General features: G+C 70.7%; 45 protein-coding genes, 1 tRNA gene and 3 rRNA genes (2 of these 49 cut by a window edge). 19 read left to right on the top strand and 30 right to left on the bottom strand.

Going from position 1 to position 57,367, the window contains the following annotated elements; all coding sequences use genetic code 11:
* Window positions 1-165, top strand: the 3' portion of a protein-coding gene (locus ACGH52_RS28540) for a hypothetical protein (RefSeq protein ID WP_059297903.1). Its footprint begins 114 nt before the window's first position; 165 of the gene's 279 nt are visible here — the last part of the coding sequence; its start codon lies off the left edge, out of view; the stop codon is at window positions 163-165.
* A gap of 24 nt (window positions 166-189) precedes the next feature.
* Window positions 190-483, top strand: a complete 294-nt coding sequence (locus ACGH52_RS28535; protein WP_076976646.1) for an antitoxin — start codon at window positions 190-192, stop codon at window positions 481-483.
* A gap of 210 nt (window positions 484-693) precedes the next feature.
* Here ACGH52_RS28535 and ACGH52_RS28530 read toward each other — a convergent pair whose 3' ends face one another.
* A complete protein-coding gene (locus ACGH52_RS28530; protein WP_399943420.1) occupies window positions 694-1,407 on the bottom strand; it encodes a class III extradiol dioxygenase subunit B-like domain-containing protein in 714 nt (237 codons plus the stop codon).
* Window positions 1,408-1,457: 50 nt separating this feature from the next.
* A complete protein-coding gene (miaB, locus tag ACGH52_RS28525; protein ID WP_076976644.1) occupies window positions 1,458-2,975 on the bottom strand; it encodes a tRNA (N6-isopentenyl adenosine(37)-C2)-methylthiotransferase MiaB in 1,518 nt (505 codons plus the stop codon).
* A gap of 144 nt (window positions 2,976-3,119) precedes the next feature.
* On the opposite strand from miaB, the gene ACGH52_RS28520 reads away from it, so the two are divergent.
* Window positions 3,120-4,310 carry a cellulose-binding domain-containing protein gene (locus tag ACGH52_RS28520; protein WP_399943417.1) on the top strand — a complete coding sequence of 397 codons (1,191 nt, stop codon included), beginning with the start codon at window positions 3,120-3,122 and terminating at the stop codon, window positions 4,308-4,310.
* A gap of 84 nt (window positions 4,311-4,394) precedes the next feature.
* Here the strand turns inward: ACGH52_RS28520 and ACGH52_RS28515 are convergent, their stop codons facing one another.
* Window positions 4,395-5,054, bottom strand: a complete 660-nt coding sequence (locus ACGH52_RS28515; protein ID WP_059297894.1) for a response regulator transcription factor — start codon at window positions 5,052-5,054, stop codon at window positions 4,395-4,397.
* Window positions 5,054-6,136, bottom strand: coding sequence for a HAMP domain-containing sensor histidine kinase (locus ACGH52_RS28510; protein WP_399943414.1), 1,083 nt, complete (start codon window positions 6,134-6,136; stop codon window positions 5,054-5,056). The genes ACGH52_RS28515 and ACGH52_RS28510 overlap by 1 nt, the downstream gene beginning before the upstream one ends.
* 121 nt (window positions 6,137-6,257) lie before the next feature.
* Here ACGH52_RS28510 and ACGH52_RS28505 point away from each other — a divergent pair, with 121 nt between their 5' ends.
* From ACGH52_RS28505 to ACGH52_RS28495, 3 genes are all read left to right on the top strand, one after another.
* Entirely contained in the window at window positions 6,258-6,743 is a 486-nt protein-coding gene (locus tag ACGH52_RS28505) for a cation:proton antiporter regulatory subunit (RefSeq protein ID WP_059297888.1), read from the top strand.
* Between the two features lie 4 nt (window positions 6,744-6,747).
* Window positions 6,748-7,980, top strand: a complete 1,233-nt coding sequence (locus ACGH52_RS28500; protein ID WP_121701496.1) for a cation:proton antiporter — start codon at window positions 6,748-6,750, stop codon at window positions 7,978-7,980.
* Between the two features lie 112 nt (window positions 7,981-8,092).
* On the top strand, window positions 8,093-9,088 hold the full coding sequence (locus ACGH52_RS28495) for a TAXI family TRAP transporter solute-binding subunit (RefSeq protein ID WP_076976641.1): 996 nt from the start codon (window positions 8,093-8,095) through the stop codon (window positions 9,086-9,088).
* Here ACGH52_RS28495 and ACGH52_RS28490 read toward each other — a convergent pair.
* Together ACGH52_RS28490 and ACGH52_RS28485 are read right to left on the bottom strand one after the other, a co-directional pair.
* Window positions 9,085-10,518: a HAMP domain-containing sensor histidine kinase gene (locus ACGH52_RS28490; RefSeq protein ID WP_121701495.1), complete on the bottom strand. Its 1,434-nt coding sequence runs from the start codon at window positions 10,516-10,518 to the stop codon at window positions 9,085-9,087. The two genes, ACGH52_RS28495 and ACGH52_RS28490, sit on opposite strands and share 4 nt — an antisense overlap.
* A gap of 9 nt (window positions 10,519-10,527) precedes the next feature.
* Window positions 10,528-11,214 (bottom strand): response regulator transcription factor, encoded by a 687-nt coding sequence (locus tag ACGH52_RS28485; protein WP_059297880.1) that lies wholly within the window; start codon window positions 11,212-11,214, stop codon window positions 10,528-10,530.
* A gap of 299 nt (window positions 11,215-11,513) precedes the next feature.
* Here ACGH52_RS28485 and ACGH52_RS28480 point away from each other — a divergent pair, with 299 nt between their 5' ends.
* The 8 genes from ACGH52_RS28480 to ACGH52_RS28445 all read left to right on the top strand — a co-directional run bounded on the left by ACGH52_RS28480 (window position 11,514) and on the right by ACGH52_RS28445 (window position 17,897).
* A complete protein-coding gene (locus tag ACGH52_RS28480; protein WP_076976639.1) occupies window positions 11,514-12,290 on the top strand; it encodes an amino acid ABC transporter ATP-binding protein in 777 nt (258 codons plus the stop codon).
* 125 nt (window positions 12,291-12,415) lie between these two features.
* Complete coding sequence (locus ACGH52_RS28475) at window positions 12,416-13,252, top strand: glutamate ABC transporter substrate-binding protein (protein ID WP_059297876.1); 837 nt, start codon at window positions 12,416-12,418, stop codon at window positions 13,250-13,252.
* Window positions 13,253-13,336: 84 nt separating this feature from the next.
* On the top strand, window positions 13,337-14,005 hold the full coding sequence (locus tag ACGH52_RS28470) for an amino acid ABC transporter permease (protein ID WP_076976638.1): 669 nt from the start codon (window positions 13,337-13,339) through the stop codon (window positions 14,003-14,005).
* Window positions 14,002-14,889 (top strand): amino acid ABC transporter permease, encoded by an 888-nt coding sequence (locus ACGH52_RS28465; RefSeq protein ID WP_076976637.1) that lies wholly within the window; start codon window positions 14,002-14,004, stop codon window positions 14,887-14,889. Before ACGH52_RS28470 ends, ACGH52_RS28465 begins: the two co-directional genes overlap by 4 nt.
* A gap of 185 nt (window positions 14,890-15,074) precedes the next feature.
* Entirely contained in the window at window positions 15,075-16,697 is a 1,623-nt protein-coding gene (locus tag ACGH52_RS28460) for an FAD-dependent monooxygenase (protein ID WP_399943405.1), read from the top strand.
* Window positions 16,698-16,787: 90 nt separating this feature from the next.
* A complete protein-coding gene (locus tag ACGH52_RS28455; RefSeq protein WP_324608114.1) occupies window positions 16,788-16,874 on the top strand; it encodes a putative leader peptide in 87 nt (28 codons plus the stop codon).
* A gap of 82 nt (window positions 16,875-16,956) precedes the next feature.
* Window positions 16,957-17,499 carry a cysteine dioxygenase family protein gene (locus ACGH52_RS28450; RefSeq protein ID WP_210975846.1) on the top strand — a complete coding sequence of 181 codons (543 nt, stop codon included), beginning with the start codon at window positions 16,957-16,959 and terminating at the stop codon, window positions 17,497-17,499.
* Window positions 17,496-17,897 carry a rhodanese-like domain-containing protein gene (locus tag ACGH52_RS28445; protein ID WP_210975847.1) on the top strand — a complete coding sequence of 134 codons (402 nt, stop codon included), beginning with the start codon at window positions 17,496-17,498 and terminating at the stop codon, window positions 17,895-17,897. The genes ACGH52_RS28450 and ACGH52_RS28445 overlap by 4 nt, the downstream gene beginning before the upstream one ends.
* A 116-nt stretch (window positions 17,898-18,013) precedes the next feature.
* On the opposite strand, the gene recX is transcribed toward ACGH52_RS28445, so the two are convergent.
* Both recX and recA read right to left on the bottom strand, forming a co-directional pair.
* Window positions 18,014-18,796, bottom strand: a complete 783-nt coding sequence (gene recX / locus ACGH52_RS28440) for a recombination regulator RecX (RefSeq protein WP_121700656.1) — start codon at window positions 18,794-18,796, stop codon at window positions 18,014-18,016.
* Window positions 18,797-18,799: 3 nt separating this feature from the next.
* Window positions 18,800-19,924 carry a recombinase RecA gene (gene recA / locus ACGH52_RS28435; RefSeq protein ID WP_059297862.1) on the bottom strand — a complete coding sequence of 375 codons (1,125 nt, stop codon included), beginning with the start codon at window positions 19,922-19,924 and terminating at the stop codon, window positions 18,800-18,802.
* Between the two features lie 288 nt (window positions 19,925-20,212).
* On the opposite strand from recA, the gene ACGH52_RS28430 reads away from it, so the two are divergent.
* Window positions 20,213-20,413 (top strand): DUF2191 domain-containing protein, encoded by a 201-nt coding sequence (locus ACGH52_RS28430; RefSeq protein ID WP_123626507.1) that lies wholly within the window; start codon window positions 20,213-20,215, stop codon window positions 20,411-20,413.
* 60 nt (window positions 20,414-20,473) lie between these two features.
* Here the strand turns inward: ACGH52_RS28430 and ACGH52_RS28425 are convergent, their stop codons facing one another.
* Window positions 20,474-21,766, bottom strand: a complete 1,293-nt coding sequence (locus tag ACGH52_RS28425) for an AI-2E family transporter (RefSeq protein WP_399943400.1) — start codon at window positions 21,764-21,766, stop codon at window positions 20,474-20,476.
* A gap of 60 nt (window positions 21,767-21,826) precedes the next feature.
* Window positions 21,827-22,021, bottom strand: a complete 195-nt coding sequence (locus tag ACGH52_RS28420) for a DUF3046 domain-containing protein (protein WP_003973258.1) — start codon at window positions 22,019-22,021, stop codon at window positions 21,827-21,829.
* Between the two features lie 81 nt (window positions 22,022-22,102).
* Between ACGH52_RS28420 and ACGH52_RS28415 the strand changes: the two genes are divergently transcribed.
* Window positions 22,103-23,086 carry a hypothetical protein gene (locus ACGH52_RS28415; RefSeq protein ID WP_399943396.1) on the top strand — a complete coding sequence of 328 codons (984 nt, stop codon included), beginning with the start codon at window positions 22,103-22,105 and terminating at the stop codon, window positions 23,084-23,086.
* A gap of 26 nt (window positions 23,087-23,112) precedes the next feature.
* On the opposite strand, the gene ACGH52_RS28410 is transcribed toward ACGH52_RS28415, so the two are convergent.
* Genes ACGH52_RS28410 through ACGH52_RS28400 form a run of 3 tightly spaced genes read right to left on the bottom strand, consistent with a single transcriptional unit; the run spans window position 23,113 to window position 25,051 of the window.
* Entirely contained in the window at window positions 23,113-23,421 is a 309-nt protein-coding gene (locus ACGH52_RS28410; protein ID WP_076976630.1) for an AzlD domain-containing protein, read from the bottom strand.
* Window positions 23,418-24,188 (bottom strand): AzlC family ABC transporter permease, encoded by a 771-nt coding sequence (locus ACGH52_RS28405; protein ID WP_076976629.1) that lies wholly within the window; start codon window positions 24,186-24,188, stop codon window positions 23,418-23,420. The genes ACGH52_RS28410 and ACGH52_RS28405 overlap by 4 nt, the downstream gene beginning before the upstream one ends.
* Complete coding sequence (locus ACGH52_RS28400; protein ID WP_076976628.1) at window positions 24,185-25,051, bottom strand: AraC family transcriptional regulator; 867 nt, start codon at window positions 25,049-25,051, stop codon at window positions 24,185-24,187. Before ACGH52_RS28400 ends, ACGH52_RS28405 begins: the two co-directional genes overlap by 4 nt.
* Window positions 25,052-25,534: 483 nt before the next feature.
* Here ACGH52_RS28400 and ACGH52_RS28395 point away from each other — a divergent pair, with 483 nt between their 5' ends.
* Together ACGH52_RS28395 and ACGH52_RS28390 are read left to right on the top strand one after the other, a co-directional pair.
* Window positions 25,535-30,613, top strand: coding sequence for an ATP-dependent helicase (locus ACGH52_RS28395; RefSeq protein WP_399943391.1), 5,079 nt, complete (start codon window positions 25,535-25,537; stop codon window positions 30,611-30,613).
* 18 nt (window positions 30,614-30,631) lie between these two features.
* The gene (locus ACGH52_RS28390) at window positions 30,632-31,462 is read left to right on the top strand and encodes a DNA-formamidopyrimidine glycosylase family protein (RefSeq protein ID WP_361460508.1); all 831 of its coding nucleotides are present in this window, start codon (window positions 30,632-30,634) and stop codon (window positions 31,460-31,462) included.
* Between the two features lie 43 nt (window positions 31,463-31,505).
* Here the strand turns inward: ACGH52_RS28390 and ACGH52_RS28385 are convergent, their stop codons facing one another.
* From ACGH52_RS28385 to ACGH52_RS28335, 11 genes are all read right to left on the bottom strand, one after another.
* Window positions 31,506-31,994 carry an SRPBCC domain-containing protein gene (locus tag ACGH52_RS28385; protein ID WP_399943388.1) on the bottom strand — a complete coding sequence of 163 codons (489 nt, stop codon included), beginning with the start codon at window positions 31,992-31,994 and terminating at the stop codon, window positions 31,506-31,508.
* Between the two features lie 20 nt (window positions 31,995-32,014).
* On the bottom strand, window positions 32,015-32,278 hold the full coding sequence (locus ACGH52_RS28380; protein ID WP_076976624.1) for a hypothetical protein: 264 nt from the start codon (window positions 32,276-32,278) through the stop codon (window positions 32,015-32,017).
* Window positions 32,279-32,284: 6 nt separating this feature from the next.
* Entirely contained in the window at window positions 32,285-32,755 is a 471-nt protein-coding gene (locus ACGH52_RS28375) for a Dps family protein (RefSeq protein WP_059297847.1), read from the bottom strand.
* 220 nt (window positions 32,756-32,975) lie between these two features.
* Window positions 32,976-33,356, bottom strand: coding sequence for a helix-turn-helix domain-containing protein (locus ACGH52_RS28370; protein WP_007387871.1), 381 nt, complete (start codon window positions 33,354-33,356; stop codon window positions 32,976-32,978).
* A gap of 109 nt (window positions 33,357-33,465) precedes the next feature.
* Window positions 33,466-34,011 (bottom strand): CinA family protein, encoded by a 546-nt coding sequence (locus ACGH52_RS28365; RefSeq protein ID WP_121702801.1) that lies wholly within the window; start codon window positions 34,009-34,011, stop codon window positions 33,466-33,468.
* Window positions 34,008-34,796, bottom strand: a complete 789-nt coding sequence (gene pgsA / locus ACGH52_RS28360) for a CDP-diacylglycerol--glycerol-3-phosphate 3-phosphatidyltransferase (protein WP_399943383.1) — start codon at window positions 34,794-34,796, stop codon at window positions 34,008-34,010. Before pgsA ends, ACGH52_RS28365 begins: the two co-directional genes overlap by 4 nt.
* Window positions 34,793-36,274 carry a 30S ribosomal protein S12 methylthiotransferase RimO gene (gene rimO, locus ACGH52_RS28355; RefSeq protein WP_059297842.1) on the bottom strand — a complete coding sequence of 494 codons (1,482 nt, stop codon included), beginning with the start codon at window positions 36,272-36,274 and terminating at the stop codon, window positions 34,793-34,795. Before rimO ends, pgsA begins: the two co-directional genes overlap by 4 nt.
* A 91-nt stretch (window positions 36,275-36,365) precedes the next feature.
* Entirely contained in the window at window positions 36,366-37,229 is an 864-nt protein-coding gene (locus ACGH52_RS28350) for a helix-turn-helix domain-containing protein (RefSeq protein WP_076976622.1), read from the bottom strand.
* A 262-nt stretch (window positions 37,230-37,491) separates the two neighbouring features.
* Entirely contained in the window at window positions 37,492-40,242 is a 2,751-nt protein-coding gene (locus tag ACGH52_RS28345; RefSeq protein WP_399943380.1) for a DNA translocase FtsK, read from the bottom strand.
* A 203-nt stretch (window positions 40,243-40,445) separates the two neighbouring features.
* Complete coding sequence (locus ACGH52_RS28340) at window positions 40,446-41,120, bottom strand: two-component system response regulator (RefSeq protein ID WP_059297837.1); 675 nt, start codon at window positions 41,118-41,120, stop codon at window positions 40,446-40,448.
* Between the two features lie 445 nt (window positions 41,121-41,565).
* The gene (locus ACGH52_RS28335) at window positions 41,566-47,055 is read right to left on the bottom strand and encodes a HAMP domain-containing protein (protein ID WP_121702803.1); all 5,490 of its coding nucleotides are present in this window, start codon (window positions 47,053-47,055) and stop codon (window positions 41,566-41,568) included.
* Between the two features lie 395 nt (window positions 47,056-47,450).
* On the opposite strand from ACGH52_RS28335, the gene ACGH52_RS28330 reads away from it, so the two are divergent.
* Complete coding sequence (locus ACGH52_RS28330; protein WP_059297834.1) at window positions 47,451-50,201, top strand: SpoIIE family protein phosphatase; 2,751 nt, start codon at window positions 47,451-47,453, stop codon at window positions 50,199-50,201.
* A 47-nt stretch (window positions 50,202-50,248) separates the two neighbouring features.
* Here ACGH52_RS28330 and ACGH52_RS28325 read toward each other — a convergent pair.
* The 6 genes from ACGH52_RS28325 to ACGH52_RS28300 all read right to left on the bottom strand — a co-directional run.
* Window positions 50,249-50,324, bottom strand: a tRNA-Thr gene (locus ACGH52_RS28325).
* A gap of 81 nt (window positions 50,325-50,405) precedes the next feature.
* Window positions 50,406-51,068, bottom strand: a complete 663-nt coding sequence (locus ACGH52_RS28320; protein ID WP_210978270.1) for a DegT/DnrJ/EryC1/StrS family aminotransferase — start codon at window positions 51,066-51,068, stop codon at window positions 50,406-50,408.
* 114 nt (window positions 51,069-51,182) lie between these two features.
* Window positions 51,183-51,299, bottom strand: a 5S ribosomal RNA gene (gene rrf / locus ACGH52_RS28315).
* 85 nt (window positions 51,300-51,384) lie between these two features.
* Window positions 51,385-54,506 (bottom strand): 23S ribosomal RNA (locus ACGH52_RS28310).
* A gap of 288 nt (window positions 54,507-54,794) precedes the next feature.
* Window positions 54,795-56,321, bottom strand: a 16S ribosomal RNA gene (locus tag ACGH52_RS28305).
* Together the 16S, 23S and 5S rRNA genes form the textbook arrangement of a ribosomal RNA operon.
* 480 nt (window positions 56,322-56,801) lie before the next feature.
* A protein-coding gene (locus tag ACGH52_RS28300) for a ribonuclease J (RefSeq protein ID WP_076976603.1) crosses the window boundary here: on the bottom strand, window positions 56,802-57,367 show its final stretch. 1,120 nt of this gene lie beyond the right edge of the window; 566 of the gene's 1,686 nt are visible here — the last part of the coding sequence; its start codon lies off the right edge, out of view; the stop codon is at window positions 56,802-56,804.

Raw genomic sequence — 57,367 nt, 5'->3', positions numbered from 1 at the left:
GAGGCCGAGGAGACGGCGGAGGCCGGTCCCCGGAACACGGCGAAGCCCGACGAAGCCGACGGGGCCGCCGCCGAGGCCGCTGACTCGGAGAGCGTCGGCATCCCCAAGCAGCAGTCCGCCGGGGAGGCCGTCGACAACGAGGCCGACAAGGGCGCCCGCACCTGACTGCCCCGTGAGGGAAGGCGAACCATGGGTCTCCTGGACAACTTGAAGGCCAGACTCGAACCGGCGAAGGGCAAGGTCTCCGACCTCGCGCAGCAGCACGGCGACAAGATCGACCGCGGTCTCGACAAGATGGCGCGGACCGTCGACGAGCGGACCAAGGGCAAGTACAGCGACCGGATCCAGACGGGCACCGGCAAGGCCAAGGGCGCCATGGACCGCCTCGCTCACAAGGACGACAAGGGCAGGGAAGGAGACGGCGGTACCCCCGGGACCGCCCCCGGCGGCACCCCTCCGGCGGGACCGCCCCCGGCGTCCTGACCGGGGCGCCCACCGTCGGACGGGCACGTATCCGGAACGGCGGACCGGCTCCGGCCAGTCCGCAAGGCCGCGGGCCCGGGCGGTGGACCGGCTCAGAGCTGTCCGCGAGGCGGGACCGGTGATTCCGGCCCCGCCCCGTCCTCGGACCCGGAGCGGTGGGAACGGCGTCGACCGTTCGCGGTGTGCCGCAGGTGTGTTGCCGACTGGTCGTTATGACCAGGCGGCCGCGACGTACCCGACTCCGTAGGGCGCGTCCTCGTACAGGAGTGTGCCGGTGAGGTCCGTGCCCGCGGCCGCGCCCGCGAGGACCTGCCAGGATGCGCGGCCGGACACCTTGAGTTCGCGGGCCAGTACGACGTCCAGCGCGGCGAGCGCGGCCGGGTCCGCCGTTCCCAGGGCGCGGCCCACCTCCGCGTCGAAGGGCGCCGCCCGCTCGTCGAGGTAGCCGGGCGCCTTCAGCGTGCGGCAGGCGCTGGCGTCGCCCAGCACCAGCAGCGCCGTCCGTCCGACCCGCGCCGCGAGGTCCCGGCCGAGGGCGGCGCAGCGCTCGGCGGAGAGCGCGTCCCCCACACCGATGCCGTCGACCGGGACGCCGGTCCAGTCGGTCCGCCCGAGCAGCCAGGCGCCCACGGCCAACCCGTAGGGCAGCGCGGTCCCGTCCGCGCCGCCGCGGTCGGCGCCCAGGTACACGTCCAGGTCCACGCCGAAGCCGCGGAAGGAGCCCCGCGCCCCCTGCGGGTACACCTCGGGCCCGGCGGAGTCGGCGGGTCCGACGACCACGAGCCGGTCGGGCCGGGACGCCGCGAGCACGCCCAGCGCGTCCGTGCACGCGGCGCGCGCGGCGTCCAGCTCGGGTGCGGCGCCCGCGGCGACCTCCGGCACGAGGAGCGGCGGGCAGGGGCAGACGGCGGCGGCGACAAGCATGATCGGCAGCGTATCGCCGTAGCGCCGGCCCCGGCGGCACCCCCCGCGGTCTAGTCGCAGCCGCAGCCGCTCGCCACGGCCGGCTGGGGCTCGGGGACGCCGATCTTCGGCAGGCCGAGGAGCACACCGGCCGGCTTGGCCTGCTCGGCCGTGTTCCGCTTCTCCCAGGCGTCGCCCGCGCGCGTGCGGCGCACGTCGAGCACCGCGCCCTCGGCGAGGAGGTGGTGCGGGGCGGCGTAGGTGATCTCGACCGTCACCACGTCGCCGGGGCGGACCTCCTGGTCGGGCTTGGTGAAGTGCACCAGGCGGTTGTCCGGGGCGCGGCCGGAGAGGCGGTGGGTGGCGCCGTCCTTGCGGCCCTCGCCCTCGGCGACCATCAGCTCCAGGGTGCGGCCGACCTGCTTCTTGTTCTCCTCCCAGGAGATCTCCTCCTGGAGGGCGACCAGGCGCTCGTACCGCTCCTGGACGACCGCCTTGGGGATCTGGCCCTCCATCTCGGCGGCCGGGGTCCCGGGCCGCTTGGAGTACTGGAAGGTGAAGGCCTGGGCGAACCGGGCCTCGCGCACCACGTGCAGGGTCTGCTCGAAGTCCTCCTCGGTCTCGCCGGGGAAGCCCACGATGATGTCGGTGGTGATCGCCGCGTGCGGGATGGCGGCCCGCACCTTCTCGATGATGCCGAGGTAGCGCTCCTGCCGGTACGAGCGGCGCATCGCCTTGAGCACCGGGTCGGAGCCGGACTGGAGCGGCATGTGCAGCTGCGGCATCACGTTCGGCGTCTCGGCCATGGCGGCGATGACGTCGTCGGTGAAGTCGCGCGGGTGCGGGGAGGTGAAGCGGACGCGCTCCAGGCCCTCGATCTGCCCGCAGGCGCGCAGCAGCTTGCTGAACGCCTCGCGGTCGCCCATGTCCGAGCCGTAGGCGTTGACGTTCTGCCCGAGGAGGGTGATCTCGCTGACGCCCTCGGCGACCAGGGCCTCGACCTCGGCGAGGATGTCGCCGGGCCGTCGGTCCTTCTCCTTGCCGCGCAGCGCCGGGACGATGCAGAAGGTGCAGGTGTTGTTGCAGCCGACAGAGATGGACACCCAGGCCGCGTAGGCGCTCTCGCGCCGGGTGGGCAGCGTGGACGGGAACGCCTCCAGGGACTCGGCGATCTCGACCTGCGCCTCCTCCTGCACGCGGGCGCGCTCCAGCAGCACCGGGAGCTTGCCGATGTTGTGGGTGCCGAAGACGACGTCCACCCAGGGGGCCCGCTTCACGATGGTGTCGCGGTCCTTCTGCGCCAGGCAGCCGCCGACCGCGATCTGCATGCCGGGGCGGCTCGCCTTCTTCGGGGCGAGGTGGCCGAGGTTGCCGTACAGCTTGTTGTCGGCGTTCTCCCGTACGGCGCAGGTGTTGAAGACGACGACGTCCGCGTCGCCGTCGGCGCCCTCGGGGGCGCGGACGTAGCCCGCGTCCTCCAGCAGACCGGACAATCGCTCGGAGTCGTGGACGTTCATCTGGCACCCGTAGGTGCGTACTTCGTAGGTGCGCGTGCCGCCCACTGACTGGCTCCGGTCGATGCTGCTCATGGCAACAAGAGTAGGCGGTCACGACCGAGCCCCATGCCGCGCACATCTTGACAGTACACCGTCAGATCCGCTGTCCTGCTATGGGAGCGCTCCCACATCGGCGGTGGCGCTCACACCTCCCTTCTCCCGCACTGGAGGCACCCTGTGCACACCCGAGTTCTCCGGCTGCTGCGCCGGCCCTGGACCGCGGCGGTGGCCGCCGTGGCGCTGGTGGTGTCGGTTCTGGTGGCGATGCCCGCGAGCGGTGCCGCGGCGGCCGCCTGCCGGGTCGACCACACCGTCGACGCGTGGGCGGGCGGCTACACCGCCCGGGTGCGGGTCACCAACCTCGGCCCGGCGGTGAACGACTGGCGTCTGACCTGGACCTACACCGGCGATCAGCAGGTGACGTCGGCGTGGAACGCGACCGTCACGCAGACCGGCGCGTCCGTCGTCGCCGTCAACACCGACTGGAACGGCACGGTGCCCACCGGCGGCACCGCCGAGTTCGGAGTGCAGGGGACCTGGCGGTCCGCCGCCCCCGCCCCGGACGATTTCGCGCTCAACGGCTCCCCCTGCGGCGACGGCGGGACACCACCCACCACGCCGGCGCCCACCACGCCACCGACCAGCACTCCACCGCCCACCACCACTCCCCCGCCGTCCGCGGAGTGCGGGGACGCCGTGATCTGCTCGGGCTTCGAGGACCAGGCCGGGCCCGAGCCGTCCGGCGACTGGCGGGTCACCGCGCCCGACTGCCAGGGCACGGGCACGGTCGCCGTCGACTCGGCGGTGTCGCACGGGGGCGGCAGGTCGCTGCGCGTGGACGGCCGGGCCGGATACTGCAACCACGCCTTCGTCGCCCATGCCGCGGACCTGTCGTCGGTCGGCCCCGTGCTGTACGCACGCATGTGGGTCCGGCACACCACGGCGCTGCCCGCCTCGCACGTCACCTTCGTGTCGATGCCGGACGCGGCGCAGGGCGGCCGGGCGCTGCGCGTGGGCGGCCAGAACGGCGCGCTGCAGTGGAATCGGGAGAGCGACGACGCCACCCTGCCCGCGCAGAGCCCGGCCGGGGTCGCGCTGAGCAGACCGCTGCCGACGGACGGCTGGCAGTGCCTGCGGTTCGCGGTCGACACCTCGGCCGGTCACCTGGACACCTGGCTCGGCGACGAGCAGGTCCCGGGCCTGCACGCCGACGGGGTGCCGACGCAGGACGTCGACCAGCAGTGGCTCGCCCGCGGCGGCGCGCCCCGGCCGACCGCGCTGCGGCTGGGCTGGGAGAGCTACGCCACGGGCGACGACACCCTCTGGTTCGACGACGTGGCCGTGGGCCCCGCGCCGATCGGCTGCTGACCGCCGGTGCGGGCGCCGGGTGCGCGGCTCGCGACACGCGGCTCGCGACACGCGGCTCACGGCATGCGGCTCACGGCATGCGGCTCACGGCTCGATGAGCCCCGCGCGGATCGCGTACCGGGTGAGTTCCAGCCGGTCGCGCACGCCCAGCTTCTGCAGGAGGTTCGCGCGGTGGCGCTCGACGGTCTTGGCGCTGATGAACAGCAGCTCGCCGATCTCCTTGGAGGTGTGGCCCTCGGCGACGAGCTTGAGGATCTCCTCCTCGCGCTCGGTGATCGGCCGCTCGGGCAGGCCGCCGCCGCCCTGCACGCGGTCCAGGTAGGAGCGGACGAGGGCCCGTTCGGCGCCGGGGTAGATGAAGGGCTCGTCGCGCACCGCGGCCCGGCACGCCTCGACCAGGTCGCGGTCGGCGACGGACTTGAGCACGTACCCGCAGGCGCCCGCTTTGAGGGCCTCGAAGAAGTACTGCTCGTTGTCGTACATGGTCAGGATCAGGATGCGCAGCTCGGGCAGGCGGCGGGAGAGTTCGCGGGCCGCCTGGAGGCCGGTCATGCGGGGCATGGCGACGTCCAGGACGGCCAGGTCCACCTCGGTGGCCCGCGCGGCCGCGACCGCTTCGGCACCGTCACCGGCCTCGGCGACCACCGTCAGATCGGGTTCGCCGTCCAGGATGAGGCGGACTCCGCGGCGTACGAGGGTGTGGTCGTCGGCGAGCAGGACGCGGATCGGGGGCCGTGCGGACATCAGGGGCTGTCTCCGGTTCGGTCTGCGGAACGGCCCCCGGGCGGCGCGGGGACGCGCAGGCGTACGTCGGTGCCCCCTCCGGGGGCGGGTGCGAAGTGGATGTCGGCTCCTATCAGCAGGGCCCGTTCCCGCATCCCGCGGATACCGGCGCCCTCGGCGGCCGTGCCGAGGCCGGTGCCGTCGTCGCGGACGAGCAGTTCGACACCGCCGCCCTCGGACGGCGGCAGCGGGCGCAGCGTGAGCGCGGCGCGGGCGGCGGAGGCGTGGCGGGCGGTGTTGGTCAGGCCCTCCTGCGCGACCCGGTAGAGCACGAGCTCGGCTTCCGGGGCGAGCGGGGGCAGGTCGCCGGGGATCTGGTGCTGGACGGTCAGCCCGTGGTGCGTGAACTCGGCGGCGAGCGAGCGCAGGGCGCTGGCCAGGCCGAGTTCCTCCAGGACGCCGGGGCGCAGCCGGCGCGCGATGCGGCGGATCTCGTCGAGCCCGGCCCGGGTGGCCTCCTGGGCCAGGGTCACCTCGTCGCGCAGTTCCCCGGGGACGCGGTCGGCGACGCGCTTGAGCTGGAGGAGGACGGCGGTGAGGGTCTGGCCGACCTCGTCGTGCAGTTCGCGCGCGATGCGGTGCCGTTCGCGTTCCTGGGCCTGAAGCGCCCGGCCGGCACCGGCGGCGCGTTCGGCCTGCAGCCGGTCCAGCATCGTGTTGTACGTCGCGATCAGCTGCGCCGCCTCGGCCGGTCCGGCGACCCTGGGCCTGGTCCCGGGCACCAGCAGGTCGGCGGTGGACATGGCCCGGCCCAGCCGGTGCAGCGGGGTGAGTCCGATGCGCAGGACGACCGCGTTGCCGATCAGCAGCACGGCGAGGCCCGCCAGCAGGACGAGGGCCTCCCCGGCCAGCACGGGGGTCGACACGGTGACCGGTCCCAGCAGCAGTGCGGTGGCGACGACCAGGCCGGCGGCGTTGAGCGAGAAGATCCGCCAGAACAGCGACACGTTCCTCTTCCCGCTCCTCCCGGCCTGCTCGCACGACGCCCCCGCGGCCAGCCTCGCCGACCGCGACCGGCTGCGTATATCCGTCACGACACCCATATCGCCACCGTACGTGCGGATGGCAGCATGGCGAGGTCGCGAGCACGGCACCCACGTGCGCGAACGCGGCGAAGCGGCAAGCTCCGCGGCAGGCAACGCAGGACGAATGAGGGGAAAGCACGTGTCAGCTCCACGCCTGAGGGCGACGCCGCTCCCGGGTATCGGGGTCCAGTACGACCTGGTGACCCGCGAGCACCGCCACCTGTCGGTGGTGGCCCACCGCGACGGCGCCCGCACGGTGAACGTGTACCGGTCCGACGACCCCGATTCCTGTGCCCACTCGCTGCGGCTGAGCGGCGCCGAGGCGGGCGCGCTGATCGACGCGCTGAAGCCCTCCCACCACAGCGCGAGCCTGCTCTACACCACCGATCTGGGGCTGGTCGCCGAGCGGGTCGAGGTGGCCGCCACCTCCCGCTGGAACGGACGGCTGCTGGGCGACACCCGGATGCGGACCGACACGGGAGCCTCGATCGTGGCGGTGCTGCGGCGGGCCGAGGCGATTCCCTCGCCGGCGCCGGACTTCCGGCTCGTGGGTGGTGACACCTTGATCGTCATCGGCACCCGTGAGGGCGTCGACGCCGCCGCGGCGATACTCGGGCAGGAGTGAGCCGGTGCACTCCGCGGTTCTGCTGATCGAGTTCGGTTCCATCATCCTGGGGCTCGGGCTCCTCGGCCGGTTCGCCGGCCGTTACCGCCTCTCCCCCATCCCGCTGTACCTGCTGGCCGGTCTGGCCTTCGGCGAGGGCGGCCTGCTCCCGCTCGGCGCGAGCGAGGAGTTCGTCGCGACCGGCGCCGAGATCGGTGTCATCCTCCTGCTGCTGATGCTGGGCCTGGAGTACACGGCCAGCGACCTGGTCACCAACCTCAAGTCCCACTATCCGGCCGGCCTCGTCGACTGCGCGCTCAACGCCGTGCCGGGCGCGGTGGCCGCGCTGCTGATGGGCTGGGGTCCGGTGGCCGCCGTGGTCCTGGCCGGGGTGACGTGGATCTCGTCGTCCGGTGTGATCGCGAAGGTCCTCGGCGACCTGGGCCGGGTCGGCAACCGCGAGACGCCGGTGATCCTCAGCGTGCTGGTCCTGGAGGACCTGGCGATGGCGGTGTACCTGCCGATCGTCACGGCGCTGGTCGCCGGTGCCGGTCTGATGACCGGGAGCATCACGCTGGCGGTCGCGCTGGCCGCGGCGGGCCTGGTGCTGTTCGTGGCGGTGCGCTACGGCCGGCTCATCTCCCGGTTCGTCTCCAGTGACGACCCCGAGAAGCTGCTCCTGGTGGTGCTCGGCCTGACCATCCTCGTCGCCGGTGTCGCGCAGCAGCTCCAGGTCTCGGCCGCGGTGGGCGCCTTCCTGGTGGGCATCGCGCTGTCCGGGGAGGTCGCGGAGGGCGCGCACACGCTGCTGAGCCCGCTGCGGGACCTGTTCGCGGCGGTCTTCTTCGTCTTCTTCGGCCTGCACACGGACCCGGCCAGCATTCCGCCGGTCCTGCTGCCCGCGCTCGCGCTGGCCCTGCTGACCGCCGTGACGAAGATCGCCACCGGGTACTGGGCGGCACGGCGGGCCGGGATCTCCGTCAAGGGCCGGTGGCGGGCGGGCGGCGCGCTGGTGGCGCGCGGCGAGTTCTCCATCGTCATCGCGGGCCTGGCGGTCTCGGCCGGCATCGAGCCGTCCCTGGGCCCGCTGGCCACGGCGTACGTCCTCATCCTGGTCGTCCTCGGCCCCCTCACCGCGCGCTTCACCGAGCCGCTGGCGATGCGTCTCTTCCGGCGCGGCGACAACCCCGACCGTCCCGCCGTCCCCGCCGAGGGTGCGCCCCGGGCGGCGGAGGCGGAGGCGTCGGTCGGCGACTGATCCCGGTCCCGAACCCGGGCGCGGCCGCGTGGTGCCCGGTGCCCCGTGCCGTGGTGCCTCCGTGTGAGCCCGGCCCTGGTCAGTGCGGGTGCCGCCTGGCAGGATCGCCCCCATGTCCACGCTGCTCTCCCGTATCGGCAGGCGCCGGGCCGTCCAGGGCGCGGTCGCCGGTGCCGTCGTGCTCGGGCTGCTGCTGTGGTGGCTGCTGCCGCTGGGCGAGAAGCCCCCGAGCGGGACGATCACGTTCAGCACGGGCACCCGCGCGGGCGTCTACCAGAAGTACGGCGAGCTGCTGCGCGCCGAGCTGCGCAAGGACATGCCGCACCTGGACGTGCGGCTGACGACCAGCGCGGGCTCGCAGGAGAACGTCGAGCGGGTGGCGTCCGGGGAGGCCGACTTCACCATCGCCGCGGCCGACGCGGTCGAGACGTACAAACTGGCCGGCAACCCGGGTGCCGAGGAGCTGCGCGGGGTCACCCGGCTCTACGACGACTACGTGCAGCTGGTCGTGCCGAGCGACTCGGACATCCAGTCGGTGGCCGACCTGCGCGGCAAGCGGGTGGCCATCGGGCTGCCCAACTCGGGGGTGCGGCTGATCGCCACCCGGCTGCTGAAGGCCGTGGGCATCGACCCGGAGACGGACATCACGCCCCGGGCGGACGGGATCGACACCGGCCCCGGGCGGCTCGGCGACGAGCTGGACGCGTTCTTCTGGTCCGGCGGCGTGCCGACCGACGGCCTCAAGGAGATCGCGGAGAGTTCCGCCTTCCGGTTCGTACCGATCGGCGACGACCTGGTCACCAAGCTGCACGAGTCGGGCGGCGCGACCCGCTACTACCGCACCACCAACATGCCGGAGTCGGCCTACCCCACGGTCCAGAACGGCGCGGTGGTGCCGACGATGGCGGTGTCCAACCTGCTGATGACCCGCGCGGACGTCGATCCGCGGCTCACCGAGTGGCTGACCCGGACCGTGCTCGACAGCCGCGACGGCATCGGCGCGCACGTGCACTCCGCGCAACTGGTGGACCTGCGCACCGCGATCTACACCGACCCGCTGGAGCTGCACGAGGGCGCCCGGCGCTACTACCGGTCGGTCAAACCTTAGGGCCGTGGCTGCCGCGGCTCCGCGGGTGCCGTGCCGGTCCTGGGCACCGTGACCGTGACCTGAAGTCCGTGCGGCTCGTGGTGGCCGAAGGAGATCGAACCGTCGCCCGCCGCGAGCAGGGCCCGGCAGATGGACAGGCCGAGGCCCGAGCCCTTGATGTTCTGGTGCCGCCCGCTGCGCCAGAATCGGTCGCCCACGCGCGCGAGCTCCTCGTCGGTGAGTCCGGGACCGTTGTCGGTGACGACGACGGTGGCGGCGTCCCCCGTGGAGGAGACCCCGACCCGGACGGTCTCGTCAGGCGGCGTGAACTTCACCGCGTTGTCGATGACCGCGTCCAGGGCACTCGACAGGCTCACCGGGTCGGCCCAGCCCGTGGTCGGCGGGCAGTCGCCGACCAGCCGTACGCCCTTGGCCTCGGCCGTCGGCGCCCAGGCGGCCACCCGCTCGGCGGCCAGCGCGCCGATGTCGGTGATCTTGAGGTCGGCCTGGCTGTGCTCGGCCAGCGCCAGGTCGAGCAGGTCGTCCAGGACCCGGGCGAGGCGTTTGCCCTCGGTCTGGACGGAGGCGATCTCCTCGTTGCCCTCGGGCAGTTCCAGGGCGAGCAGCTCGATGCGCAGCAGGAGTGCGGCGAGCGGGTTGCGCAGCTGGTGCGAGGCGTCGGCGACGAAGGCGCGCTGCTGCTCCAGCACGTCCTCCACGTGGTCGGCCATCTCGTTGAACGACCGGGCCAGGCGTCTGAGCTCCGGCGGCCCCCCGGACGGCGCGACCCGGGACTTGAGCCGCCCGGTGGCGATGTCGTGGGTGGTGGCGTCGAGCACCCGCACCGGCCTGAGCACCCAGCCGGTCAGCCGCAGTGCGGCACCGACTGCGAGCAGCATCGCGGCGAACTCCCCGGCGCCGATGACGAGCCAACCGCGCAGGGTCCCCGAGCGCATCGAGTCGGTCGGCGACTCGGTGACGACGACCGCGACCACGTCTCCGTCCCGGATGACCGGCGAGGCCACCACGAGCCTGCCGTCCTGCCAGGGCCACACCTGCGCGGGGTCGTGGCTGCGGCGGCTGAGCAGTGCCTCGTCGAAGGAGTCGCGGACCTCGCCGGTCTGCGGCAGGAACCACGTCGTGGGCGCGTTGGCCATCGGGATGTGGTTGCGGTAGAAGACGCCCGCCTTGATGCCGTAGACCTCGTAGTAGCTGGTCAGCTCGGTCTGGAGGGTCGCCAGGCGCTCGTCCGTGTCCGTCTGGCGCGAACCGCCCGTCCCGTCCTCGGTGACGAACTGGGCGAGCGCGGCGAAGCGTGCCGTGTCGTCTATGCGGTCGATGACCACCTCCTGCTGCTCCGCGCGCGCGACGCTGACGCCGAGCGGCACGCCGAGCGCGAGCAGTACGGCCGCCATCAGGACGATGAGCAGCGGGAGCAGGCGTGTGCTCACCCGGCCCCGCTAGGCGGTGGGGGCGACGAGGCGGTAGCCGACGCCGCGGACGGTCTCGATCAGCGCGGGCATGTGCAGCTTGGAGCGCAGGGAGGCGACGTGCACCTCCAGGGTGCGCCCGGTCCCCTCCCAGCTGGTGCGCCAGACCTCGCTGATGATCTGCTCGCGGCGGAAGACCACGCCGGGGCGCTGGGCGAGCAGGGCGAGCAGATCGAACTCCTTGCGCGTGAGCTGGACCACCGAACCGTCCACGCTGACCTGGCGTGTCGGCAGCTCGATACGGACGGCGCCGAGGCGGACCACGGTCTCGGTGCTCCCGGTGGCCTCCTCGTGCACGGTGCGCCGGCTGACGGCGTGGATCCGGGCGAGCAGTTCCCCGGTGTCGTACGGCTTGACCACGTAGTCGTCGGCGCCGAGGTTGAGACCGTGGATGCGGGAGCGCACGTCGGCGCGCGCGGTGACCATGATGACCGGGGTGCTGGTGCGCTTGCGGATCTTGCCGCAGACCTCGTAGCCGTCCTGGTCGGGCAGGCCCAGGTCGAGCAGGACGACGCCGAAGCCGTCGACCTCGGGGACGAGCGCCTGGAGCGCCTCCTCGCCGCTGCGCGCGTGGGTGACGTCGAAGCCGTGCCGTGCCAGGATCGCGGACAGGGCGGCGGCCACGTGGTTGTCGTCCTCGACGAGCAGCAGTCTCATCCGGGCTCCCTTCGGTTCATCGGCCGTACGCTCGGGGCGGGTAGAAATCGGGACGGGTCGGGGACACACGCGCGCGTGTGTCCTGTGCAGTGACGCCGATCGAGGGGGACGGCGTCAAGAGGCTTCCGGTCGCGGCCGCTCGAAGTTATCCGGCCGATATGCCCGCAGCTCACAAGTGCTACGACTCGTGTCCGATTGCTATCGGATCGTGATGCTCAGATCTCGCTCAGATGTAGAGACGCGACGTGTCCCGGGTCACTACTGTCCTCCGAAACCCAGGAGGACGGAGCCCGAGAGCGATGACCGAAGTATCGGTGGCCAAGGAAGACAAGGCTGGGACCGGCGAACTGGTCGTCCTGAAGAGTGTCAACAAGCACTTCGGCGCGTTGCACGTGCTCCAGGACATCGACCTGACGATCCACCGCGGCGAGGTCGTCGTGGTCATCGGACCCTCGGGGTCCGGTAAGTCCACCCTGTGCCGCACCATCAACCGTCTGGAGACCATCGACGACGGTTCGATCACGATCGACGGCAAGCCGCTGCCCGCCGAGGGCAAGGAGCTGGCCAGGCTGCGGGCCGACGTCGGCATGGTCTTCCAGTCGTTCAACCTCTTCGCGCACAAGACGGTGCTCGAGAACGTGACCCTGGGCCAGGTCAAGGTCCGCAAGGTCGACGCCAAGAAGGCCGAGGAGAAGGCCCGCGCCCTGCTCGACCGGGTCGGCGTGGGCGCCCAGGCGGACAAGTACCCCGCGCAGCTCTCCGGTGGTCAGCAGCAGCGCGTCGCCATCGCACGTGCGCTGGCCATGGACCCGAAGGTCATGCTCTTCGACGAGCCGACGTCGGCCCTCGACCCCGAGATGATCAACGAGGTCCTGGAGGTCATGAAGCAGCTCGCCGAGGACGGGATGACCATGATCGTGGTCACGCACGAGATGGGCTTCGCCCGCTCGGCCGCCAACCGCGTCGTGTTCATGGCGGACGGCCGCATCGTCGAAGAGGCCACGCCGGACCAGTTCTTCAGCAACCCGCGCAGCGACCGTGCCAAGGACTTCCTGTCGAAGATCCTGCACCACTGAGACTTCGGTGCGGCTCCGGCGCCCCGCGCCGACCGCACCGGCGGCCCGCTGCCGGCGGCCGCACCTGATCGCCTGATCCTCTGATCGTCCGATCGCAGCTCGATCACAGCCAAAGGATGTTCACCATGAAGCTTCGCAAGGTCTCCGCCGCCTCGGCCGCCGTGCTCGCCCTCGCCCTGACCGCCACCGCGTGCGGTGGCGACGACAAGGACAGCGGCTCGTCCGGTGGTGACGGCAAGAAGATCACCATCGGCATCAAGTTCGACCAGCCCGGCCTCGGCCAGAAGACCCCGGACGGCTACGCGGGCTTCGACGTGGACGTCGCCACGTACGTCGCCAAGAAGCTCGGCTACACCGAGGACCAGATCGAGTGGAAGGAGTCGAAGAGCGCCGACCGCGAGACCATGCTGCAGCGCGGTGACGTCGACTTCATCGCCGCCACGTACTCGATCACCCCGCAGCGCCAGGAGAAGGTCGACTTCGCCGGCCCCTACCTGCTCGCCCACCAGGACGTGCTGCTCCGCGCCGACGACGACAAGATCAAGTCGCCGGAGGACCTGAACAACGCGAAGCTCTGCTCGGTCACCGGTTCGACCTCGGCGCAGAACATCAAGGACAAGCTGGCCCCCAAGGCGCAGCTGCAGCCGTACCCGACGTACTCGGCCTGCCTGCCCGGCCTGCAGAACGGCGCCATCGACGCGCTGACCACGGACGACTCGATCCTCGCCGGTTACGCCTCCCAGGCGCAGTTCAAGGGCAAGTTCAAGCTCGGCGGCTTCAAGCTGACGAACGAGAACTACGGCATCGGCGTCAAGAAGGGCAGCGACCTCAAGGACAAGATCAACAAGGCCCTCGAAGAGATGGTCGCGGACAAGTCCTGGGACAAGGCCGTCAAGGACAACTTCGGCCCGGCCAACTACAAGAACGAGCCGGCGCCGAAGATCGGCGACATCAAGAGCTGAGGCCGGGCCTGACGAGGTGCGCCGCCCTACGGCAGGGGCGGCGCACCGGGGTGGGCATCCCTACACGCGGAAGCGCGGGAGATCGTGTTCGACTTTCTTCAGGATTACGACCTGGCGGGTGCCGTCTGGACGACAGTGCAGCTCGCTGTGCTCTCGGCCGTCGGCTCCTTGATCTGGGGCACCTTGCTGGCCGCCATGCGGGTCGGCCCGGTTCCGTTGATGCGCGCTTTCGGAACCGCGTACGTGAACATCGTGCGGAACATCCCGCTGACGGTGATCATTCTGTTCGCGTCGCTGGGACTGAACCAGACGCTGGGGGTCACCCTCGGCGGGGGGAACGACTTCGAGACGATCAACTTCAGGCTCGCCGTCCTGGGTCTGATCCTCTACACGTCGTCGTTCGTGTGTGAGGCGCTGCGCTCCGGCATCAACACGGTGCCTGTCGGCCAGGCGGAGGCGGCTCGGGCCCTCGGCCTGAGCTTCGGCCAGGTGCTCCGGCTGGTGGTTCTTCCGCAGGCGTTCCGCTCGTCCGTCGTTCCGCTGGCGAACGTGCTGATCGCGCTGATCAAGAACACCACGGTCGCCGCCGCCATCGGTGTGGCGGAAACGGCGCTGCTGATGAAGGAGATGATCGAGAACGAGGCTCAGCTGCTGCTCATCTCCGCGGTCATCGCTCTCGTGTTCGTGGTGTTGACGCTGCCGACCGGCCTGATCCTCGGCTGGGTGGGCAAGAAGGTGGCGGTAAAGCGATGAGTTCGATCCTCTACGACGCCCAGGGCCCCCGCGCCAAGCGTCGAAACGTCCTCTTCACGGTCGTCTTCCTGGTCGCCCTCGCCGCCCTGCTGTGGTGGGTGTTCAACACCCTCAACGACAAGGGACAGCTGGAGTGGGCGCTCTGGAAGCCGTTCTTCACCGGCACCGAGGCGTGGTCGACGTACATCTGGCCGGGTCTGCAGAACACCCTGAAGGCCGCGGTCCTCGCGGTGGTCATCGCCCTGCCGCTCGGCGCGGTGCTGGGCATCGCCCGGCTCTCCGACCACAAGTGGGTCCGGGTACCGGCCGCGATCGTGGTCGAGTTCTTCCGGTCCATCCCCGTGCTGGTCCTGATGATCTTCGGTCTCGCGCTGTTCGCGGAGTACACGAACGTCAGCTCGGACGACCGCCCGCTCTACGCCGTCGTCACCGGGCTGGTGCTGTACAACGCCTCGGTCCTCGCCGAGATCGTCCGGTCCGGCATCCTGGCCCTCCCCAAGGGGCAGGCCGAGGGCGCCATGGCGATCGGGCTGCGCAAGGGCCAGGTCATGCGGCTGATCCTGCTGCCGCAGGCGGTCACGGCGATGCTGCCGGCCATCGTCAGCCAGCTCGTCGTGATCCTCAAGGACACCGCGCTCGGCGGCGCCATCCTCACCTTCCCCGAACTGCTCGCGTCGGCCAACACCATGAGCGGCTTCTACGGCGCCAACGTGATCGCCAGCTACACCGTGGTCGCCGTGATCTACATCGCGCTCAACTTCGCCCTCACCACCTTCGCGGCCTGGCTCGAGCGCCGGCTGCGGCGGGCGAAGAAGTCGACCGGCGCGGTGCTCCGCGCGGACGACGTCGAGACCGCCGACGCCGGAACCGTCGGCAAGATCTAGCACATCTGACACACAGTCATCTCGTATGACCATCGACGGAGGCCGTGGCATGATCGCCACGGCCTCCGTCGCTTGACGCAAGCAGCGGCAATAGGTTGCATACGTTATGTGACCGTGCACCCTGCCCCAATGTCCTGTTCACCCACGTCCCCCGGGACGCCGCCACGGGCAGGGGGCGCCACGCCGTGGACCCGGTGATCATCACCGGAGCGGGGCCCGTCGGGCTCACGCTCGCCCTGGCGCTGGCGCGGCAGGAGGTGCCCTGTGTCGTCCTCGACGAGGGACCGGGCAAGGACGAACCGCGTCCCGCGCGCACCGTCGTCCTGCGCGAGGAGGCCGTCGCGCTCGTCGAGCGGCTGACCGGCACACCGCTGACGGGGCTGGGTTCGCGTTGGGCCGGATGGCGGTCGGTACGGCGCAAGCAGGTGACGCGCGAGGTCGTGTTCGGCGACGCCGATCCGGCGCCCCTGCACATCGCCCAGCACGAGCTGACCGGGGTCCTGCGCACGGCGCTCACACATGAGCGGCTCGTCAGGATCGCCGTGGACAGCCGCCTGGACGGCATCGAGCAGGAGAAGTCCGGCGTCACGGCCCACACCCGCGGCCCGGCCGGTACCTGGTGGCGCGGCAGCTACCTGGTCGGCTGCGACGGCCCCCGCTCCACCGTCCGCAAGCTCCAGGACATCCGCTTCCCCGGCCGTACGGCGGTGGAACGATACGCCGTCGCCGCACTGCGCACCGAACTCCCCTGGACCGACGAGGCGCTGCTGCACCGCATGCCGCCGTGGCGGACGACCGGGCCGTGGGCCGGCGAGGTGGTCGGCCGCCCGTTGCCGGACGGCGTGTGGCGCCTGGATTGGCTGCTGCCGCCCGGCAAGGACCTGGTCACGCCCGAGCTGCTCGTGAACCGGGTCCGCGAGACCCTGACCGGATGGGCCGAGGGCTCGACCCCGGAGTACGAACTCCTCGACACCGGCGTCCACACGGTCCACCACCGCCTCGCCCGCCGCTGGCGGGTGGGCCGCGTGCTGCTCGCCGGGGACGCGGCCCACCTGCTGGGCGCGCTGGGCACCCAGGGTCTCGAGGAGGGGCTGCTCGACGCCGACAACCTCGCCTGGAAACTGGCTCTGGCCTGGCACCACGGGCCTCGTGAGGCGCTGCTGGACAGCTACCAGGAGGAGCGGCGGGCGGCGATCTCCGCGCGGCTGCGCGCCGCCGACCAACTGCTCCCACTGCTGCGCGGCGGCGGCGGACTGCGCTCCTACGTCCCCGGCGCGGCCCGCGGCAACGACGCGCTGCTGACGGACGGTCACCTCGGGCGCGGGACGCTGGGCGCGCCGGGGACGTACGCCGACTCGCCCCTCGCGCCCGAGAACCTCGCCGGTGAGGTGCCCGTGGGCACGCCGCCCGGGACGCCCGTCACCGATGTGCGGGTCACGGCGGAGGACGGCACCTTCGTACGGCTGCGCGACCGGCTGGGGCGCGGGGCGCTGCTGGTGGTGCTGATCGCGCCGGGTACCGGGGTGTGGGAGCGCAAGCACTGGGTGACGGCCGGGATCATGCCCAGGCTGGCCGCCGCGGTGACGGCGCTGCCCCACCGTGCCGAGTTGCTGGTCACCGAGAGCTATCCCGGTGCCGCGGCGCACACGGTGCTGCTGGTGCGCCCCGACGGCCACCTGGTCACGGCGCTGAACGGGGTACGCCCGGCCGACCTCTACGCGGCCGCGGAGCGCGCGCTCGGTGGGGCGGCGGCCGGGGCGGCGACGGAGGCCGAGGAGGGGGCCGGGGCGGCGGCCGGGTCGCGTTGAGCGGGTCGCGCCACCGTCCGTCCGACCGGCCGCTGTCCGCATGGTGACGCTGAGTTGACCGACTCGCACCGTCATGGTCTACTCCGGATCGTGACCGACACCCGTGTGCGCCTGTGGCGGAGGGTCCATATGGACCTCGTCCGCTATGCGGGCTGCGTGTGTCGTCCGTCCTGCTGAATTCGCCTTCTCTCTGCTTCGCGCGCGCCGCCGCTCGGACGTGCCGCCGCGCGCTCCCTCGCGAACTCCCAGGACGGTACCCGTGTCCCTCCCCTCCCTTTCCGCTGCATCCGCGGCCTCCGCTTCCACGGCCGCGCCGACGCAGGCCGAACTCCTCGACTTCGTACGCCGTGCCGCGGCCGACACCGAACTGATCGCCTCCCTGCCGCTCGACCCCGAGGGCCGCACCTGGGTGCGGCTGGCCGGGCCGGGCGGCAGCGAGGCCTGGCTGATCGGCTGGCCGCCCGGCACGGGCACCGGCTGGCACGACCACGCCGACTCCGTGGGCGCCTTCGTCACGGCCGCGGGCGAACTGAAGGAGAACGCGCTCGCCGCCCGCCTGCCCACCGACGGCTGGAAGACCCTCGAACTCAGCGACGGTGTCGACCGGGAACGCCGTCTGACCGTCGGCAGGGGACGCGCCTTCGGCCGGCATCACGTGCACGAGGTCCTCAACGAGTCGACCGACCGCCACGCGGTGTCCGTGCACGCCTACTACCCGCCCCTGCCGCAGATCCGCCGCTACAGCCGCAGCGGACAGACCCTGCGCCTGGAGCAGGTCGAGCGCCCGCAGGACTGGCAGTGAGCGGGCCGACGGGCATCGACGCCCTGCTGGAGCGGGTACGCGCCGGATACCGGCGGATCGCACCGGAGGAGGCGCGCGACGCCGCCGAGGCCGGCACGGCGCTGCTGGTCGACATCCGGTACGCCGCTCTGCGCGAGCGGGACGGGGTGATTCCCGGCGCCCTGGTGGTCGAGCGCAACGAGTTGGAGTGGCGGCTCGATCCGCAGGGCAGTCACCGCCTCCCCGAGGCGACGGATCACGACGTGCGGGTGGTCGTGGTGTGCGACGAGGGATACGCCTCCAGTCTGGCGGCGGAGTCCTTGCACCGTCTGGGGCTGCACCGGGCCACCGATCTGATCGGCGGCTTCCAGGCCTGGCGAGCGGCGGGCCTGCCGGTGGCCACCGCCGGGTCTCAGTAGTCGGCGGGGCGGTACAGGGGTGCCGGGTCCGGGTCCGGGTTCACTTTCCAGATCAGGGTGGGCCCGTGCCTGCCCGGACGCCCCCGCCCTCGGGCATCCTCAAGCGGGACACCGGCTCAGAACCCCTCGTCGCCGAGGTACTCCGTGTCCTCGCCCTCCTCCTCCAGCGCCTGGCGGACCACCCGCAGGGCCATGCCCTCGGGGTAGCCCTTGCGAGCGAGCATGCCGGCGAGGCGGCGCAGCCTCTTGTCGCGGTCGAGGCCCCGGGTGGCGCGCAGCTTGCGGGCGACCAGGTCGCGCGCGGTCTCCTCCTCCTGCTCGGTGTCCAGCTGGGAGACCGCCGCGTCGATGACCGTGGCGTCGACGCCCTTGGTGCGCAGCTCTCTGGCGAGGGCGCGCCTGGCCAGCCCCCGGCCGTGGTGCCGCGACTCCACCCAGGCCTCCGCGAAGGCGCCGTCGTTGATCAGGCCGACCTCCTCGAACCTGGACAGCACCTCTTCCGCGGCCTCGTCCGGGATCTCCCGCTTGCGCAGGGCGTCGGCCAGCTGGCTGCGGGTGCGCGGGGTCCCGGTGAGCAGGCGCAGACAGATCGCCCGTGCCTGCTCGACCGGGTCCCGCGGAGGCTCCCCCTTCTCGGCCCTCGACGAGGAAGTGGCACCTCCGTCCTCGGCGGACGGCTCCGCACGCTCACGCCTCCGGCGCCCGCGCGCGCCCCCCGTTCCGCGGCTCCGCCCGCCGCCGTGGCGCGCCGCGCCGTCACCGTGGCGCGCCGCGCCGCCCTCGGGGGGACCCGCGGCGGAGGGGTCCGTCTCGTACGGGGCCGCAGCCGCCCCGTACGCGTCGTCGCCCGGCCCGGCGGAGCCGCTCGTGTACTCGGCCCAGTCGGTTCGTCGGGTCATGGATCAGCTCTTGGCTGCCGCGGCCTTGGACTTGGTGGCCTTGGCGGTGGTGGGCGCGGGCACCGCCGGTGCGGCGTCGGCCGTGGCGGCGGAGGCGGCGTCCGCGCCGGGCTCGGTGGCCGGTTCCTCGGGACGCACGCCGACGCCCAGCTTCTCCTTGATCTTCTTCTCGATCTCGTTGGCCAGGTCGGGGTTGTCCTTCAGGAAGTTGCGCGCGTTCTCCTTGCCCTGGCCGAGCTGGTCGCCCTCGTACGTGTACCAGGCGCCGGCCTTGCGGACGAAGCCGTGCTCCACGCCCATGTCGATCAGACCGCCCTCGCGGCTGATGCCGTGGCCGTACAGGATGTCGAACTCGGCCTGCTTGAAGGGCGGCGCGACCTTGTTCTTGACGACCTTGCAGCGGGTGCGGTTGCCGACCGCGTCCGTGCCGTCCTTCAGCGTCTCGATGCGGCGGATGTCGATGCGCACGGAGGCGTAGAACTTCAGCGCCCGGCCACCGGTCGTGGTCTCCGGGGAGCCGAACATCACGCCGATCTTCTCGCGGAGCTGGTTGATGAAGATCGCGGTGGTCTTGGACTGGTTGAGCGCGCTGGTGATCTTGCGCAGGGCCTGGCTCATCAGCCGGGCCTGCAGACCGACGTGGCTGTCGCCCATCTCGCCCTCGATCTCCGCGCGCGGGACGAGCGCGGCGACGGAGTCGATGACGATGAGGTCGAGGGCGCCGGAGCGGACCAGCATGTCCACGATCTCCAGGGCCTGCTCGCCGTTGTCCGGCTGGGAGAGGATCAGGTTGTCGATGTCGACGCCGAGCTTCTTGGCGTACTCGGGGTCGAGGGCGTGCTCGGCGTCCACGAACGCGACCTGGCCGCCGGCCTTCTGAGCGTTCGCCACCGCGTGCAGGGTCAGGGTCGTCTTGCCCGAGGACTCGGGGCCGTAGACCTCCACGACACGGCCGCGCGGGAGGCCGCCGACGCCGAGGGCCACGTCGAGCGCGGTCGACCCGGTCGGGATGACCTCGATGGGCTCGTTCGGCCGCTCGCCCATGCGCATGACCGCGCCCTTGCCGAACTGCCGTTCAATCTGTGCGAGCGCGGCGTCCAGGGCCTTCTCGCGGTCGGTTCCTGCCATGGGTTCCACCCGGTTTGCTTGATTCGATCGCTTCACGTCAAAGACGCTAATGCCTGCCACTGACAATGGGCCTCGATGCGGGTCCGGCCTGTGGATAACTCGGGTGCATCTCCCCCCAAACCCACCTGAATCGCCCGTCACGAGCCTTGCCGGAGCCTCCATAAGAATGGATGTTCGATTTTCGTGTCAAGCGCACCACACGGCACTTCCGAGCGTACGTCCCCGGCCCGGCGAGCCAGGTGGTTGGATGCGGATGCGACGCCGGGAGCGGGGACGAGAGGGGACACCGTGGCCAAGGTCAGCATCAGCCTCGACGCGGAACTGGTGGTGGAAGTGATGGTGCTGGCCGGTGTCGGCTCACCTCAGGACGCCGTCGAGGCGGTGGTGCGGGACTACATCGCCCGCGGTCACCGCACCGAGACGCGCACCGAGTTCAAGGACCGCGGCCTGCGGGAGATCGACGCCAAGCCCCAGGAGCCCCAGGGCTGACCCTGCGCTCCCGTCGGCGTACGAGGAGGAACGGGGAGGACGGGGAGGGTGCGCCGCGCCTCAGGAGGAAGAGGAGGCGCCGCCGTCTCCGGGGTCCTCCGAGCCCTCTGCCCCGGTGCGCCCCTGCTCCGGGCGCCGGGCCCACAGCTTGCGCAGCCGCGTGGACGTTCCGGACACCGACCGGCGCTCCCGGCGCCCGTGGACGCGCGGATCGTCCGTGACGTCGTAGCGCTTGACGTACGCACCGAGGAACGCCTGCAGCGTGGCGACCGCCGGGATGGCGATCAGCGCGCCGACGGCGCCGAGCAGGGCGGTGCCCGCGATGACGGAGCCGAAGGCGACCGCGGGGTGGATGTCCACGGTCTTGGACGTCAGCTTGGGCTGCAGCACGTAGTTCTCGAACTGCTGGTAGATCACCACGAAGATCAGCACCCACAGCGCGTACCAGGGGTTGACCGTGAACGCGATCAGCATGGGCAGGGCGCCCGCGAGATAGGTGCCGATGGTCGGGATGAACTGCGACACCAGGCCCACCCACACGGCGAGCGCGGGCGCATAGGGCACCTCGAGGATCTCCAGGAGGATGTAGTGCGCCACCCCGGAGACCAGCGCCATCAGCCCGCGTGAGTACAGGTAGCCGCCGGTCTTGTCCACGGCGATCTCCCACGCGCGCAGGACCTCGGCCTGGCGGGCGGGCGGCAGGACCGAGCAGAGTCCGCGCCGCAGCCGGGGGCCGTCGGCGGCGAAGTAGAACGAGAACAGCAGGACCGTCAGCAGCTGGAAGAGGCCCCCGAGGACCTGGGCCGACACGTCCAGGACGCCCGTCGCGCTGTTCTGCACGTAGTTGCGCAGCCAGTCGGAGCGAAGCAGGCCCTCCTGGATGTCGACCCGCCGCAGTTCGGTGTGGAAGTGGCCGTTGACCCAGTTGATGACGGAGTCGAGGTAGTCCGGGAAGTCCTCGACCATCTTGACGATCTGCCCGGCGAGCATGGAGCCGAGCAGCGTGACGAACCCGGCGGCGGCGATCAGCACGGCGAGGAAGACGAGGAAGGTGGCGAACCCCCGGCGCATGCCGCGCCCGGCCATCCAGCTCACCGCGGGTTCGATGGCCAGGGCCAGGAAGAAGGCGATGAGGACGTTGATCAGCAGCCCGGTGAGCTGGTGGAAGGCCCAGCTGCCCAGTTGGAAGGCGGCGATGAGCGCGAGGGCCAGCACCATGGCGCGCGGCAGCCAGCGCGGCATGCGGGCGCCCGGCCCGGCGACGGCCGTGTCGGCCGGGGGGCCGGTGGGCGGCGTGGTGCCTGCCTGGGATGCGTGCCGGGCGGCCTGCCCGGTCTCGTCAGTGGATGCCACGGAGCAAGTCTCGCCCACGCCACCGACACAGGAGCCCGGTACGGCGATCTTCGTGAACCGTCACCGCTGTTCCCGCGGCACGTTCATGACGGTGCACACCACTCGCCACACGTCCTTGGCGTCCCAGCCGGCGTCCAGCGCCTCGTGCACCGTACGTCCGCCCAGCTCCGTCATCACGTGATCGCGCGCGAAGGTGTCGGCGTACCCCGGACCGAAGTGATCCGTCATCCGCTCCCAGAAGACCGTCAACCGCATGCCTCCAGTATCCCGCCCCTGAGAGTGGGCCCTGAGCCGGGACCACCTGCCGGAACCGCTCTTCGGCCTACGGTCTGTCCCATGGCCGAAACCGGAGCGTCCCCACTCCCCGCGTCCCCACTCCCCGCGATCCCTCCGCCCGCGACCCCCCACACCCCGGACCCGCGTGCACCGCTCGCGCGCGCGGAGCACTTCGTCTGGCTCACCGCGCGCGTACTGGAGCAGCGGTTGTTCGCGTACCACTTCCGCGGCGGGGACCCCGGCCCGGTGGAGACCGCGCTGGAGGCCTACCGCAACGAGGACGGCGGGTACGGGCACGCGCTGGAGCCCGATCTGCGCGGCCCGGTCAGTCAGCCGTTGCACACCGTGAGTGCCCTGCGCGTCCTGGACGCCGTCGGCCACTGCGGCGGGCAGCGGGCCGAGCGGGTCTGCCGCTACCTGACCTCCGTGTCCACGCCCGACGGTGCCCTGCCGGTGATCCGTGCGAGCGGGCACGGGTATCCGGCCGCGCCCTTCGTGCCGGTCGTGGCCGACCCTCCCGGTGAGCTACTCGTCACCGGTCCGGTGGTCGGCCTGCTGCACCGCAACGAGGTCTGGCACGCCTGGCTGTTCCGGGCCACGGACTTCTGCTGGCAGGCGGCCGAGTCGCTGGCGGCCCCGCAGCCGGACGAGGTCGAGGCCGCCGTGGCCTTCCTGGACACCGCTCCGGACCGTCCGCGCGCGCGGGCCGCGGCCGACCGGCTGGGCCGCCTGGTGCGCGAACAGCGCCTCGCCGTGCTGGACCCGGGCGATCTCGACACGTGTCCGGCGCCTCCCGGCCACGCCCGGGGCGAGCGGCGCTTCCCGCACGACTACGCGAGGGATCCGCGTTCGCTCGCGCGCGCGTGGTTCACGGACGACGAGATGGCCCGCTCCCTCGACTTCCTCGCGGCCGAGCAGGAGGACGACGGCGGCTGGCCGGTGCGCCGACGCCGGTGGGCACCCGCCCCGGCGCTGGAAGTGCGCGCCCGGGTGACGCTGGAGGCCCTGTGCACCCTCCGGGCGTACGGCCGCCCCCTCGACTGATCCACCGGTCGGCTTCCCCCGTCGTCTCAGCCGCCCATGGCCCGTACGCCCGCGGTGACCACCACGGCCGCAGCGACGACGAGCAGGAACGGTGCGCGCAGCAGCAGCGCGACGGCGGCCGCGGCGACTCCGGCGGCCCGCGCGTCCAGCACGAGCGTCTGCCCGTCGGCGAAGGTCTGCTGGGCGGTGAGCGCCGCGAGGAGGGCGACGGGCAGCAGCGCGGCGAGCCGCCGGACCAGGGGCCGTTCCAGGGCACCCGCGGGCACCAGCAGCCCGAGGAGCTTGACCGCGTAGCAGCCCACCGCGGTCGCACCGATCGCGATCCACACGCTCATCGCTCGCCCTCCCCCTCGGCGGCCCCACGGACCGCACCGTCCTCCGCACCGCCCGCGCGGCGACCGCGCGCCCACAGGACGAGCGGCGCCGCCAGCGCGGCCACCAGGACGGGCACGCCCGCCGGCAGCACGGGCAGCAGGCCGAGCCCCAGGAGGACGGCCAGAGCGGCGACCGCGCGCTCGGTGGTGTTCTTCAGCATCGGCGCGAGCAGCGCGAGGAAGACCGCGGGACCGGCCGCGTCCAGCCCCCAGGCGTCGGTGTCCCCGATGGCCTCCGCGCCCAGTGCGCCGAGCAGTGTGGTGAGGTTCCACAGGACGTACAGGGTGAGTCCGGTGACGGTGAACCCGATCCGGACGGCGCGCCGCGTGGGCTGTGCGAGGGCCACGGCCGTCGTCTCGTCGATGACCCACTGCGCGGCGAACGGCCGCACCGCGCGCGGGAGGGCCAGCAACTGCGACAGGCGCAGCCCGTAGAAGGCGTTGCGCACGCCCAGGAAGAAGGCCCCCGCCGCCGCGGTGAGCGGGTTGCCGCCGGCCGCGAGGGCGCCGACGAGCGCGAACTGGGACGCCCCGGTGAACACCAGGAGGCTGAGGGCGCAGGTCTGGGCCAGGGTGAGTCCGCTGCCGGCCGAGGTCACCCCGAAGGCGAACCCGGACAGTCCGACGGCGACTCCGACCCCCAGGGCGTCCCGTACGACGGCGGCGTCCGGCTTGGCGCAGGCGTCCTCCGTGCCGGGAGCATCGGGAAGGGCTGTCTGTTCTGTCACGCCTCGAACGGTAGAAGCAGCCCGTGCCGCGCGTCTTGTACGTTCTTGCGCTCGCGCTGGTAGGCACCGGGCGGCACGCCGACGATCCGCGCGAAGTGCCGGTTCAGGTGCGGCTGGTCGGTGAACCCGACGGCGACGGCGGCCTCGGCCGGGGAGGTCCCGGTGTCCAGCAGCCGCCGCGCCCGACGCACCCGGGCGTCCGTCAGCCAGGTGTGGGGCGGCATGCCGTAGGCGTCCCGGAAGGCCCGCAGCAGCGCGAACGGGCTGCTCCCCAGCTCCCCGGCGAGCCGCTCCAGGGTCGGCGGGTCGGCCATCCGCTCCTCCAGCACGGCACGCGCGCGTGCCGCCGTCCTGGCCCCGGCCGTACGGACCTGGCGCCGGGGCAGCGGGCCGCCGTTCAGCCGCAGCAGCCGGGTCACGGCCACCCGCAGCAGGGTGTCGGCGGCGAGTGCGTTCCCGTCGTCGGCGGCCCGCAGCACGCGGTGCACCAGCTCGACGGTGTACGGATCGTCGAGCACCGGCCGGACGAACCCCGGCGTCCCGCGCAGCGTCGTCGTCTCCGCCGCGATCCCGGCCACCAGCTCGGGCGCCGGGTAGACGGCTCCGTAGCGCCATCCCTCCGGCACTCCGGCCCGCCCCGTGTGCGGGGTGTCCGGATTGACCAGGGCGAGCGAGCCGGCCCCGGCGTACTGGTCGCTCCCGCCGTGGTGGAAGACCTCCACGCCGTCGGCGATGGCGGCGATGACGAAGTGCTCGTGCGTGTGGCGGACGAAGGTCTTCCGTATGTACTGGGCGCGGAGCAGGTCGACGCCGGGCAGCTCCGCGTACCGCCAGTGCCGCGCCCGCTCACCCGATCCCGCCATGCCCCCCATTCTCCGCCACCCTCGCCCCGCCACCCTCGCCCCGCCTCCCCTCGTCCCCGGCGACGGCCCGGGGAGGCCATCCGGGTGGGCGGGGCGCGACGACCGGTCCGGTACGCCCCACGATGTCGGTCGGCCCGCCGACGGGACCGACCAGCGCGGACGACCGGTGCGACCGCCACCCGCGGGTGCCCCGCTCCGTCCAGAGGAGATAGGGAGCGAGTGGCACACGCCCCTGCCCCCTCCGGCTCGGACAGCCGGTTCCGGCCCTCGGCGGCAGCCCGAACGGCTGCTCGATCGCCCCGTACGACCGATCGACCACCGGGATGGGCTGTCACGGGGGTCCAGCTCGGCCCGGACACCCGTGCACGCCCGGCTCGCACAAGCAGTCCCGACGCCCGGCCGGTCGCCCGCCCCGCACCGACGAGGGCGAGCCCGTCCGTCCGGCTCAGGCCGATTGTCAGTGGCCGGGTGCACGATGGATCCATGGTCAGCTCCGCACACCGAGCCCTGGACGGCTTCTCCCCCGCGACCCGCGGCTGGTTCACGGGGGCGTTCTCCGCGCCCACCTCCGCCCAGGCGGGCGCGTGGCAGGCCATCTCGCAGGGTTCGGACGTGCTGGTGGTCGCCCCCACCGGCTCGGGCAAGACACTGGCCGCCTTCCTCGCCGCGCTGGACCAGCTGGCCTCGACGCCCCCGCCCGCCGACCCCAAGAAGCGCTGCCGTGTCCTGTACGTCTCCCCGCTCAAGGCCCTGGCCGTCGACGTCGAGCGCAACCTCCGCAGTCCCCTGACCGGCATCCGCCAGGAGTCCGTCCGCCTCGGCCTGCCCGAGCCAGAGGTCAAGGTCGGCATCCGCTCCGGCGACACCCCGGCCGCCGAGCGCCGCGCCCTGTCCACGCGGCCGCCGGACATCCTGATCACCACCCCGGAGTCCCTGTTCCTGATGCTGACGTCGGCCACGCGCGACGCGCTGACCGGCATCGAGACGGTGATCCTGGACGAGGTGCACGCGGTCGCGGGCACCAAGCGCGGCGCCCATCTCGCGCTCACCCTGGAGCGGCTGGACGAGCTGCTGCCCAAACCGGCCCGCCGCATCGGCCTGTCCGCGACGGTCCGCCCCGTGGACGAGGTCGCCCGCTTCCTCGCCCCGCGCGGCAGGGTCGAGATCGTCCAGCCCGAGTCGGGCAAGGAGTTCGACCTGTCCGTCGTCGTCCCGGTCGAGGACCTCGGCGAGCTGGGCGGCTCCCCCGTCGCCGACGGCAACGAAGGCGCGGAGCGCCCGTCGATCTGGCCGCACGTCGAGGAGCGGATCACCGACCTGGTCCAGTCGCACCGCTCCACGATCGTCTTCGCCAACTCCCGGCGACTGGCCGAACGCCTGTGCAACCGGCTCAACGAGATCGCGTACGAGCGGGCCACCGGCGAGCCCCTGGACGAGCACCACTCCCCCGCCGAGCTGATGGGCGGCTCGGGCGCCGCCCAGGGCGCCCCGCCCGTGATCGCCCGCGCGCACCACGGCTCGGTCTCCAAGGAGCAGCGCGCCCTCGTCGAGGAGGACCTCAAGGCGGGCCGGCTGCCCGCCGTGGTCGCCACCTCCAGCCTGGAGCTGGGCATCGACATGGGCGCCGTCGACCTCGTGGTCCAGGTCGAGTCGCCGCCCTCCGTGGCCTCCGGCCTCCAACGCGTGGGCCGCGCGGGGCACCAGGTCGGCGCGGTCTCCACGGGCGTGGTCTTCCCGAAGTACCGCGGCGACCTGGTGCAGTCGGCCGTGGTCACGGAGCGGATGCGCAGTGGCGCCATCGAGGCCCTGAGGATCCCCGCCAACCCGCTGGACGTGCTGGCCCAGCAGCTGGTGGCGATGACCGCGCTGGACACCTGGCAGGTCGACGACCTCCTCGCCACCGTCCGCCGCGCCGCGCCCTTCGCCTCGCTGCCGGAGTCGGCCTTCACCGCCGTCCTGGACATGCTCGCGGGCCGCTATCCCTCCGACGCCTTCGCCGAGCTGCGCCCGCGCGTGGTGTGGGACCGGATCGCCGGCACGGTCACCGGACGCCCGGGCGCGCAGCGGCTCGCCGTGACGTCCGGGGGCACGATCCCCGACCGCGGGCTCTTCGGGGTGTTCCTGGCCGGAGCCGACCCGAAGAAGGGCGGCGGCCGGGTCGGCGAGCTGGACGAGGAGATGGTGTACGAGTCCCGCGTGGGGGACGTCTTCACGCTGGGCACCAGCTCCTGGCGGATCGAGGACATCACGCGCGACCGGGTCCTGGTCTCCCCGGCGCCGGGGGTGCCGGGCAGGCTGCCGTTCTGGAAGGGCGACCAGCTGGGCCGCCCCCTGGAGCTGGGCCGCGCGCTGGGCGCCTTCCTGCGCGAGGTCGGTTCGCTGTCCAAGGAGGACGCCCGGCTGCGCCTGGTCACCGCGGGCCTGGACGCCTGGGCCGCGGACAACGTGCTGTCGTACATCGACGAGCAGCGCGAGGCCTGCGGCCACGTCCCCGACGACCGCACCATCGTCGTCGAGCGCTTCCGGGACGAGCTGGGCGACTGGCGGGTGGTGGTCCACTCCCCCTTCGGCGCCCAGGTCCACGCCCCCTGGGCCCTCGCCCTCGGCGCCCGCCTGTCGGAGCGGTACGGCATGGACGCCCAGGTCATGCACGCCGACGACGGCATCGTGCTGCGGCTGCCGGACGCCGACCTGATGGGCCTGGACTTCCTCGACCAGGACCCCGCGAAGCCGGGCCTGGAGTACGACGCCGAGAAGGCGCCGGTGGGCGCGGCCGACGTCGTCTTCGACAAGGGCGAGGTCGACCGGGTGGTCACCGACCAGGTGGGCGGCTCGGCGCTGTTCGCGTCCCGCTTCCGCGAGTGCGCCGCCCGCGCGCTGCTGCTGCCGCGCCGCAGCCCGGGCAAGCGCACCCCGCTGTGGCAGCAGCGCCAGCGTGCCGCGCAGCTGCTGGAGGTGGCGAGCGAGTACGGCTCGTTCCCGATCGTCCTGGAAGCCGTCCGCGAGTGCCTCCAGGACGTCTTCGACGTGCCCGGCCTGGTCGAGCTGATGGGCGACCTGGAGGCCCGCAAGGTCCGCCTGGTCGAGGTCACCACCCCGGAGCCGTCCCCGTTCGCGCGCTCCCTGCTCTTCGGCTACGTCGCCCAGTTCCTGTACGAGGGCGACTCACCGCTCGCCGAGCGCCGGGCCGCCGCCCTGTCCCTGGACTCGCGGCTGCTGGCCGAGCTGCTCGGGCAGGCGGAGCTGCGCGAGCTGCTCGACGCGGAAGTGCTCACCGAGCTGGAGCGCGAGCTGCAGTGGCTCACCGAGGACCGCCGTATCAAGGATTCCGAGGGCGTCGCCGACCTGCTGCGGGTGCTCGGCCCGCTGACGGACGCCGAGCTGGCCGAGCGGGGCGCGGAGCCGCAGTGGGCGCCCGAGCTGGCCGCGGCCCGTCGCGCCATCAGGGTGCGGATCGGCGGCGCCGACCACTGGGCGGCGATCGAGGACGCGGGCCGGCTGCGCGACGCGCTGGGCACGGCGCTGCCCGTCGGTGTGCCGGAGGCCTTCACGGAGCCGGTCAAGGACCCGCTCGGCGACCTGCTCGCCCGCCACGCCCGCACTCACGGGCCCTTCACCTCGGTCACCGCGGCGGCCCGCTTCGGCCTGGGCGTCGCGGTCACCGAGGGCGCCCTTCAGCGGCTCGCGGGGACCGGGCGGGTCGTGCAGGGCGAGTTCCACCCGGCCGGCATCGGCCAGGAATGGTGCGACGCGACCGTCCTGCGCAGGCTGCGCCGCCGTTCCCTGGCCGCGCTCCGGCACGAGCTGGAGCCGGTGGCACCGGCCGCGCTCGGCCAGTTCCTCCCCCAGTGGCAGCACATCGGCAAGGGGCACACGCTGCGCGGCATCGACGGGCTGGTCCGCGCCGTCGAGCAGATGCAGGGCGCCTCCGTGCCCGCATCCGCCCTGGAGAAGCTGGTCCTCCCCTCCCGCGTGGCGCACTACAACCCGGCGATGCTGGACGAGCTGACGGCCGCCGGTGAGGTGGTGTGGGCCGGAGCGGGTTCGCTGCCCGGCAAGGACGGCTGGGTCTCCCTCTACCTCGCGGACGCGGCCCCGCTGCTCCTGCCGCCCCCTCATCCCCTGGAGACGACCGCCCTGCACGAGTCCGTCCTGAGCACTCTCTCGGGCGGCTACGGCCTGTTCTTCCGACAGATCGCCGACCAGGTCCGCGCCACCACCCACCCGGAGGCCACCGATCCGCAGCTGGCCGACGCCCTGTGGGACCTGGCCTGGTCCGGACGGCTGACGAACGACACGCTCGCGCCCCTGCGCTCCCTGCTGGGCTCCGGACGTACCGCGGGCTCCACGGCCCACCGTGCCAAGCGCGCGGTGCCCCGCGGCCGGTACGGCTCGCTGACGGCCGCCGCACGCCCGGCGTCCCGCACCGGGCCACCGACCGTCGCGGGCCGCTGGTCGCTGCTCCCCGCCCGCGAGGCCGACGGCACGGTGCGAGCCCACGCCCTGGCCCGCACCCTCCTCGACCGGCACGGCGTGGTGACCCGCGGCGCCGTGGCCGCGGAGGGGGTCGAGGGCGGCTTCTCGGCGGTGTACCGGATCCTGGCCGCCTTCGAGGAGAGCGGCCAGGCCCGGCGCGGTTACGTGGTGGAAGGGCTCGGAGCGGCGCAGTTCGCCATGGAGGGCGCCGTGGACCGGTTGCGCGCGGTGGCGAACGCCCGCGAGCGCGGTGACGGCCGGGACGAACCGGAGGAGACCACACGCGGCGGCTCCGGGAACCGACCCGGACCGGGCGGCTTCGCCGGACCTCACGACTCCGCCGGACCGGCCGACGACCCCTTCCTCAGCCCTCACGGCCGCCCTCACGGTCCGCTCGACCTCCAAGAGCCCACCGGCGACGCCCCGGACCCCTTCGCCGACGACTTCGCCTCCAGCAACCCTGGAGGCCCCGGAGGCCCAGCACCCTACGACGACGTCTTCGCCGACCCGGACCGCCTGGGCCGTTCACCCTCCCGGGGCGACTACATCTCACCTCGCGACTACGCCGAGCCCGGCGCAGGCGGCCCACGCGGAGGCGGTGCGCACGCAGGCGGTGCGCACGCAGGCTTCCAGGGCGGCCCGCGCGGCCCGTACGACGCCGGATTCCCCGGCCGTCGCCGCCACGGCGCCACCGGTCCGCGGGCCGTCGTGCTGGCCGCCGCCGACCCGGCGAACGCGTACGGTGCGGCCCTCGGCTGGCCGGAGCCGCCCGCCGGTGCCACGCACAAGCCCGGCCGCAAGGCGGGCTCCCTGGTGGTGCTCGTCGAGGGCGAACCGGCGCTCTACATGGAGCGCGGCGGCAAGACCCTCCTGCTGTGGCCCTCCGACCCCGACCGGCTGCCCACCGAGGACCCGCGGCTGCGAGCCGCCGCCGAGGCGCTCGCCGAGGCGGCCCGTGCCGGTTCCCTCGGCACGGTCACGGTGGAGCGCGTCAACGGCGCGGCGGCCCTGACGTCCCCCTTCGGCCCCCTCCTTGAGGGAGCGGGGTTCATCGCCACCCCGCGCGGTCTGCGTATCAGGGCCTGACCCTGTCACCCTTGAGTCATGCCCGAAGGAGACACGGTCTGGCAGGCGGCGCGACGGCTGCACGACGCCCTCGCGGGCAAGACGCTGACCCGCAGCGACTTCCGCGTCCCCCGGTACGCCACGGCCGACCTCACCGGCCGCGCCGTCCTGGACGTCACCCCGCGCGGCAAGCACCTGCTGACCCGTGTCGAGGGCGGCCTGACGGTGCACTCGCACCTGCGGATGGACGGTTCCTGGAAGGTGTTCGCGCCGGGGCAGCGCTGGAGCGGCGGTCCGGCGCACCAGATCAGGGTGATCCTCGGCACCGCCGACCGCACGGCCGTCGGCTACCGTCTCCCGGTGCTGGACATCCTGCGCACCGGCGAGGAGCAGCGCGCCGTCGGCCATCTCGGCCCCGACCTGCTGGGTCCCGACTGGGACCCGGCCCGGGCCATGGACAACCTGGGCGCGGACCCGGCCCGCCCGCTCGGCGAGGCCCTGCTGGACCAGCGCAATCTCGCCGGCATCGGCAACGTCTACAAGTGCGAGCTGTGCTTCCTGCTCGGCGTCACGCCCTGGCTGCCGGTCGGCGAGCTGCCCGCCGACCGGGCCGCGCTGCTGCCCACGCTGGCGAAGAAGCTCCTGGAGGCCAACCGCGACCGCCCGGTCCGCCGCACCACGGGCCTGCGCGGCCAGGACCTGTTCGTGTACGGCCGGGCCCCCCGCCCCTGCCTGCGCTGCGGCACGTCGGTCCGGGTGGCCGACCAGGGCGACGGTTCCCGCGAGCGCCCCACGTACTGGTGCCCGGTCTGCCAGCGCGGACCCGCACCGCTTCCGGGCGGCGTAGGGGGAGCCCGGACACGGCGCTGAGGACACCACTGAGGGAAGCCGCCGACGAAACCGGAGGGCGGGCTCAGCCGACGGCGAGCAGAGCGTCCATCTGCCCGGCCGCCTCGCGCAGGCCTTCCTCCATGCCCATCGTCATCAGTTGGTCCATCTGCTCCCTGGTGTCGAAGACCGCCCGCATCTCCATGCGGGTGCCGCCGTCGCGCTCGGTGAGCGTGACCCGGTTCGCGGTCGTCGGCATCGCGGCGTTCGGCACCCCGTCCTCGTCGGCGAACCCGTCGGTGAACTCCAGCGACCTCGGGCCGTCGACCGTGGCCACCCGCCACCAGCCCCGGAACTTCTCGCCTTCCGGGCCGGTCATGAAGTACGTGACGTCCCCGCCCGGGGTCAGGTCGTGCTCTTCCACCGTCGCGGGGTAGGTCGGCGGTCCCCACCAGCGCTCCAGCTGCCGGGGGTCCGACCACAGCTGCCACACCCGCTCCACGGGGGCGGCGAAGTCGGCGACCAGGGTGAGGGTCAGGTCGTCGAGGTCCTTGTCCAGGCTGGTGACACTCATGGGTTCGGTCCTTTCTTGGGTCAGCGCCGCTCCGGGCGGGCCGGAGCCGGTCCTCGCCCCGCCCCGCGCAGGGCCCGTCGCCACCGCCCCGCGTCCAGGGCTCCCGCGGCCCGGCGCCTGGGCACACAGTGCACCGGCAGCACGCTCAGCCCCCAGCCGCCGACCGCGACCGCCCCTTCGAGCACCCCGGCACCGGGTTCCAGCGCCAGGCGCAGCACGGCCCACCACCACAGCACGCCGAGGCCCAGCGCGGCCGCCCGGCGAGCCGTCCGCGCCGAGACCATCCCGCGTCAGCCGTTTTCGGCCTGGAACATCCAGTGCTGCTTCTCGAGATCGGCCGTGATCTGGATGAAGATGTCCTGGCTCACGGGGTCGGGCTCACCGGTCGCCGCGATCCGCTCCCGCATCCGCCCGATCACCGCGCCCAGCGCGTCCACGATGGTCTGTACGGCGGCGGTGTCGTTGACCCAGCCCTCGGGGGTCACGTCGATGCCGCTGCCGACGGCGACCGTCGCGGCGCGCCCGTCCGGGGGCACGCCGAGCGCCGAGGCTCGTTCCGCCACGGTGTCCGAGTGGGTGCGGGCGGTGTCAACCAGTTCGTCCAGCTGGAGGTGTACGGAGCGGAAGCGCGGGCCGACCACGTTCCAGTGGATCTGCTTGGCCACCAGGGCCAGGTCGACCAGGTCGACGAGGGCGCCCTGCAAGGCCTCCGAGACGGTCTTCAGGTCCGCGTCGGACAACGGGCTCTTCACGACGTACATCCACGCCTCCGTCGGTTCGCCCCCCGGCCTTCTCCCTCCACGATGACCGCACCACCACGGACCGGCAAACCGGGCGCCCGCACCGCCGAGGTCGCCCGCGCACCCGCGGACGCACTCGCGTGCGGGGACGCACCCGGGCATGCGAAAGGCCCCGGCCTCGTCTCTCCGGTCTCCCGGAGCGACCCCGGCCGGGGCCTCACACGCACACGTTCTCGGGCGCTCAGGCGGCGACGACGTCCACTGCCTCGGCGGGCGCCTTGATGGTCACCCGCTCCGGTGGCACGCCGGTCACCGAGACGGAACCCAGCATCGGGCGCACCGGTGCCGGTACGGTCTCGCTGGGCGTCGCCGCAGCGGACTGGGCCAGCTCGGCGAGGGCGAGTTCGTCGCTCACTTCCCGCATGAGCTCGGACATCCGTACGTCCAGCGCGTCGCAGATGGCGGAGAGCAGCTCGGAAGAAGCCTCCTTCTGCCCCCGCTCCACCTCGGAGAGATAGCCGAGTGAGACTCGGGCGGACGAGGAGACTTCGCGCAGAGTACGGCCCTGGCGCTGGCGCTGCCGACGCAGCACGTCACCCAGCAGGCGACGGAGCAGAATCATCGGTGGCTCCCTCCTCGGACCGTGTAACCGCATCCTTCACGCCCCACCGTACCGCCTCGCGCCGCGGCCGTGCGGGGAGCGATGTCGTGTTCACTCAGGGCTGCAAACATCAAAACCCCCCGTTCCGTTCCGTATCCTGTGCCCGCTCATTCCCGGTCTGTTCGCTCGCAAGCTCCCGCAGCAGAAGCGCGAGTACGCTCCGTACACTCTCCATACGAATTTCCGCGCGGTCGCCGTTCAACCGCAGCGCCTCCACTTTTCCGCCATCGGCGCAACCCTGCCCGGCGCCGGAAGGCCCGGCCACGGCCACGAAAACGGTCCCCACGGCCTGCCCGTCCTGCGGGTCCGGACCCGCGACACCCGTCGTCGCGATGCCCCAGTCGGCGCCCAGCGCCGTGCGCACGCCTGCCGCCATCTGGGCGGCGACCTGCGGGTCCACGGCTCCGCGCGCCGCGAGCAGCTCGCCGTCGACGCCGAGCAGCTCCTGCTTCAGTTCCGTCGCGTAGGCGGTGACGGAGCCCCGGAAGGCCTTGGACGCCCCCGGGACCGCCGTGAGCGCGGCAGCGACCATTCCACCGGTCAGCGACTCGGCGACCGCGAGGGTCTCGCCCTTGACCGTGAGTAGTCGCACCACGTCGGCGGCCGTGGAACTCAACCTTCCGTCCCCTTCAACGCCGCTCTGCGTTCGGCGATTCCCCGGCGGCGCAGCACAATGGCCTGCTTCACATAGTCCAGTCCGGTCGCCACGGTCAGGACGACCGCCGCGGCCATCACCCAGAACCTCAGGGTGGCCAGGGGCCCCGTCAGCGCCAGGACGTACATGCCGACGGCGATGCCCTGGGTGAGCGTCTTGAGCTTGCCGCCCCGGCTCGCGGGGATGACTCCGTACCGGATGACCACGAAACGCAGGACGGTGACGCCGAGTTCCCGGCCGAGGATGACGGCCGTCACCCACCACGGCAGGTCGCCCAGCGCGGACAGGCAGATGAGCGCCGCGCCCATGATCGCCTTGTCGGCGATGGGGTCGGCGATCTTCCCGAAGTCGGTGACGAGGTCGTAGGTGCGCGCCAGGTGCCCGTCGAAGAGGTCCGTGATCATGGCGACGGCGAAAGCGGCCCAGGCGAAGGAGCGCCAGGCCGGGTCGTACCCGCCGTTGCCGAGCATCAGCGCGACGAAGGCCGGCACGAGGAGCAGGCGGAGCATCGTCAGCAGATTGGCGACGTTCCAGACGCTCGCCTGGTTGACGGCCGCGGCCGCGATCTTGCCGCCGCGCCCGGCCGCACCGCCCTCGGTCGCGCCCCGTTCCGCCCTGCCCCGGTCCACGGCGCCCCCCGGGTCCGTACACTCGCCCGGTTCCTGTGCCGCGCCCGAGGCGCCGCGCGGGCCGGTCCTGCGCGCACTGGAGGAGCCGCCCGCCGCGGACGCCGGGACTCCGGTCATCTGCCGGCCTCCTCACTCCACTCGGGCGAGCCCAGCAGCGGTTCGGCCACCAGGTCGACGCCTTCCGTAGCGACCACCTTCGCGTCGACCATACGACCGACACTCAGGCCTTCGCCGCTCGTGAGCAGCACCTGGCCGTCCGTCTCCGGGGCCTGGTGCTCCGCGCGGCCGCGGACACCGTCCCCCTCGTCGGCGGACGCGACGGACTCGACGAGCACCCGCACGGTCGCGCCGACGCGCTCGTCGGCCCGCTGCGAGACCAGTTCCTCCGCCAGGCGGGATACACGTGCCAGCCGCTCGGCGACGACGTCCTCGTCCAGCTTGTCGGCGTAGGTGGCCGCCTCGGTGCCCTCCTCGTCGGAGTACCCGAAGACGCCGATGGCGTCCAGCCGGGCGTGGTTCAGGAACCGCTCCAGCTCGGCGAGGTCGGACTCGGACTCGCCGGGGAAGCCGACGATGAAGTTGGAGCGGACGCCCGCCTCGGGCGCCTTGCTCCGGATGGTGTCCAGGAGCTCCAGGAAGCGGTCGGTGTCGCCGAAGCGGCGCATCGCGCGCAGCACGTTCGGCGCGGAGTGCTGGAAGGAGAGGTCGAAGTAGGGCACGACCTTCTCGGTGGAGGTCAGCACGTCGATCAGGCCGGGGCGCATCTCGGCGGGCTGGAGGTAACTGACGCGCACCCGCTCGATGCCGTCGACCTCGGCGAGGTTGGGCAGCAGCGACTCCAGGAGCCGGATGTCGCCGAGGTCCTTGCCGTAGGAGGTGTTGTTCTCGGAGACCAGCATGATCTCCTTGACGCCCTGCTCGGCCAGCCACCGCGTCTCGTTCAGCACGTCGCTCGGGCGGCGCGAGATGAAGGAGCCGCGGAAGGACGGGATGGCGCAGAAGGAGCAGCGCCGGTCGCAGCCGGAGGCCAGCTTCACCGAGGCGACCGGGGAGCCGTCCAGGCGGCGGCGCAGGGGCGCGCGCGGCCCGGAGGCGGGGGCAACGCCCTCGGGCAGGTCGGTCGGGCCGTGTCCCGGCAGAGCGACCGCGGCTCCGGCCTCCTGCCGCTCGGCGGGGCTGATCGGCAGCAGCTTGCGCCGGTCGCGCGGGGTGTGGGCGGCGTGGATGCCGCCGTTCAGGATGGTCTGCAGGCGGTCGGAGATGTCGGCGTAGTCGTCGAAGCCGAGGACGCCGTCGGCCTCCGGGAGGGCGTCGGCCAGCTCCTTGCCGTAGCGCTCGGCCATGCAGCCCACCGCCACGACGGCCTGCGTTCTTCCGTGGCCCTTGAGGTCGTTGGCCTCCAGGAGGGCGTCCACGGAGTCCTTCTTGGCGGCCTCGACGAAGCCGCACGTGTTCACGACGGCGACGTCCGCTTCCTCGGCGTCGTCGACGAGCTTCCAGCCGTCCGCCTCCAGACGGCCTGCGAGCTCCTCCGAGTCCACCTCGTTACGGGCGCAGCCAAGGGTGACGAGTGCGACGGTACGGCTTTCAGGCATGGGCTCAAGACTACTTCGTCCCGCCGACAGCCCATGTCGAAGGGGTTGGCCGAGCCCGGCCAACCCCGTACCGACTCCTCCCCGCGGGCCCTTATCCGACCTGCGGGTCGCCCTTCGTGTAGGTCAGGCGCTCGACGGCGCCGGGCCGGAAGTCGTCCTCGATCTTCTTGCCGTTGACGTAGAGCTGGATGACTCCGGCGTCGCCGAGGACGAGCTTGACCTTCTCGTTGTCCTGGAAGGTCTTGGAGTCGCCCTGCTCGAGCAGTCCGTCGAAGAGCAGCCGGCCGTTGTGGTCCTGGGCGGAGATCCAGCTGCGGCCCTCGGTGGCGCTGACCTTGACGGTCACCTTGTCCGCGGGCGCGGCGGCGATGGCGCTGTCGCTCGGTTCCGGCTTGGGGTCGGCGGGCTTGTCGGGCTTGGCGCTCGACGAGGCGGACTCGCCGGACGACGGCTGGGCCCCCTCGGCGACGCTCGCCTCGTTGCCGCCGTCGTCGCCACCCTTGACGAAGGTGAAGCCCACGAACCCGATCACCGCGACGATCGCGGCGACCATGGCGGCGGTCCAGTTGGGTCCGCGCCGCTCGGGACGGATGCGTTCCGCCTCGAACAGGGGCGCGGCGGGGGTCGGCGCCGGGCGTCCGCCGTGCTCGGCGTCGAACTGCGCGAGCAGCTCGGCCGGGTCCAGCCCGACGGCCTTGGCCAGGGTGCGGATGTGACCGCGCGCGTAGACGTCGCCGCCGCAGGGCGCGAAGTCGTCCGCCTCGATGGCGTGCACGATGGCGATGCGGACCCGGGTGGCGGTGGTGATGTCGTCGACGGTCAGCCCGGCGGCGATCCGGGCCTGCTGCAGGGCGCGGCCCACCGAGGGGCGGGCTTCCTCGGGAACGCCTGCGGGGGTGTCGTGGGACTCGTCTTCGATCGGACGCTCGTCTTCGGGGGAGTTGCCGTTGGACACGGGGGCGCCTTTCGAGCGTTTAGCCGCCTGTGCTGGGCGTTCAGTCTAGGGGGGGTGCAAACGGGTGGGGCAACCGGGCGGTACGACCTTTACGCCATCGGAATGGCCCGGCACCCCGATGGTGGACTACCTGTTTGTCACTTCCCTCAACTTGACGTAGGGCCTGGGGAAACGGTTGCTCAATGATCCCTAACGGGTGAGTCACGATCGGCCGCCCGGCCGTCGTGACCCTCTGTCGGCGGAACCCTTCGCTTACCCGTCCCTACCCTTCAGACTCCCCCCGGATCAGCGCGAGCACGCCGTCCAGCTCGTCAGGCTTCACAAGAACGTCACGAGCCTTTGAGCCTTCGCTCGGTCCGACGATGCTGCGCGACTCCATCAGGTCCATCAGCCGCCCGGCCTTGGCGAAGCCGACGCGCAGCTTGCGCTGGAGCATCGAGGTCGACCCGAACTGCGTGGAGACGACCAGCTCGGCCGCCTGGCACAGCAGGTCGAGGTCGTCGCCGATGTCCTCGTCGACCTCCTTCTTCTGCTTGGTCCCGACGGTGACGTCGTCCCGGAAGACCGGCGCCATCTGGTCCTTGCAGTGCTGGACGACGCCCGCGACCTCCTCCTCGGTCACGAACGCGCCCTGCATACGGGTCGGCTTGTTCGCGCCCATCGGCAGGAAGAGGCCGTCGCCCTTGCCGATGAGCTTCTCGGCGCCGGGCTGGTCGAGGATGACCCGCGAGTCGGCCAGCGAGGAGGTGGCGAAGGCCAGCCGGGAGGGCACGTTCGCCTTGATCAGGCCGGTGACGACGTCCACGGACGGCCGCTGGGTGGCCAGCACCAGGTGGATGCCGGCCGCGCGCGCGAGCTGCGTGATCCGCACGATCGCGTCCTCGACGTCGCGCGGCGCGACCATCATCAGGTCGGCCAGCTCGTCCACGATCACCAGCAGGTACGGGTACGGCTGGAGTTCGCGCTCGCTGCCCTCGGGCGGCTTGACCTTGCCCTCGCGCACCGCGCGGTTGAAGTCGTCGATGTGCCGGTAGCCGTAGGCCGCGAGGTCGTCGTAGCGCAGGTCCATCTCGCGCACGACCCACTGGAGCGCCTCGGCGGCCCGCTTCGGGTTGGTGATGATCGGCGTGATCAGGTGCGGGATGCCCTCGTACGCCGTCAGCTCGACGCGCTTGGGGTCGACCAGGATCATCCGGACGTCCTCGGGGGTCGCCCGCATCATGATCGAGGTGATCAGGCAGTTGATGCAGGACGACTTGCCGGAGCCGGTGGCGCCGGCCACCAGCATGTGCGGCATCTTCGCCAGCGAGTGCATGACGTAGCCGCCCTCGACGTCCTTGCCGAAGGCGACCAGCATCGGGTCGTCGTCCTCGGCGGACTCGGCGAGCCGCAGCACGTCGCCGAGGTTGACCATCTCCCGGTCGGTGTTGGGGATCTCGATGCCGACCGCGGACTTGCCGGGGATGGGGCTGATGATCCGCACGTCGGGGCTGGCGACGGCGTACGCGATGTTCTTGGCCAGCGCGGTGATCCGCTCGACCTTTACGGCGGGACCGAGCTCGACCTCGTACCGCGTGACCGTCGGGCCGCGGGTGAAGCCGGTGACGGCGGCGTCGACCTTGAACTCGGTGAAGACGGTGGTCAGCGAGGCGACTATGGCGTCGTTGGCGGCGCTGCGCGCCTTGCCGGGACCGCCACGGGTGAGCATGTCGAGGGCCGGCAGGGAGTAGGTAATGTCGCCGGAGAGCTGAAGCTGCTCGGCTCGCGGCGGCAGGTCCCGCTCCTTGGGGGGCGGCGTCTTGGTGAGGTCGGCGACCACCGCCGCGCCGTTGTCGGGGTCGCCCTTCCGCGCCTTGTCCTGCTTGAGCTTCCCCGGCTGCGGCCGCGCGGCCGGCACGGGCGTGGGCGTCGGGGTCGTGGACTCGCGGTCCCCCGTGCTCACGCCCTGGGTGAGGTCGGCGACCAGCGGCGAGGGCGGCATCCCGTGCAGTACGGCCCCGTCGAGCGCGGCGGCGGCGGCCGCGGCGACGTCCACGGCGTCCATCGGCCGGTTCATCTCGGGCTGGGGTACCGCGGACCGCCGGGGCCTGCCGCGGCGCCGGCTGAGTGCCTCCTGCTCGGCCGCGTCGGGGTCGTAGGGCTCGGCGGCCGGTGCCCCGCGCTTGCGGGACCGGGCGGGCAGCGCCTCGCGCCACTGCTCGTCGTAGCGCTCGTCCTCCTCGGTGTACTCCTCCGCCCGCGGATCGTGGATCACGCCGAGCCTCACCCCGAGCTGCCGCAGCCGCTGCGGGACCGCGTTGACCGGGGTGGCCGTGACGACGAGCAGCCCGAAGACCGTGAGCAGCACCAGCAGCGGCACGGCCAGCACGTCGGTCATGGTGTACGACAGCGGCGTCGCCGCGCCCCAGCCGATGAGGCCCCCGGCGTCCCTTATGGCCTGCATGCCCTCGCTGCGGGCCGGTGAGCCGCAGGCGACGTGCACCTGTCCGAGCACGCCGATGACGAGCGCGGACAGGCCGATCACGATCCGTCCGTTGGCCTCGGGCTTCTCGGGGTGCCGGATCAGGCGTACGGCGATGGCGCCGAGCAGGATCGGCACGAGCAGGTCGAGGCGGCCGAAGGCGCCGGCCACGAGGATCTCGACGAGGTCGCCGACGGGGCCCTTGAGGTCGGCCCAGGTGCCGGCGGCGACGATCAGCGCGACGCCGAGCAGCAGCAGGGCGACGCCGTCCTTGCGGTGGGCCGGGTCGAGGTTCTTGGCGCCCTGCCCTATGCCGCGGAAGACGGCGCCCACCGCGTGCGCGAGGCCCAGCCAGAGGGCGCGCACCAGTCGGTAGACGCCTCCGGTGGGGCTCGGAACCGGTTTGGGCGCGGGCTTCTTGGCCGCGGCCTTCTTCGCGGGCGCCTTTTTCGCGGGCGCTTTCTTGGCCGCGGACTTCTTGGCGGGACCCTTCGCGGGAGCGGCCGCCTTCTTCGCGGGCTGCTTCTTGGCTGCGGAGGGACGTGAGGCCATGGGTGTGAGGTTACCGGGGGAGACGGCGGTCGACACGTGTGCCTACCGCTTCACCCGTTCGTGTCGCCCATCGGCGCGGGCGGAACTGACGCTTCCGGTACAGCCCCTGACGAGACCTCACAGACCGTCTCGCAGTCGGCATCACGGACGGCCGCACGGAAGCGACCCGGTGGGACGCGCGGGCACCCGGGGCGCTCGCGGCGTCAGTTGACGGCGGCCTGGCCTCCGGACGAGCCCGGCTCCAGGGCGTCCAGCGCCCGCCGCAGCCCGGTGAGCTTGCGCTCCAGGTGGGCGGCCGTCGCCACCGCCGCCGCGTCCGTCGACTCGTCGCCGAGCTGCTTGGACAGCGCCTCCGCCTGCTCCTCCACGGCCGCCAGCCGCGCCGACAGCTCGGCGAGCAGCCCCGCCGGCTCCTTGGCCTCACCGGCCTCGACCTTGCCGTTGCCCTCCAACTGGAGCCGCAGCAGCGCCGCCTGCTCGCGCAGCTGGCAGTTCTTCATGTACAGCTCGACGAAGACCGAGACCTTGGCCCGCAGCACCCAGGGGTCGAACGGCTTGGAGATGTAGTCCACCGCGCCCGCCGCGTACCCGCGGAAGGTGTGGTGCGGGCCGTGGTTGATCGCGGTGAGGAAGATGATCGGGATGTCCCGGGTCCGCTCCCGTCGCTTGATGTGCGCGGCGGTCTCGAAACCGTCCATGCCCGGCATCTGGACGTCCAGCAGAATGACCGCGAAGTCGTCCGTGAGCAGTGCTTTGAGCGCTTCCTCCCCGGACGATGCCCGCACCAGCGTCTGATCGAGCGCCGAGAGGATCGCCTCCAGCGCAAGCAGATTCTCCGGCCGGTCATCGACCAGGAGGATCTTGGCCTTCTGCACCATGGCCCGCCCTCCTCGCCCCGGCGTGGGGCCTCCCCTGTCCACAGGACCTGGCGCGGCACCGGCGGGTGCCGCCCCGGGGGACGGCTCCCTTGCGCCGTCCGTCCTTGTGCCGGTCATCGTAGCCGCACCCCGCCTGTCGCCACACCCTGTCACCGTGATGTCACTGTGCTCGTAGCAGAAACGCGGCGGGGGACCAGAAGGTTCCCCGAATCCCGTACTCCTACACGGCTTCGGCACGCTGAGTCAGCGACTCCGCGTGAACCCCGAAGGTTCCCGCCGTTCACACACACCCCACGTTCGCACACCGCCCGCGCGGACCGCACGGAAGGTGCCCGTACGCACGACACCGTGCCCGAACGTACTACGGGCCCGGCGTCCGGACGTACCGGTCACTTCCCGCGGGCCCCCGGCCCCGGCCGGGCCGACCGCCACCGGCTCCGCGCGCTCACTCCTCGTGCATCCACTGCTGCATCACCGTCAGCAGGTGGTCGGGGTCGACCGGCTTCGTCACGTAGTCGGACGCGCCGGACTCGATCGCCTTCTCCCGGTCGCCCTTCATCGCCTTCGCGGTCAGCGCGATGATCGGCAGCCCGGCGAACTGGGGCATCCGGCGGATCGCCGTGGTCGTCGCGTACCCGTCCATCTCCGGCATCATGATGTCCATCAGGACGACCGCCACGTCCTCGTGCTGCTCCAGGACCTCGATGCCCTCGCGCCCGTTCTCGGCGTACAGCACGGACAGACCGTGCTGCTCCAGGACGCTGGTGAGGGCGAAGACGTTGCGGATGTCGTCGTCGACGATCAGCACCTTCTGCCCGCCGAACCGGATGCCCCGGCTCGAACGCGGCGCCGACTCCTGCCCGGCGCCCGGCTGCCGCTCCTGCGGCTCGGGCCGGTCCTCGGTGTCCGCGGCCGACGGGCCACGGCGCCGGAACAGCGCCCGCGTACCGTTCTGCGAGTCCTGGTACGGCGTTGCCTCGGTAGACGCCTCGAACTCCGTGTCCGGCAGCTCCCCCGCGGCACCCGTGGACATGGGCAGCTCACCGGCCTCCACGGAGGGCAGCGGCTGCTGGTAGCCGTGCGGGGGCAGCTCGCTCGGGTGCAGCGGCAGGTAGAGCGTGAACGTCGACCCGCGGCCCGGCTCGCTCTGCGCGTGGATCTCACCCCCGAGCAGCTGCGCGATCTCCCGCGAGATGGACAGCCCGAGGCCCGTACCGCCGTACTTGCGGCTGGTGGTGCCGTCGGCCTGCTTGAACGCCTCGAAGATCACCTGCATCTTGCTGGCCGCGATCCCGATTCCCGTGTCGCTCACGGAGAACGCGATCAGCTCGGCGTCCGGGTCGTTCACCGAACCGGCCTCCAGCAACTGCTCCCGGATGGCCTGCGGAACCTCGTCCCGGGCCGGGCGGATGACCAGCTCGACGGAGCCCGAGTCGGTGAACTTCACCGCGTTGGACAGCAGGTTGCGCAGCACCTGGAGCAGCCGCTGCTCGTCGGTGTGCATGGTGGCGGGCAGCCCCGGCGACACCCGCACCGACAGGTCCAGACCCTTCTCCGCGCTCAGCGGCCGGAAGGTGGCCTCCACGTAGTCCACGAGCTGCACGAGGGCGATCCGCGTCGGGGACACGTCCATCTTCCCCGCGTCGACCTTCGACAGGTCGAGGATGTCGTTGATCAGCTGGAGCAGGTCGGAGCCGGCCCCGTGAATCGTCTCGGCGAACTCGACCTGCTTCGGGGTCAGGTTCGCGTCGGCGTTGTCGGCGAGCAACTTGGCCAGAATGAGCAGCGAGTTGAGCGGCGTACGCAGCTCGTGCGACATGTTGGCCAGGAACTCGCTCTTGTAGCGCATCGAGACCGCGAGCTGCTCGGCACGCTCCTCCAGGACCTGCCGCGCCTCCTCGATCTCGGTGTTCTTCACCTCGATGTCGCGGTTCTGCTGCGCCAGCAGCTCGGCCTTCTCCTCCAGTTCGGCGTTGGACGACTGGAGCGCCTTCTGCCGCTGCTCCAACTCCTCCGACCGCTCCCGCAGTTGCTCGGTCAGCTCCTGCGACTGGCTCAGCAGGACCTCCGTCTTGGTGTTCACGGAGATGGTGTTGACGCTCGTCGCGATCATCTCGGCGATCTGGTTCAGGAAGTCCTTCTGGATGTGCGTGAACGGCGTGAACGACGCCAGCTCGATGACGCCGAGCACCTGCCCCTCGAACAGCACCGGCAGCACGATCACCTGCGCGGGCGGCGCCTCGCCGAGCCCGGAGGAGATCTTCAGGTAACCGCTCGGCGCGTTCTCCACGAGGATCGTGCGCTTCTCCTGGGCGGCCGTGCCGACCAGCGCCTCACCCGGCCGGAACGAGGTGGGCATGGAGCCCATCGAGTAGCCGTACGACCCGAGCATCCGCAGTTCGTACGCGTCGCCCTCGGCGCCCGCCTGCTCCTGGCCGTCCACCAGGGGCATCGCGAGGAAGAACGCCCCGTGCTGGGCGGAGACGACCGGGGTCAGCTCGCTCATGATCAGCGAGGCCACGTCCTGGAGGTCGCGGCGGCCCTGCATGAGTCCGGAGATCCGGGCCAGATTGCCCTTGAGCCAGTCCTGCTCCTTGTTGGCGATCGTGGTGTCACGCAGGTTGGCGATCATCTTGTTGATGTAGTCCTGCAGCTCGGAGATCTCGCCCGAGGCGTCCACGTCGATCTTCAGGTTCAGGTCACCGCGGGTCACCGCGGTCGCCACGCGCGCGATGGCCCGCACCTGCCGGGTGAGGTTCCCGGCCATCTCGTTCACCGACTCCGTCAGGTCGCGCCAGGTGCCGTCGACGTCCCGCACGCGCGCCTGACCGCCGAGCTGCCCCTCCGTGCCCACCTCCCGGGCGACGCGGGTGACCTCCTCGGCGAAGGAGGAGAGCTGGTCGACCATCGTGTTGATGGTCGTCTTCAGCTCCAGGATCTCGCCGCGCGCGTCGATGTCGATCTTCTTGGTCAGGTCGCCCTTCGCGATCGCCGTGGTGACCATGGCGATGTTGCGCACCTGACCGGTCAGGTTGGACGCCATCTGGTTCACCGACTCGGTGAGGTCCTTCCACGTCCCCGACACACCCGGCACCTGTGCCTGGCCGCCCAGGATGCCGTCGGTGCCCACCTCGCGGGCCACCTTGGTCACCTGGTCGGCGAAGGACCGCAGCGTCCGCACCATGGTGTTGAAGGTGTCGGCGAGCTGCGCGACCTCGCCGCGCGCCTCGATCGTCACCGTCCGCGTCAGGTCGCCGTTGGCGACGGCAGCGGCCACCTGGGAGATGTTCCGCACCTGGACCGTGAGGTTCTTGGCCATCAGGTTGACGTTGTCGTTGAGGTCCTTCCAGATACCCACGACGCCAGGCACGCTCGCCTGGCCGCCGAGGATGCCCTCCGTACCCACCTCACGGGCCACCCGCGTGACCTGCTCGGCGAAGGACGACAGCTGGTCGACCATCGTGTTGACGGTGGTGACCAGCTCGAGGATCTCGCCCTTGGCGTCGACGGTGATCTTCTTCGAGAGATCGCCCTTGGCGACCGCGGTCGTCACCTCGGCGATGTTGCGCACCTGCATGGTCAGGTTGTTGGCCATGCCGTTCACGGACTGCGTGAGGTCCTTCCAGGTGCCGGAGACGCCCTGCACCTCCGCCTGGCCGCCGAGGATGCCCTCGGTGCCCACCTCGCGCGCGACGCGCGTGACCTCCTGGGCGAACGACGACAGCTGGTCCACCATCGTGTTCAGGGTGTTCTTCAGCTCCAGGATCTCCCCGCGCGCGTCCACGGTGATCTTCTGGGACAGGTCGCCGCGCGCCACCGCCGTCGCGACCTGCGCGATGTTGCGGACCTGCGCGGTGAGGTTGCCGGCCATGCCGTTCACCGAGTCGGTCAGGTCACGCCACACACCGGCGACGCCGGGCACCTGCGCCTGACCGCCGAGGCGGCCCTCGGTCCCCACCTCGCGGGCCACCCGCGTGACCTGCTCCGCGAACGAGGACAGCTGGTCGACCATCGTGTTGATGGTGTTCTTCAGCTCCAGGATCTCGCCGCGCGCGTCCACGTCGATCTTCTGGGACAGGTCACCGCGCGCCACCGCCGTCGTCACCTGCGCGATGTTGCGCACCTGGGAGGTCAGATTGCCGGCCATGGAGTTGACGGAGTCCGTCAGCTCCTTCCAGGTCCCCGACACGCCGTCGACCCGGGCCTGACCGCCCAGGCGGCCCTCCGTGCCCACGTCCCGGGCCATCCGCGTGACCTGGTCGGCGAAGCTGGAGAGCTGGTCCACCATCGTGTTCACGGTGTTCTTCAGCTGGAGCATCTCGCCGGAGACGTCCACGGTGACCTTCTGCGACAGGTCGCCGTTGGCCACCGCCGTCGTCACCTGTGCGATGTTCCTCACCTGGCCGGTGAGGTTGCGGAACGCGGTGTTGACGGAGTCGGTGAGGTCCTTCCACGTGCCCGCCGCCCCCGGCACCTGCGCCTGCCCGCCCAGCTCACCCTCGACGCCGACCTCGCGGGCCACCCGCGTGACCTCGGCACCGAAGCTGGAGAGCTGGTCCACCATCGTGTTGACGGTGTTCTTCAGCTCCAGCATCTCCCCGGCCACGTCCACCGTGACCTTCTGCGACAGGTCACCGCTGGCCACGGCGGTCGTCACCGCGGCGATGTCCCGCACCTGGGTGGTCAGGTTTCGGAAGACGGTGTTGACGGAGTCCGTCAGGTCCTTCCAGATACCGGCCGCGCCCGGCACGTTCGCCTGGCCGCCGAGCTGCCCCTCCCCACCGGTCTCGTTCGCCACGCGCGTGACCTCGTCCGCGAAGATCCGCAGCGTCTCGGTCATCTGGTTGATCGTCTCGGCGAGCTGCGCGACCTCGCCGCGGGCCGGGACCGTCACCTTCTTCGACAGGTCGCCGTTGGCCACCGCCGTCGTCACGTGCGAGATCTCCCGCACCTGGGCCGTCAGGTTCCCGGCCATGGTGTTGACGGAGTCGGTCAGCTCCTTCCACACCCCGGCCACGCCCGGCACCTGCGCCTGACCGCCGAGCGCGCCCTCGGTGCCCACCTCGCGGGCCACCCGCGTCACCTCGGAGGAGAACGCGGAGAGCTGGTCCACCATCGTGTTGACGGTGTTCTTCAGCTCCAGCATCTCCCCGGCCACGTGCACCGTGACCTTCCGGGACAGGTCGCCCTTGGCCACCGCCGTCGTCACCAGCGCGATGTCCCGCACCTGCGCGGTGAGCCGGTAGGCCATCGTGTTGACGGAGTCCGTCAGGTCCTTCCACGACCCGGACATGCCCCGCACCCGGGCCTGACCGCCCAGCTTGCCCTCGGTGCCGACCTCGCTGGCCACCCGCGTGACCTCGTCCGTGAACGTCGACAACTGGTCGACCAGGTTGTTCACGGTCCGGCCGACCTTCAGGAACTCACCGCGCAGCGGCTGCCCGGTGCCCTCCTCGTTCTGCGTCCGCAGCTCCATGCGGGGCGACAGATCACCGTCCGCCACCGCCGACAGCACCCGGCTGACCTCGGAGACGGGCCGTACGAGGTCGTCCACCAGCGCGTTCGAGTGGTCGATCGCGGCCGCCCAGGACCCCTCGCAGGCGCCGGTCTCCAGCCGCTCCGTGAGTTTTCCCTCACGTCCGACCACGCGCCGCACCCGCGCCAGCTCACCCGTGAGGTGCAGATTGCGGTCGGCCACCTCGTTGAAGACCGCCGCGATCTCCGACATCACGCCGTCGCCGGACACCGTGAGCCGCCTGCGGAAATTCCCCTCGCGCATGGACACCAGCGCCGCGAGCAGCCGGTTGAGCGCGGCCGTGTCCACGGTCGTACTGCCGCTCCGTGCGCCGCCACCCCGCGTTTTGCCCTGGTTACTCAGGGACTGTCCGCCTTTCGCGCGCGTCTTCGTGGCCCGCGTCGCTGCGCCAGACTCCACTGTGTCCCTCCCGCAGGGGTCGACCGATACCGCTGTGCCCGGCCCGCCCATGCTCGGCGGACCGGTTGCTGCCGCTTGATTCCCGTACTGCCGGGCGATCCGGTCCGGCGCGCCGGACCGCTTCCAGGGGCTGCTGCCCACCCGACTCGGCGCGCATTCACCTGCCCGGACCTTCACAAGCAGCCTGCCCAGTGTTTCACCCCGGCCGAACCAGGCCATAACAGTTCGGCAGCTTCGCACATCGTCCGCACACCCTCTGGGCGGAAACACTGCAGACCGGCATCCGGATGGACGGCGAAGGTAAGTAACCTTGCATACGGCTGTCCAGCCGAACCGGTCCCGTCCGGTCTGGGCGGTGGCACGAAGACGGGGCGGGCATCGGAGGGGCGGCCGGAATGACCACCGGACTGATCCCGGGGGAGCAGCCCCCGGATCCCGGGCCGACGGGTGGACTGCCGCAGCAGCGGCACGAACCGGTCGGCCATGAGGCCGTGCACGGGGAGAGAGGGTCGAGGAGTTCTGTGATCACCGCGCGCGCGGCCGCCAGCTTCGAGCCCGTCGGACGATCCGTGGCGAGCGCCCGGTCCTTCGTCCGCGACACGCTCCAGGGCTGGGGCCATGCCGACATCGTCGACGACGCCGTGGTGCTCACCAGCGAACTGGTGACCAATGCCGTGGTCCACGCCGGCACCACCGCCGACGTCCTGTGCCTGCGCGGCGACGACGGCGTGCGGATCGAGGTGGCCGACCACTACCCCGAGCGCGAGGTCCCCCTCCAGGGCTCCCCCGCCGACATGGGCAGCCCCGACCGCGAGGGCGGGCGCGGCCTCCAGCTGTGCGCGGCCCTGGCCGACCGGTGGGGCGTGGAGTACACGCCCACGCTCAAGAACGTCTGGTTCCACCTCCATCTGCCGGAGCGTCCGGTCGGCACCCGCGCGGCCGGCCCCTCCCTCCCGGCCGCACTGCTGCCGCTGGCCGACGGCCGGGTCCGCGTCGCCGTCGTCCAGATCGACCGCACCGGCGCGGTCACGTCGTGGAACGAGGACGCGGAGGAGCTCTTCGGCTACGCCGCCGACCAGGTCACCGGCAAGCCCCTGACCGACCTCGCCGCCTGGCCGCACACCCCCGGCACCAGCACCGGCATCGCCGAGGCACTCCAGCTCTCCCGCTGGGAGGGCAGCTACGGCATGCGGGGCGCCAACGGCCGCGTCACCCCGGTCTACGCCTCCCACCTGCGCGTCCGCGACGCCGACGGCGAGCCCTCCACGGTCTGCCTCCTCGTGCGCGACCACGAACGCGCGGTGCTGCAGACCCCGTTGCGGGTCCCGGCCTCCGACTCCCCGTCCTCCGAGGGCCAGAGCGCGGACCCCTTCGAGGTGTTCATCGGCTCCCCCGCGCCGGACGACCTCGACGGCCTCCTCCAGCGCACCGTCGAACGCGCCCGGGACATGCTCGACGCCGACGCCGCCTTCCTGCTCCTGGCCACCGACGACGAGACGGAGTTGGAGGTCCGCGCCTCCACCGGCCTGCCCTCCGCCCGCCAGCGGTTCGCCCGCGTCCCCGTCGAGGCGGGCCCCGGCCGCTACGGCTCGGCGCGCATGCCCGCCGTCCACGACGACCTCGAAGCCGTCCCCGGCGCGGTTCCGCTGCTCAACAGCACGGGCATGCGCTCGGTCGTCACCGTCCCCCTCAAGGTCGAGGGCCGCCTCACCGGCTCCCTCGGGGTCGCCGCCGAGGCCCCCGGCCGGTACTCCAACGAGGAGGCGCTGCGCCTCCAGTTCGCGGCCGACCGCATCGCGCTGGCCGTCGAGTCGGCGCGCCTGGGCGAGCTGGAGCGGCTGCGCCGCGGCTCGCTCAGCTTCCTCGTCGAGGCCTCCGACCTCCTCGCCGGCACCCTCGACCGCGACCAGACGCTGGCCCTCATGGCCCAGATGACGGTCCCCACGCTGGCCACCTGGTGCGCCGTCTACACCATCGCCGACCAGGCCTCGGACCCGTACCTCTCGTACGTCCTGCACGAGGACGAGGAGCTCATCGACGGCATCAAGTCCCTGCTGTCGAAGATCGCCCCGCCCGACCCGGTGCCCACCCCGGGCGCCCGCGTGTGGACGGCCCCCGCGGAGATGGCCCACCAGGCGGCCCTGCGCACCTCCATGCGCGACCTCGGCCTCAGCGGCGGCGCGTCCCAGCCGCTGAGCACCGGCATCGGCCCGACCCTCGCCACGGCCTCCGCGGTCGGCGGCGAGACCGTCGTCCTGCCACTGGTGGCCCGCAACCGCGTCATCGGCATGCTCACCCTCGGCAAGCCCACCGACGACCACTTCCGCCAGGAGATCCTCGAACTCGCCGAGGACCTGTCCCGCCGGGCCGCCCTGGCCCTGGACAACGCCCGGCTGTACTCGGAGCGCACGGCCATCAGCCAGTCCCTCCAGCGCAGCCTGCTGCCCCCGGAACTCCCCGTCGTGGAAGGCGTCGAGGTCGACGTCATCTACCGCGCGGCGGGCGAGGGCAACGAGGTCGGCGGCGACTTCTACGACCTCTTCCCCATCAGCGACGACGCGTACGGCTTCGCCATCGGCGACGTCTGCGGTACGGGCCCCAACGCGGCCGCGGTCACAGGCCTCGCCCGGCACGCCCTGCGCCTGCTGGCCCGCGAGGGCCTCAGCGGCCCGGAGGTCCTGCAGCGCCTCAACTCCGCCATCCTCGACGAGGGCGCCCGCAGCCGCTTCCTCACGCTGCTGTACGGCGAGATGCGCCCCCAGGAGGACGGCAGCGCGGAGCTGAAGGTGGTCTGCGCCGGCCACCCGCTCCCCCTCCGCCTGCGCCAGGACGGCACGGTGGAACCGGCCGCCGAACCGCAGCCCCTCCTCGGCGTCATCGAGGACCTGGAGCTGTACGAGCAGACGGTCACCCTCGACCCGGGCGACGTCCTGCTCTGTGTCACGGACGGCGTCACCGAACGCCGCGAGGGCACCCGCATGCTGGGCGACGACGGCCTCGCCGACGTCCTCACGTCCTGCACGGGCCTGACGGCGGGCGCGGTGGCCGCCCGCATCATGCGCGCGGTGGAGCGCTTCGCGTCCGACGCCCCGTCCGACGACATGGCGATCCTCGCGATGCGCGTCCCGGAGCCCCACGCGGACTGAACCGAGGCATGCGAAAGGCCCCGCCCGAATGGGCGGGGCCTTTGTGCTGGAGCCCCCAAACGGAATCGAACCGTTGACCTTCTCCTTACCATGGAGACGCTCTACCGACTGAGCTATAGGGGCCTGTCGCTTTCGAGGTCTCCCTCGCGGCAACGGAATAGATCATACCCCGAACAAGCCGGTGCTCCCAACCACGGACTTCCCTCAGTACGCGGCTTGCAGCAGCCCGCCCAGCGCGTTGCAGGCGGACACGATCCGCTGCATGTCCCGCTTCGTCAGGGCGGCTTCGACCGGCAGCGCCAGCGTCTCATCGACGGCCCGCTCCGTCTCCGGCAGCGACACACACCGCCGGAATCCAGGCATCCGGTGCACGGGCGTCTTCACCGGCACCCGGCAGTCGACACCCCTCCCCCGCACCGCGCGGGCGAACGCGTCGCGGTCCGGCCGCCCGTTCCCCGGCACCCGCACCACGTACTGCTGATAGGTGTGCCCGTCACCCCCGTCGGGGGTCCGCACGCCCCTCAACTTCCCGTCGAGGTAGGCCGCCCGCTGCCTGCGCCGCGCTATCTCCTCGTAGGGCACCTCGGACTCGCCCCGTTCCAGCACGAGCAGCCCGTGCCGCTGCCCGATCCGGTGCAGAGAGCCCATGTCCGCCGGCCGACCGAACCGGTGCACGACGACGACGGCGGCGGTACGAGGCGTCAGCGCCGCCTCCACCAGAGAGGCGTCCAGACAGTACGTAGCCGGATCTATGTCGGCGAACACCGGCGACGCGCCCACCTGGGCCACGGCCTCGGCGACTTCCACGTTCCCGAAGGCAGGTACGACGACCTCGTCGCCGACGCCCACGCCGGCGGCCCTGAGCATTGCTGCAGTACCCATAAGTGGGATGGTCGGGGCGCAACGTGAACTCGAAGTAACAGAAAGCAAAAAAGGGCTGGTCCGGGAACCGAAGTTCCGGGACCAGCCCTTTCAATAATTGTTCGGCGGCGTCCTACTCTCCCACAGGGTCCCCCCTGCAGTACCATCGGCGCTGTAAGGCTTAGCTTCCGGGTTCGAAATGTAACCGGGCGTTTCCCCTACGCTATGACCACCGAAACACTATGAAACAGACAACCAACCGGTGACCAACACGGTCTGATTGTTCGTGGTTTCAGAACCAACACAGTGGACGCGAGCAACTGAGGACAAGCCCTCGGCCTATTAGTACCGGTCACCTCCACACCTCACGGTGCTTCCAGATCCGGCCTATCAACCCAGTCTTCTACTGGGAGCCTTAACCCCTCAAGGGGGTGGGAGTCCTCATCTCGAAGCAGGCTTCCCGCTTAGATGCTTTCAGCGGTTATCCCTCCCGAACGTAGCCAACCAGCCATGCCCTTGGCAGGACAACTGGCACACCAGAGGTTCGTCCGTCCCGGTCCTCTCGTACTAGGGACAGCCCTTCTCAAGACTCCTACGCGCACAGCGGATAGGGACCGAACTGTCTCACGACGTTCTAAACCCAGCTCGCGTACCGCTTTAATGGGCGAACAGCCCAACCCTTGGGACCGACTCCAGCCCCAGGATGCGACGAGCCGACATCGAGGTGCCAAACCATCCCGTCGATATGGACTCTTGGGGAAGATCAGCCTGTTATCCCCGGGGTACCTTTTATCCGTTGAGCGACGGCGCTTCCACAAGCCACCGCCGGATCACTAGTCCCGACTTTCGTCCCTGCTCGACCCGTCGGTCTCACAGTCAAGCTCCCTTGTGCACTTACACTCAACACCTGATTGCCAACCAGGCTGAGGGAACCTTTGGGCGCCTCCGTTACTCTTTAGGAGGCAACCGCCCCAGTTAAACTACCCATCAGACACTGTCCCTGATCCGGATCACGGACCCAGGTTAGACATCCAGCACGACCAGACTGGTATTTCAACGACGACTCCACCCACACTGGCGTGCGAGCTTCAAAGTCTCCCAGCTATCCTACACAAGCCGAACCGAACACCAATATCAAACTGTAGTAAAGGTCCCGGGGTCTTTCCGTCCTGCTGCGCGAAACGAGCATCTTTACTCGTAGTGCAATTTCACCGGGCCTATGGTTGAGACAGTCGAGAAGTCGTTACGCCATTCGTGCAGGTCGGAACTTACCCGACAAGGAATTTCGCTACCTTAGGATGGTTATAGTTACCACCGCCGTTTACTGGCGCTTAAGTTCTCAGCTTCGCCCCACCGAAATGGAGCTAACCGGTCCCCTTAACGTTCCAGCACCGGGCAGGCGTCAGTCCGTATACATCGCCTTACGGCTTCGCACGGACCTGTGTTTTTAGTAAACAGTCGCTTCTCGCTGGTCTCTGCGGCCACCCCCAGCTCGGAGTGCAAGACTCGTCACCGGGTGTGGCCCCCCTTCTCCCGAAGTTACGGGGGCATTTTGCCGAGTTCCTTAACCATAGTTCACCCGAACGCCTCGGTATTCTCTACCTGACCACCTGAGTCGGTTTAGGGTACGGGCCGCCATGAAACTCGCTAGAGGCTTTTCTCGACAGCATAGGATCATCCACTTCACCACAATCGGCTCGGCATCAGGTCTCAGCCGTATGCAAGGCGGATTTACCTACCTTGCGGCCTACACCCTTACCCCGGGACAACCACCGCCCGGGATGGACTACCTTCCTGCGTCACCCCATCACTCACCTACTACAGGTCTGGATCATCGGCTCCACCACTCCCCCTCACTCCGAAGAGATCAGGGGCGGCTTCACGGACTTAGCATCGCCTGGTTCAATGTTTGACGCTTCACAGCGGGTACCGGAATATCAACCGGTTATCCATCGACTACGCCTGTCGGCCTCGCCTTAGGTCCCGACTTACCCTGGGCAGATCAGCTTGACCCAGGAACCCTTAGTCAATCGGCGCAAACGTTTCTCACGTTTGTATCGCTACTCATGCCTGCATTCTCACTCGTGAACCGTCCACAACTCGCTTCCGCGGCTGCTTCACCCGGCACACGACGCTCCCCTACCCATCACAGCCGGCGTTGGCCGTATTGCTGCAATGACACGACTTCGGCGGTACGCTTGAGCCCCGCTACATTGTCGGCGCGGAATCACTAGACCAGTGAGCTATTACGCACTCTTTCAAGGGTGGCTGCTTCTAAGCCAACCTCCTGGTTGTCTGTGCGACTCCACATCCTTTCCCACTTAGCGTACGCTTAGGGGCCTTAGTCGATGCTCTGGGCTGTTTCCCTCTCGACCATGGAGCTTATCCCCCACAGTCTCACTGCCGCGCTCTCACTTACCGGCATTCGGAGTTTGGCTAAGGTCAGTAACCCGGTAGGGCCCATCGCCTATCCAGTGCTCTACCTCCGGCAAGAAACACACGACGCTGCACCTAAATGCATTTCGGGGAGAACCAGCTATCACGGAGTTTGATTGGCCTTTCACCCCTAACCACAGGTCATCCCCCAGGTTTTCAACCCTGGTGGGTTCGGTCCTCCACGACCTCTTACAGCCGCTTCAACCTGCCCATGGCTAGATCACTCCGCTTCGGGTCTTGAGCGTGCTACTAAAACGCCCTATTCGGACTCGCTTTCGCTACGGCTTCCCCACCCGGGTTAACCTCGCAACACACCGCAAACTCGCAGGCTCATTCTTCAAAAGGCACGCAGTCACGACGCAAGGACAAGTCCTTGCGCGACGCTCCCACGGCTTGTAGGCACACGGTTTCAGGTACTATTTCACTCCGCTCCCGCGGTACTTTTCACCATTCCCTCACGGTACTATCCGCTATCGGTCACCAGGGAATATTTAGGCTTAGCGGGTGGTCCCGCCAGATTCACACGGGATTTCTCGGGCCCCGTGCTACTTGGGTGTCTCTCCAACGAGCCGCTGATGTTTCGACTACGGGGGTCTTACCCTCTACGCCGGACCTTTCGCATGTCCTTCGCCTACATCAACGGTTTCTGACTCGTCCTGTTGCCGGCAGACAACAGAAGAGAGATCCCACAACCCCGCACACGCAACCCCTGCCGGGTCTCACACGTATACGGTTTAGCCTCATCCGGTTTCGCTCGCCACTACTCCCGGAATCACGGTTGTTTTCTCTTCCTGCGGGTACTGAGATGTTTCACTTCCCCGCGTTCCCTCCACACTGCCTATGTGTTCAGCAGCGGGTGACAGCCCATGACGACTGCCGGGTTTCCCCATTCGGACACCCCCGGATCAAAGCCTGGTTGACGACTCCCCGGGGCCTATCGTGGCCTCCCACGTCCTTCATCGGTTCCTGGTGCCAAGGCATCCACCGTGCGCCCTTAAAAACTTGGCCACAGATGCTCGCGTCCACTGTGCAGTTCTCAAACAACGACCAACCACCCATCACCCCGGGAAAAACTCCCGAGTGCACTGGGGCCGGCAACCGAAGACCCAGCCTTACGGCCGTGCCCTCAGATACCCAACAGCGTGCCCGACCAGGTTCCGTCCGGAGATCGTGCTTTCCACGCTCCGAAGAGCAGTACTTGCAGCCTCCGACCCGTGAACCAGGCCGAGTAGTCAACGTTCCACCCATGAGCAACCGTGCAGGACATTTGCCTGCAGTCGGCTATGTGCTCCTTAGAAAGGAGGTGATCCAGCCGCACCTTCCGGTACGGCTACCTTGTTACGACTTCGTCCCAATCGCCAGTCCCACCTTCGACAGCTCCCTCCCACAAGGGGTTGGGCCACCGGCTTCGGGTGTTACCGACTTTCGTGACGTGACGGGCGGTGTGTACAAGGCCCGGGAACGTATTCACCGCAGCAATGCTGATCTGCGATTACTAGCGACTCCGACTTCATGGGGTCGAGTTGCAGACCCCAATCCGAACTGAGACCGGCTTTTTGAGATTCGCTCCACCTTGCGGTATCGCAGCTCATTGTACCGGCCATTGTAGCACGTGTGCAGCCCAAGACATAAGGGGCATGATGACTTGACGTCGTCCCCACCTTCCTCCGAGTTGACCCCGGCGGTCTCCCGTGAGTCCCCAACACCCCGAAGGGCTTGCTGGCAACACGGGACAAGGGTTGCGCTCGTTGCGGGACTTAACCCAACATCTCACGACACGAGCTGACGACAGCCATGCACCACCTGTACACCGACCACAAGGGGGCGCCCATCTCTGGACGTTTCCGGTGTATGTCAAGCCTTGGTAAGGTTCTTCGCGTTGCGTCGAATTAAGCCACATGCTCCGCCGCTTGTGCGGGCCCCCGTCAATTCCTTTGAGTTTTAGCCTTGCGGCCGTACTCCCCAGGCGGGGCACTTAATGCGTTAGCTGCGGCACGGACAACGTGGAATGTTGCCCACACCTAGTGCCCACCGTTTACGGCGTGGACTACCAGGGTATCTAATCCTGTTCGCTCCCCACGCTTTCGCTCCTCAGCGTCAGTATCGGCCCAGAGATCCGCCTTCGCCACCGGTGTTCCTCCTGATATCTGCGCATTTCACCGCTACACCAGGAATTCCGATCTCCCCTACCGAACTCTAGCCTGCCCGTATCGACTGCAGACCCGGGGTTAAGCCCCGGGCTTTCACAACCGACGTGACAAGCCGCCTACGAGCTCTTTACGCCCAATAATTCCGGACAACGCTTGCGCCCTACGTATTACCGCGGCTGCTGGCACGTAGTTAGCCGGCGCTTCTTCTGCAGGTACCGTCACTTTCGCTTCTTCCCTGCTGAAAGAGGTTTACAACCCGAAGGCCGTCATCCCTCACGCGGCGTCGCTGCATCAGGCTTTCGCCCATTGTGCAATATTCCCCACTGCTGCCTCCCGTAGGAGTCTGGGCCGTGTCTCAGTCCCAGTGTGGCCGGTCGCCCTCTCAGGCCGGCTACCCGTCGTCGCCTTGGTGAGCCACTACCTCACCAACAAGCTGATAGGCCGCGGGCTCATCCTGCACCGCCGGAGCTTTCGAACCGCCTGGATGCCCAGGCGGATCAGTATCCGGTATTAGACCCCGTTTCCAGGGCTTGTCCCAGAGTGCAGGGCAGATTACCCACGTGTTACTCACCCGTTCGCCACTAATCCCCACCGAAGTGGTTCATCGTTCGACTTGCATGTGTTAAGCACGCCGCCAGCGTTCGTCCTGAGCCAGGATCAAACTCTCCGTGAATGCTTGACATCACGGGAGCGGAACAGTCGGAGGAATAATCCGACCGTTCACAGCGTCCTCGCTGTTGTGTTACTTCAAAGGAACCTCGTCCTCCCGTATGGGAGAGACGGGGTATCAACATATCTGGCGTTGACTTTTGGCACGCTGTTGAGTTCTCAAGGAACGGACGCTTCCTTTGTACTCACCCTCTCGGGCTTTCCTCCGGGCGCTTCCCTTCGGTTTTGCGTTTCCGACTCTATCAGATCTTTCCGATCCGATTTCCTCGGTGCTTTCCAGGTTCCCGCTTTCGCGTTTCCCTTTCCGGCGGTTCCGACTTTATCAGAGATTCTGAGTCGGGATTTCCACCCTCCGGGCGGCTCCGGACCACGAAGTGATCGGGTGCCCGTCCGAGCGGAGATGTAAACGTACTGGAGCGGGGCGCCCCGATGCAAATCGGGGCGCCCCGCTCCTGGTTGGCGCTGTCGGTGGTCCGACGGACCGTCAGACCTCCACGACGACCGGCAGGATCATCGGCCGACGCCGGTAGGTGTCCGAGACCCACTTGCCGAGGGTCCTGCGGATCAGCTGCTGCATCTGGTGCGGCTCGACGACACCGTCCTGGGCCGAGCGCTCCAGCGTTTCGGTGATCTTGGGGAGTACCGCGGCGAAGGCCGAGTCCTCGATGCCCGAGCCGCGGGCCTGGACGTGCGGCCCACCGGTGATCTTGCCGGTGGAGGAGTCCATCACCACGAAGACCGAGATGATGCCCTCGTCGCCGAGGATCTTGCGGTCCTTGAGGGCCGGCTCTCCTACGTCCCCGACCGAAAGCCCGTCGACGTACACGTATCCCGCCTGGACCTTGCCGGTGATCTTCGCCTTGCCCTCGACGAGGTCGACGACCACGCCGTCCTCGGCGATGACGATGCGATCGTGCGGCACTCCGGTCAGGGCGCCGAGTTCGGCGTTGGCGCGCAGGTGGCGCCATTCGCCATGGACGGGCATCAGGTTCTTCGGGCGGCAGATGTTGTAGAAGTACAGCAGCTCGCCGGCCGAGGCGTGGCCCGAGA

It is taken from the genome of Streptomyces sp. BBFR25 (assembly GCF_044590125.1).
Taxonomy (GTDB): domain Bacteria; phylum Actinomycetota; class Actinomycetes; order Streptomycetales; family Streptomycetaceae; genus Streptomyces; species Streptomyces canus_D.
Note: the sequence above shows the minus strand (reverse complement) of the source record. Positions and strands in the feature narration are given on the sequence as shown.

What these genes read in the sequence shown, in the direction of transcription:
- ACGH52_RS28535 (WP_076976646.1), top strand. Translation starts at nt 190, where the DNA reads ATGGGTCTCCTGGACAACTTGAAGGCCAGACTCGAACCGGCGAAGGGC.
- ACGH52_RS28530 (WP_399943420.1), bottom strand. Translation starts at nt 1,407, where the DNA reads ATGCTTGTCGCCGCCGCCGTCTGCCCCTGCCCGCCGCTCCTCGTGCCG.
- miaB (WP_076976644.1), bottom strand. Translation starts at nt 2,975, where the DNA reads ATGAGCAGCATCGACCGGAGCCAGTCAGTGGGCGGCACGCGCACCTAC.
- ACGH52_RS28515 (WP_059297894.1), bottom strand. Translation starts at nt 5,054, where the DNA reads ATGTCCGCACGGCCCCCGATCCGCGTCCTGCTCGCCGACGACCACACC.
- ACGH52_RS28510 (WP_399943414.1), bottom strand. Translation starts at nt 6,136, where the DNA reads ATGGGTGTCGTGACGGATATACGCAGCCGGTCGCGGTCGGCGAGGCTG.
- ACGH52_RS28495 (WP_076976641.1), top strand. Translation starts at nt 8,093, where the DNA reads ATGTCCACGCTGCTCTCCCGTATCGGCAGGCGCCGGGCCGTCCAGGGC.
- ACGH52_RS28485 (WP_059297880.1), bottom strand. Translation starts at nt 11,214, where the DNA reads ATGAGACTGCTGCTCGTCGAGGACGACAACCACGTGGCCGCCGCCCTG.
- ACGH52_RS28480 (WP_076976639.1), top strand. Translation starts at nt 11,514, where the DNA reads ATGACCGAAGTATCGGTGGCCAAGGAAGACAAGGCTGGGACCGGCGAA.
- ACGH52_RS28475 (WP_059297876.1), top strand. Translation starts at nt 12,416, where the DNA reads ATGAAGCTTCGCAAGGTCTCCGCCGCCTCGGCCGCCGTGCTCGCCCTC.
- ACGH52_RS28465 (WP_076976637.1), top strand. Translation starts at nt 14,002, where the DNA reads ATGAGTTCGATCCTCTACGACGCCCAGGGCCCCCGCGCCAAGCGTCGA.
- recX (WP_121700656.1), bottom strand. Translation starts at nt 18,796, where the DNA reads ATGACCCGACGAACCGACTGGGCCGAGTACACGAGCGGCTCCGCCGGG.
- recA (WP_059297862.1), bottom strand. Translation starts at nt 19,924, where the DNA reads ATGGCAGGAACCGACCGCGAGAAGGCCCTGGACGCCGCGCTCGCACAG.
- ACGH52_RS28420 (WP_003973258.1), bottom strand. Translation starts at nt 22,021, where the DNA reads ATGCGGTTGACGGTCTTCTGGGAGCGGATGACGGATCACTTCGGTCCG.
- ACGH52_RS28415 (WP_399943396.1), top strand. Translation starts at nt 22,103, where the DNA reads ATGGCCGAAACCGGAGCGTCCCCACTCCCCGCGTCCCCACTCCCCGCG.
- ACGH52_RS28410 (WP_076976630.1), bottom strand. Translation starts at nt 23,421, where the DNA reads ATGAGCGTGTGGATCGCGATCGGTGCGACCGCGGTGGGCTGCTACGCG.
- ACGH52_RS28400 (WP_076976628.1), bottom strand. Translation starts at nt 25,051, where the DNA reads ATGGCGGGATCGGGTGAGCGGGCGCGGCACTGGCGGTACGCGGAGCTG.
- ACGH52_RS28395 (WP_399943391.1), top strand. Translation starts at nt 25,535, where the DNA reads ATGGTCAGCTCCGCACACCGAGCCCTGGACGGCTTCTCCCCCGCGACC.
- ACGH52_RS28390 (WP_361460508.1), top strand. Translation starts at nt 30,632, where the DNA reads ATGCCCGAAGGAGACACGGTCTGGCAGGCGGCGCGACGGCTGCACGAC.
- ACGH52_RS28385 (WP_399943388.1), bottom strand. Translation starts at nt 31,994, where the DNA reads ATGAGTGTCACCAGCCTGGACAAGGACCTCGACGACCTGACCCTCACC.
- ACGH52_RS28380 (WP_076976624.1), bottom strand. Translation starts at nt 32,278, where the DNA reads ATGGTCTCGGCGCGGACGGCTCGCCGGGCGGCCGCGCTGGGCCTCGGC.
- ACGH52_RS28375 (WP_059297847.1), bottom strand. Translation starts at nt 32,755, where the DNA reads ATGTACGTCGTGAAGAGCCCGTTGTCCGACGCGGACCTGAAGACCGTC.
- ACGH52_RS28370 (WP_007387871.1), bottom strand. Translation starts at nt 33,356, where the DNA reads ATGATTCTGCTCCGTCGCCTGCTGGGTGACGTGCTGCGTCGGCAGCGC.
- pgsA (WP_399943383.1), bottom strand. Translation starts at nt 34,796, where the DNA reads ATGACCGGAGTCCCGGCGTCCGCGGCGGGCGGCTCCTCCAGTGCGCGC.
- rimO (WP_059297842.1), bottom strand. Translation starts at nt 36,274, where the DNA reads ATGCCTGAAAGCCGTACCGTCGCACTCGTCACCCTTGGCTGCGCCCGT.
- ACGH52_RS28345 (WP_399943380.1), bottom strand. Translation starts at nt 40,242, where the DNA reads ATGGCCTCACGTCCCTCCGCAGCCAAGAAGCAGCCCGCGAAGAAGGCG.
- ACGH52_RS28340 (WP_059297837.1), bottom strand. Translation starts at nt 41,120, where the DNA reads ATGGTGCAGAAGGCCAAGATCCTCCTGGTCGATGACCGGCCGGAGAAT.
- ACGH52_RS28330 (WP_059297834.1), top strand. Translation starts at nt 47,451, where the DNA reads ATGACCACCGGACTGATCCCGGGGGAGCAGCCCCCGGATCCCGGGCCG.
- ACGH52_RS28320 (WP_210978270.1), bottom strand. Translation starts at nt 51,068, where the DNA reads ATGCTCAGGGCCGCCGGCGTGGGCGTCGGCGACGAGGTCGTCGTACCT.